Origin of the sequence: Aeromicrobium sp. NPDC092404 (assembly GCF_040684095.1) — a bacterium.
In the GTDB taxonomy this organism is placed as follows: Bacteria; Actinomycetota; Actinomycetes; order Propionibacteriales; family Nocardioidaceae; genus Aeromicrobium.
In genome coordinates this window covers 833,908-890,088 of the sequence record NZ_JBFBFI010000002.1, presented here as the reverse complement: position 1 = coordinate 890,088, position 56,181 = coordinate 833,908, and the positions used below count along the sequence as shown (strand labels likewise).

Below are 56,181 nucleotides of genomic sequence, written 5' to 3'. Positions count from 1 at the left end.
AAGATCGCCTCGGTGGTCAAGGACGGCCCGGACGGCCTGGCCGAACGCCTGCTGCGGACGTTCCTGGGCTCGTGGGACCCGCACCGCGACATCTTCAGCTCGATGGTCCGCACGACGCTGGGGTCGGGCGACTCCCAGGCGCCGATGCTGCAGCTGGCGCGCAACATCCTCATCACCTCGCTCGTCGCTGTCCTCGACGGCGACGACCGCGAGGCTCGCGCGTCACTGATCTCCAGCCAGCTGATCGGCATGGCGCTGATGCGCTACGTCGTCCGGCTGCCCGATCTCGCCGACGCCTCGGTCGACGACATCGTCCGCCTGTACGCCCCCGCGATGCAGCTCGTGGTGACGCCGAGCACCTGATCACGGCTCAGCCGGCCGCGGTCAGGCGATCTCCGGACCGAGGTCGGCGAGTCGCTCGATCAGGCCCATGGCGTCGAACGGGGCCCGGACCTTCATGTCGTTGTCGAAGTAGGCGTACACGTCCTTGCCGCCCTCGGCCCAGCCGCGCATCAGCGACGCCCACTCGTCGAGCGCCCGGTCGGAGTAGCCGCTGGCGTAGAGCTCGGTGTCGCCGTGCAGCCGTACGTACGCGAAGTCGGTCGTCACCTCGCGGATCAGGGGCCACTTGCCGGCGGTGTCGGCGACGACGAGCCCGATCCGGTGCTCGCGAAGGAGGTCGAGGAACGCGGGCGCCAGGAACGTGTCGTGCCGGACCTCGAGGGCGTGACGGATCACCCGCTCGGCCGAGACCTCGAGGTACGACCGACCGGCGACCCGCTCGTCGTGACCGGCACCCAGCGCGGCGGCCGCGGTGGTCGTGCGAGGCAGCCGGTCGAAGAAGTCGGTCAGGCGAGCCGCGTCGAACCCCAGCGTCGGCGGCAGCTGCCAGAGCACGGGGCCGAGCTTGTCGCCCAGCGCGAGCGGACCGGAGGCGAAGAAGTTCGCCAGCGGGGCCTCGACGTCGGCGAGCTTCTTCATGTGCGTGATGAAGCGGCCGCCCTTGACGGCGAACACGAAGCCGGTGGGAGTTCGCTCACGCCACCCGGCGTAGCTCTCGGGGCGCTGCAGCGAGTAGAACGAGCCGTTGATCTCGATGCTGGTCATCCGGCTCGCGGCGTACTCGAGCTCGTCCTTCTGTCGCAGGCCCTCGGGATAGAACACCTTTCGCCACGGCGCGTACGTCCACCCGGAGATGCCGATCCTCACGGTGCCGGACACGAGCGGTCAGAGCGATCCGGCGAGCGTCCCGATGAGCGCGAACAGCGTCACGACGACCGAGACCGGCACCAGCCACAGGGCCGCCACGGTGATCGTCACGGTGGTGCCGATCTTGGGCGGGACGAAGTAACGCGCGCGGGGCAGGTCGCCGATACCGTCGATCCACCGGCCGGTCATCCTCACCCCGCCCCAGGCGCCCTTGAGCCGGTCGAAGAACCGCCAGCCTCCGCCACCGGCGATGCGTTCCAGCGCCCCGCGGGTCTCGTGGACCTTGTCGCTGAGGCTGATCGCGATGCCGAGCTCGGTGGCGAGCTTGTCGGGCTGCTCCACGGCACGCAGGATGTTGCGGCGGCGCGCCCAGAACGCGCCGCTGATCGCGGCCATCGCGAGCCCGGCCAGCAGCACGACCACACGCACGCCGCCGTCGGCGACGAGGCCCAGCACGAGTGTGGCGAGGACGAACGGCAGCGGGACGGCCAGCACGACCGCCGTCGGGAGGCGCAGGACCCGGACGGCCATCGTGATGACCCCGGCGACGCGGTGCGCCGCCTCGCCGGTCCGGTCGTCGACGCGGGACGTGAAGCCGCCGACGGCCGAGTTGGCCTGCGCGCCGAATCCCCGAGCGAACGTCATGCCTCAATCGTACGGAGGTGGGGTGAACCTCGCAGGGGTCGAGATCCGTCCTAGGCTGCGCACGTGGCGATTGCACTCTCCCTCCTGTCCGCGCTGGCGTACGGGGTCTCGGACTTCCTCGGCGGCATCTTCGCCAAGCGTTCGTCGTCGTGGCAGGTCGCGGTGGTCGGGCAGACGTCGTCGGGCGTCATCAGCCTGCTGGCGGCGCTCATCGTCGCGACGACACCGGGCAGCGCCGACCTCATGTACGGCGCCCTGGCCGGACTGGGCGGCGGCTTCGGCGTCGCGTTCCTCTATCGCGGGCTCGCGACGGCGCGGATGAGCGTCGTCGCCCCGATCTCGGCGATCGGCACGGCGCTCATCCCGGTCGTCGTCGGCCTGGTCACCGGGGACCGGCCGTCCTGGGTCGCGATGCTCGGGATCGTCTTCGCCTTTCCCGCCATCGCGCTGATCTCCCGCGTCGTCGATGACAACCCGGCCCATCAGGGCGGGGTGATCGACGGCGTCCTGGCCGGTGTGGGGTTCGGCCTGCTGTTCACGTTCCTCGGCCAGGTCGGCGACGATGCGGGGCTCTACCCGCTGGCCATCTCGCAGGTCACGTCGGTCTTCGGCGTGATCGTCACCGCCACGGTGCTGGGACATGCGTGGGTCCCGCGCGGACGCCGGGTCTGGAGCGCGCTCGTGATGGGCCCGCTCGGCGTGACCGCCCAGGCGGCGTTCCTCTACGCGACCCACCACGGGCTGCTGTCGATCGTCTCGGTCATCTCGTCGCTCTATCCCGCCAGCACGGTGCTGCTCGCGTCGGTGCTGCTGCGGGAGAGGATCCACGGCTGGCAGGGAGTCGGCCTGGTCTTCGCCGCGCTGGCCGTCGCGCTGGTGGCCTGGGGCTGACTTACTTGAGGAACTTGCTCGTCGTGCGGTCCTTGAGCGGCTTGCCGCCCGTCTGGCACGTCGGGCAGTACTGCAGGGCGGACTGCGCGTAGGTCACCTCGAGGACCTTGTCACCGCACACGGGGCAGGCCTCTCCGGTACGTCCGTGGACCCGCATCCGCGTGCGCTTGTCGTCCTTGAGCTCCTCGGCGGGCTTCCCGCGCGCCTCCTCGACGGCCTCGCGCAGGACCTCCTGCACCGCCGTCTCGAGGCGGTCGATCTCGTCGGCCTTGAGGTTCTCGGCGATCGCGAACGGCGACAGCTTGGCCGCGTGCAGGATCTCGTCGCTGTAGGCGTTGCCGACGCCGGCGACGATCTTCTGGTCGCGCAGGAGCCGCTTGACCTGCATGCGGCGGTCGAGCAGCGGGCGGAGCTCGAAGCCCGGCTCCAGCGGGTCGGGACCGAGGGCAGCGATGCCCGGAACCTCCGCGGGGTCGCGCACGACGTACATCGCCAGACCCTTGCGGGTGCCGGCCTCGGTGACGTCGAAGCCCAGGTGCGGGCCGTCGCCGGCGTCGAGGCGCACGCGCGCAGCGATGTTGCTGGCACCCAGCTTGAGCTTGGTGTCGGGCAGCTGGCTCGACCAGCGCAGCCAGCCGGCCTTGGCGAGGTGGACGACGACATGGATCCCGTCGACGTCGATGTCGATGAACTTGCCGTGCCGGCTGACGCCGGTGATCGCGAGGCCGGACAACGCCGAGACTGGCGGGTCGAACGTCTTGAGGACCGCGAAGGACGCCAGCTCGACGCCGACGACAACCGCTCCGGCGGTCTCCTTGTCGAGGAACTCGACGAGCGCGTTGACCTCGGGAAGCTCAGGCATGCGTCCATGATCGGGGTTGACGCCCAACTTCTCCACCGCCATGTTTCGCTCCAGACCGAAACCATGGCGTCGCGACCGCGCTCGCGGCTAGCGTCGGCGGACTGTCCGCGAGAGAGAGTCACGATCCCGATGCGCTGCCGGCCCCCTTCCCTGCTCCTGATCACCGCGCTCCTGATGCTGCCGCTCGCGGGGTGCGGCGGCGACAGCGGCGGCGCCGACGATGCCCGGCCGCGGTCCTCCTCGACGCCGACCGGCAACCCCGCCGGCAAGGCACTGGCCCACCAGGTGCCCGGCATGTCGAAGATCGTCGCGACGACCGAGACCTACGCGAAGCCGGACGGCGCGGCACTGGAGATGGACCTCTACACGCCGTCCGGCGGCGGCCGCGCGCCCGTCGTGCTGCTCCTTCACGGCGTCACCCCCGACGCGTCGCCGAAGGAGTTCGGCGGCTTCGTCGGCTGGGGCCAGGCGCTCGCGTCCTCGGGCGTCGCGGCAGCCGTCGTCAACTATCGCGCGGAGGAGTCGGGCGCGGGGCCGGGTGCCGACGACGTCGAGGCCGCGATCGCCCACCTGCGCGACCACGACCGGATCGACATGTCCCGTTGGGGACTGCTGGCGTTCTCGGCCGGCGGTCCCTACGGCGTTCGCGCGGCGGCGGCAGACCCGGCCGGGCTGGCAGCGGCGGGATTCTTCTACGCGCGCACGGAGCCGTCGAGCGGGGCCGGCACCGACGGCACCAGCCTGTCCACGTTGGTCACGAAGCGCCGCGACCTCCCCGTGTTCGCGGCGTTCGGCGCGAAGGATCCCGTGCCCGGGATCGCGGAGTCGCAGCGCAGGCTCCAGGACGTCGTCGGGCGTGACGGGGACGGCCGCGTCCTGGTGCGGGTGCACCCGACCGCCGGCCACGCGTTCGACATCGACGACGACGAGGACAGCGGGGAGATCGTGCGATCCGGCGTCGCGTTCTTCGTCGAGCACCTCCTGCCCTGAACACCGGATCAGCGCAAAACCGCGACGGACCCCCGTCCGCCGCCCTAGCGTGGCCGCATGCTGTCGATCCGCCTGACGGACGAGGACCTGCGTCGCGTCACGTTCAGCGCCGCCGAGCACGTCGAGACCATCGGCGCGCTCCAGAGCCTGCGCACGCCGGCAGACTCGCGATTCCACCGGGACTGGCAGCGCGAGGTCCGACCCGCCCTGCCGCGCAGCACCGGGCCCGTCCTGCAGCTCGTGCCACCGACCGGCGAGATACCGCAGGCGCTCACGCCCGAGGACCTCTCGCCGCGAGCCACGCCGCACGTCGTCACGGCCATGCGCGACGCGAAGGCGTACGAGCCGATCTGGTCCGAGATCGGCAGCGGCCTCGTGGACTTCCACCGGACGGCGATCGCCCCGGTCCGGCAGGACACCCGCCGGCTCCTGGTCCACGAGCTCGCGCGCTGCGCGTCGACCCTTCAACGCCACGGCCTCGACGCGGCGCTGGCCCGGCTCGGCGACCACATCGCGTGGCGGCCGCCCTTCCTGCACATCGACGGGCTGCGCGACGAGCAGGTCGACAACCGCGGCCGCGGCCTGCGGCTCGTGCCGTCGGTGTTCTGGCGGCGCCCCGGTGTCGTGACGGCAGGCTTCACCGTGCCGACCATCGTCTATCCGATCGCTGCTCGTGACATCGACGGCAGCGGGACCACGCGTCGCGCTGCGCCGGCTGCGCTGCTGGGCGACACTCGCAGCGAGATCCTCCGAGCCCTCGATCGACCGTTGACGACGTCCGAGGTGGCCGATGCCGTGGGGACGAGCCTGGCCAACGCGTCGGCCCACCTCTCGGTCCTGCGGCAGAACGGGCTCATCGCGTCGCGTCGTAACGGCAGGGCGGTCGAGCACCTCGTGCTGCCGCTCGGCCGGCGCCTGCTGCACCCGTACGGCTGACCACGCGTCAGCCGGTCGGCGCAGCGACGAAGATGCAGAACGGGTGTCCCGACGGGTCGACGTAGACGTAGAGCGGCTCGTCAGGGTCGTCGTGACGGTCGAGGACCAGGGTCGCGCCCAGTGACAGCGCCCGCTCGTGGTGCGCGTCGAGGTCCGCGACCGAGTCGACCGTGAGGTCGAGGTGCAGCTGTTGGGGAACGGGCCCCTCGGGCCAGGTGGGCCTGGGCAAGGCCTCGACGAGCTGGAACGCGAGCTGCACGCCGGCGCCACGCAGGACCAGCCAGTCGGTGCCCGGCTCGTCCGGGCCACCCCCGGCCGGCGGCTCGTCGCCCAGCCGGTAGTGGAGGTCCAGCAGCTGGCGATAGAACTCGGCGAGCGAGCGGATGTCGGTCGCGTCGAGCACGACCTGTCGGACGGAGAGAGGACCCGGAGCCATGCCGCCAGCCTCGCACCGGCCACCGACAGCCGCACGCCGGCGGGATCAGCCGGTGAAGGTCAACCAGAGCAGCGACACGTTGAGCGCGATGACGATCGCCGCCACGAGGCACGCCGCCGCTGTGGTGAGCCTCGCGTTGGCGTGCTCACCCATCACGTCGCGGCGTGCGGTGAGCGCGACGAGCGGGATCAGGGCGAACGGGATGCCGATCGAGAGCACGACCTGCGAGATGACCAGCGCCCGGCTCGGCTCGGCACCCAGGGCGAGGACGACCAGTGCAGGAATGAGGGTCACGACGCGGCGGACGAGGACCGGGAGGCGGACGCCGAGGAGACCCTTCATGACCTCGGCCCCTGCGGCGCTGCCGACCGAGGTCGAGGCGAGACCGGACCCGAGCAGCGCGACCGCGAACAGCAGGGCGACGCCGGCGCCGAGCTCGGAGGTCACGACGGCGTGGACACCCTGCAGCGTGTCGGTGCCCGGCAGCCCGTCGAGGCTGGATGCGGCCACGACAAGCAGCGACAGGTTGAGCACCCCGGCCAGGATCAGGGCCAGCACCACGTCGGTGCGCGTGGCCGAGAGCAGCTCGCGCACCGACAGGCCCTCGCCGCGGCGGTCCAGACGGGTGACCGTCAGGCTCGAGTGCAGATAGATGACGTGCGGCATGACCGTCGCGCCGATGATGCCCGAGGCGAGCAGGACGCTCTCGGTGCCGTCGAACGACGGGATCAGGCCACCTGCCAACGGACCGGCGGCCGGAGGGTCGACGAACAGGCCGGCCATGAAGCCGACAGCGATCAGGGCCAGGAACCCGACGATGACGCGCTCCAGCGTGTGCTGGCCGCGCACGTCCCCGATGCGCAGGACGGCCATGGCGACGGCCGCCGTGATGACCGCGCCCAGCATCAGCGGCAGGTCGAACAGCAGGTAGAGGGCGATCGCACCACCGACCACCTCCGCCAGGTCCGTCGCGACCGCGATGGCCTCGGCCTGCAGCCAGTAGACGATGCGCGGCCCTGTGGGCAGCCGTTGCCCCATGTGCCCGGCGAGCGACTGGCCCGTCACCATCCCGAGCTTGGCCGACAGGTACTGCACCAGGACCGCCATGACGTTGGCCATCACGACGACCCACACCAGGGTGTAGCCGAACTCCGAGCCGGCCGTCACGTTGGTGGCGACATTGCCCGGATCGACGTACGCGACGGCAGCGATGAAGGCAGGTCCCAGCAGCCCGATCCGCGGGAGCCTGTTCTTCACCAACATGGTGTCCAGCATTCCCCATCGCGTCGGAGGCTCACACACTGCACGGTGCCGCGGGGTCGCGGCCGTCGGGAGGGGGCGTCAGGGCGTGGTCCCGGTGGCGACGGGCCGGTCGTCGTGGTTGCTCCACTGCGACCAGGACCCGGGGTAGAGCGCGGCCTCGAAGCCGGCGATCGCGAGCGCTGCGACCTCGTGCGCCGCCGTGACGCCCGATCCGCAGTAGGCCGCGACCTCGACCCCGGCACGCACACCCACGGCCTCGAACCGTCTGCTCAGCTCGTCGGCGGGCAGGAACCGACCGCCACGCAGGTTGTCGGTCGTCGGGGCGCTGACCGCGCCCGGGACGTGACCGGCCTTGGGGTCGATGGGCTCGACTTCCCCGGCGTACCTCTCTGCCGCGCGGGCGTCCAGCAGCACTCCCGGGTGAGCAGCGGCGCCGTCGATGTCGATCGTCGGCAGGTGCCCGCCGTCGAGGGTCACGCCTCCCGGCTCCGGCACGACATCGCCGGTCTCGAGCGGCCCACCTGCCTCGACCCAGGCGCCGAGCCCGCCGTCGAGCAGGCGTACGTCGTCGAGCCCGGCCCAGCGCAGCAGCCACCAGGCGCGAGCCGCAGCCAGGCATCCGCTGTCGTCGTAGGCGACGACCGCGTCGCCGTCGCTGATGCCCCACCGCCGCGCGGCGGCCTGCAGGGCTTCGACCGGCGGCAGAGGGTGACGACCGTCCTTCGGCTCACCGTGCGCCGCGAGCTCGGTGTCGAGGCCGACGAACACGGCGCCCGGCAGGTGCCCGGCGAGGTAGTCGTCGCGTCCGGGTGGACCGCCGAGCCGCCAACGCACGTCAAGGAGCACGACGCGACCGGCCGCGGCCATCAGCTCGTCGGGCTGGATCAGGATGCTCACACAGACAGCGTATGCAGGGCTGTCGGCGCCGGGACAAAAGACTGGCGGCGCCACCCCCGGGCGTACCGGGGATGACGCCGCTTCAGTCGTGACGGACGGTCTACGAGGAGGAGTAGACGCGGGTGGACCCGCCGGACCCACCGCCGCTGCGACGGCGTCCGCCGCCACCGCCCCGGTTGCCGCCGGCACCTTGCGGGCGGCCGCCGCCGTTGCCGCGGAACCCGCCCTGGGGGCGACCCCCGCCACGGTTCTGCCCGCCGCCGTTGCCCGAGCTGCGGGCACCCTGGCGTACGGCCGAGGCGTGCGGGGCCTCGGTGCCGGCTCCGGACAGCGCCTCGGCGGTCATCGGCGACGGTGCCGTGCGGGCGTCGTGGTGACGCGCCGTGACACCGGCCTTGTTCTGCAGCTGGATGACGTCGCGCAGCGCCTCGGGCGTCGTCATCGTGACGACGGACCCGGACTCGCCGGCGCGCGCCGTGCGACCCGAGCGGTGCTGGTACGCCTTGTGCTCGGCAGGCGCGTCGTAGTGCACGACGAGGCCGATGCGATCGACGTGTATGCCGCGGGCGGCGACGTCGGTCGCGACGATGACGCTGGCGCGGCCACTGCTGAACGCCTCGAGGTTGCGCTCGCGGTGACGCTGCGACAGGTCACCGTGCATGTCGACGGCCTCGATGCCGTTCTGGGTCAGCTGTCGGGCGAGACGCATGGCGCCGCGGCGCGTACGCGTGAAGACGATGCTGCGCGGGTTGGCGCGGAGCAGGTCGAACGCGGTCTTGGACTTCTCGGTCGCGGCGCTGACGAGCACGTGGTGCTCCATGGTGTCGACCGCGCTCTCGCCGGAGTCGACCTCGTGGAGGACGTGCTGCGGCAGGTGGCGCTTGACCAGCTTGTTGACGTCACCGTCCAGCGTCGCGGACAGCAGCAGACGCTGGCTCGACTGGGGGGTCTTCGTCAGCAGCGCGTCGATCGGCTTGTAGAAGCCGAGGTCGCACAGGTGGTCGGCCTCGTCGAGCACCGTGATCTCGATGTCGTCGAGCGTCATGCAGCGCCGGTCGAGCAGGTCGGTCAGCCGGCCCGGGGTCGCGATGACGATGTCGACACCGTTGCGCAGCGTGCTGATCTGCTTGTTGATCGGGACACCGCCGTAGACCGTGGTCAGGCGGAGGCCCATCTTCTGCGCGAGCGGCTCCATGGCCGTACGCACCTGGGTCGCCAGCTCACGGGTCGGGAGCAGGATGAGGCCACGGGGGGCCTTCGAGCGGCTCGTGCGACCGGCAAGCCGGACGAGGACCGGGAGCCCGAAGGCGAGGGTCTTGCCGGAGCCGGTGCGTGCGCGGCCCAGCACGTGGCGTCCCGCGAGCGCATCGGGGATCACCGCCTGCTGGACGGGACTGGGGTTGACGATGTCCTGGCGTGCCAACGCGGATATCAACGAGGCGGGGAGATCGAGGGTGGAAAAGGTGGGCAGCACAACGCTGCCTTCAGGCTGGTTCAAGGAACTCACAGACGATTCGGGATGAATGCCCGATATCCATTTCACGCGGGAGCCGCGCTACTTCGTCGGGCCGGAACAGCGCCGGACTGGCGCGTTCACGTGTTCACATTCTAGCAGTCGGTTGCCGCACTCAACGAATCCTGGAATGTGCGGGTCGTCACGCCAGCAGGTCCTGGTAGTCCGGGTGGCGTTCGACGAAGCGGGCGACGTACGGGCAGGTCGGGACGATCCGCTTGCCGCGCGCACGGATGTCGTCGAGCGCGCCCGTCACCAGCTCGGACGCGAGGCCTTGGCCCTCGAACTCGTCGAACACCTCGGTGTGCGGGAACGTCACGACGTCGCCGTCCTCGAACGCCTTGGTGAACCCGGCGAGGGTGTCGTCGACGTGGATCTCGTAGCGGTTCTCGTCGGAGTTGTGGGTCACCGTGTGGGTCATGCCTTGGTCAACGCTCAGGACAGCGTGAGGATTCCGAGGACGCCGACCGCGACGGCCAGCGCGAGCGAGACGGCGATGAGGATCGTGTGCACCCGCAGGAACGTCGTGGCGTTGCCGGCCGCGTCGCGCGACCGTTCGTCCTTGCTGACGCGCTTGAGGAACGGCGGCCAGATGACGAAGTTCCAGACGGCGGTGGCGATGAGCACAAGTGACCAGGCGACGGGGAGATCCATGAGGACATCCTCCCAGCCCGGCCGTCCGCGCTGGTCGCACGGTCAGAGGTCAGCCATCAGGTCGTCCAGTGGCTTCGGCACCCGGTCGAGGTCGAGGGCATCGACCAGAGCGCCGGCGTACCTCTCCTTCCGGCCACTCATCGTCCCGAGGAACCGGTGGAGCTGGTGCTCGGGCGTGCGTACGCGTTGGGCGGGCTGGTGCTGGAACGTCCGCAGGGTGGCGAGCTCACCCTGGCCCTCGATCACCCGCTCGACCCCGGCGACGCCGAGGGCGCGGATGAGCTCGTGCTCCAGGTCGGCGTCGCAGACGTGGAATCCCTCCGGGTCGAGCCCGGCTCGGTCGAGCGCACGGCGGAAGAAGCCCTGCTCGCGCGCATCACACAAGCCGACGATCCTGACCCCGAGCCCCCGTGGTCCGAGCAGGTCGAGGAACCGGCCGATGCTCGTCGCACCACCGAGCGGCACGACACACACCCCGTCGGCGTCGAGGTCGCGGCCGGACCGCTCGGCCAGCCGCTCGATCGCCGCCAGGTCGCTGATCCCCTCGACCAGCACGACCGTCCGCAGGCCCACCTCGGGCGCCAGCCGCCGGGCGACCTCTCCGGCGGCAGCGGCGGCCTGACCTCCCGCGGCCCAGGCGACCACGGCGTCGCGAAGCCGGGTCATGTCGTCCACGCGCCCAGTCTGCCCTGCAGGCCCGTCCCACGGGGCCGCAGCACCGCGAGAACGTGACGTCGTGGCTCGGCGAGGCGACCGGCACCGACGTACGAGAGCTGATCGTCAGTCGGCGCCGACGAGCCGCTCGCGGGTCGCCTTCCACGGCTTGTCCCAGCTGACGTCTGCTGCGCGCAGCGGCTCGCCGCACGAGCTGCACACGTCCGGCGAGGTCGTCTCGGCTCCGCACGTCTCGTGGATGACGGCCATGTGCGAGCCGCCCGCGGGCAGCTGCGTGTGCTTCTCGGCCCACATCGACACCGCGTGCATGATCGGCAGGAGATCGGCGCCGGCGTCGGTCGCGACGTACTGGAAGTGCGTGCGCCGGTCCGCCCGGTACTCGACCTTGCGCAGGAGGCCCTCGTCGACGAGAAGCCGCAGCCGCCGGCTCAGCACGGCGTCGGAGATCTCGATGCTGTCGCGGATCTCGTCGAACCGGCACCGACCGTGCAGCACCTCGCGCATGATCAGCATGATCCATGGGTCGCCGAGCACGTCGAGCCCACGTCGCACGGGGCAGAGGTCCTCGGACCAGTCGGATCGCAGTGGCATGGCACACCTCGTCGTCGATTCGTGCTTGCTTCAGGAAAGCCAGTACCAGTATGCTCGCCGAGTCAACTTTCCTCAAGAAAGTCAGAATCGATGACCCGTATGCGCCTCCACCCCGCCTGGCTCGTGGCCGCCACGGCCTTCGTCGCGCTGGTCGGAGCGGCCGGGTTCCGTGCTGCTCCCGGCGCGCTCTTCGTGCCCCTGCACGACGAGTTCGGCTGGTCGACGAGCATCATGTCGCTCGCCGTGAGCATCAACCTGCTGCTGTACGGGCTGACGGCGCCGTTCGCGGCCGCGCTGATGGACACGTTCGGCATCCGCAAGGTCACGACGGTCGCTCTGCTCATGGTGTCGCTCGGCAGCGGGCTCACGGTGTTCATGACCGAGTCGTTCCAGCTGCTCATCACGTGGGGCGTGCTGATCGGGCTGGGCACGGGGTCGATGGCCATGGTCTTCGCCGCGACGATCGCCAATCGATGGTTCATCGAGCGCCGCGGCCTCGTCATGGGCATCCTCACCGCCGGCGGCGCGACGGGGCAGCTCGTGTTCCTGCCGATCGTCGCGGCGCTCGCGGACCACGTCGGCTGGCGCACGGCGTCCTTGACGATCGCGGGGTCGGCACTCCTGGTCGTCCCGCTGGTCATCCGGTTCATCGGCGACTTCCCGGAGGACCGAGGGCTCTCCCCCTACGGCGCCACACCCGACTGGACGGCGCCGACGAGGGAGACCGGTGGCTCGGCGCGGCGAGCCGTCGATGCGCTTCGCTCGGCGTCGCGCGTGCCCGCGTTCTGGGCGCTGGCGGCAGCGTTCGCCATCTGCGGTGCGACGACCAACGGCCTGGTGGGCATCCACTTCATCCCGTCCGCGCACGACCACGGCATGGACCAGACGACGGCCGCGAGCCTGCTGGCGGTCGTCGGCATCTTCGACATCGTCGGCACGGTGGCCTCCGGCTGGTTCACCGACCGGTACGACCCCCGGCTGCTGCTGGTGGGCTACTACGCGTTCCGCGGCGTCGGTCTCGTCCTGCTGCCGACGCTGCTGTCCGCCACGGTCGAGCCCAGCATCGTGGCATTCGTCGTGATCTACGGCCTCGACTGGGTCGCGACCGTGCCGCCGACGGTCGCGCTCTGCCGGGAGATCTTCGGTGACCAGGGCACGATCGTGTTCGGCTGGGTCTTCGCCGCCCACCAGCTCGGGGCTGCCGCGGCCGCCCTCGTCGCGGGCATGATCAGGGACCAGACCGGCAGCTACTCCTTGGCCTGGTTCGGTGGTGCCGGCCTGTGCGCCGTGGCCGCCGTCCTGTCGTGGATCCTGGGCTCGTCCCGCAAGCGCGCCGCCGTGCGCGAGACCCTCACCCCCGTCCCGATGTGAGCCCCCCGCTGGGCGTGACGATCTGCAGGCGACACGCCGGTATCAGCCTGCAGATCGTCACGCCCAGCGCGGGCCGAGGTCAGGCCGAGGTGAGGGTGGCCAGCGCCGAGGTGAACAGCGCCAGACCGTCGGTGCCCGGACCGGTGAGGTCCTCGACCGCGTGCTCCGGGTGCGGCATGAGGCCCACGACGTTGCCGCGAGCGTTGGTGATGCCGGCGATGTCGCGCAGCGAGCCGTTGGGGTTGACGTCGACATAGCGGAACACGACCTGCCCCTCGCCCTCGAGGCGGTCGAGCGTGTCCTCGTCGGCGACGAATCCACCCTCGCCGTTCTTGAGCGGGATCACGATCTCGTCGTCGACCGACAGGCTCGAGGTCCAGGCCGTCGAGGCGTTCTCGACCTTGAGGACCTGGTCGCGGCAGATGAACGTGCGGTGGTCGTTGCGGATCAGGGCGCCCGGCAACAGGTGCGACTCGCACAGGATCTGGAAGCCGTTGCAGATGCCCAGCACCGGCATGCCGCCCTCGGCCGCCGCGATGACCTCGGTCATGACGGGCGCGAAGCGGGCGATGGCACCGGCGCGGAGGTAGTCGCCGTACGAGAACCCGCCCGGCAGGACGACCGCGTCGACACCCTTGAGATCGTGGTCGCCGTGCCACAGGGCGACCGGCTCACCGCCGGCGATGCGGACGGCGCGCTGTGCGTCGACGTCGTCGAGCGAGCCGGGGAAGGTGACGACGCCAACCTTCATGAGTCGACCCGTACGGCGTAGTCCTCGATCACCGGGTTGGACAGCAGGGTGCCGGCCAGGGCGTGCACCTCGGCGAGCGTCGCCTCGTCAGCCACCTCGACCTCGAGCTCGAACCGCTTGCCCTGCCGTACGTCGGTCACGGCGTTGAAGCCGAGCCGCGGCAGCGCGCCGTGGACGGCCTTGCCCTGCGGGTCGAGGATCTCGGGTTTGGGCATGACATCGACGATGACGCGGGCCACGGACGCTCCTTGAGTGGTCGGTGGTCTCAGTCTATCGGTGTCGCACGGCCTCCAAGAACCGCGTTCAGGACAGCTCGCGCTTGAGGATCTTGCCCGTGCTGGTCATCGGCAGCTCGTCGCGGAACTCGACCACGCGGGGGTACTTGTAGGACGCGAACTGTTCCTTGCCCCACGCGACCAGGTCGGCCTCCGTGACGTCGTCGTGGTCCTTGTTCTTGACCACCACGGCCTTGATCTCCTCGCCGTGCGACTCGTGCGGCACACCGATGACCGCGACGAGCGACACCGCCGGGTGCTCCATCAGGACCTCCTCGATCTCCCGCGGGTAGACGTTGAAGCCACCACGGATGATCATGTCCTTCGAGCGGTCGACGATGTAGTAGAAGCCGTCCTCGTCCTTCTTGGCCAGGTCGCCGGACCGGAACCAGCCGTCCCGGATCGCCTCCGCCGTGGCCTCGGGCCGGTTGTAGTAGCCCTTCATGATGTTGTGGCCCTTGATCGCGATCTCGCCCACGGCCTCCGGGTCGTCCGGGACGTCGCTCCAGTCGTCGTTGATGAGCTTCATCTCGACGCCCGGGATCGGCACGCCGATCGAGCCGACCCGCGGCTCCTCGCCGAACACCGAGAACGACGCGACCGGCGACGTCTCCGAGAGGCCGTAGCCCTCGAGGATCGTCACCCCGAACCGCTCCTTGAACTGCCGGTGGATGTCGACCGGCAGCGCCGAGCCGCCGGCCGCCGCGACCCGCAGGTTCGCCGCCAGGGCCTCGACGTCGACCGATTCGTCCAAGGCGCCGAGCAGGCCCCAGTACATCGTCGGCACGCCGGCGAAGAACGTCACCTGGTTGGCCGCCATCAGCTTGAGGGCCGACTGGGCCTCGAACCGGGGCAGCATCACGACCGTGCCACCGAACGCGAACCCACCGTTCTGGATCACGGTCTGGCCGAACGAGTGGAACAGCGGCAGGACGCAGAGGTAGGTATCGGGCCGCTCCGCGTCAGCACCGAACAGGTCGGTTCCGGCCAGCGCGTTGTCCCGCATGTTGCGGTGCCGCAGCTCCGCACCCTTGGGCTGCCCCGTCGTGCCGGAGGTGTAGAGGATCACCGCCGTGTCGTCGTCGTCGCGCTCGACCGTCTCGAACGTGGGCGGCTGCTGCGCGACCAACGGTCCGTAGAACTCCGGCGGCTCCATCGGCTCGGGCTGCTGGGAGTCCAGCTTGATCAAGAAGAACTCGGTGCACGACTGGGTGGCCTGGAATCCCTCCCAGGCCGCCTCGCCGATCGGCAGGTCGGGCGTGCCCTCGAACGCGAAGTACGCCTTGGCGTCCGAGTCGGCCAGGTGATAGGCAACCTCGCGGCCCTTGAGCAGGACGTTCAGGGGGACGACGGTCGCGCCCGCCTTGAGGATCCCGAAGTAGATGATCGAGAAGTAGGGCAGGTTGGGGCACGAGAGCGCGACCTTGTCGCCCGGCTCGATCCCACGCGCCACCAGCAGGTTGGCCACCTGGTTCGCCGCGCCGTTGACCTGTGCGTACGACAACCGGGTGTCACCGAACACGATCGCCGTGCGGTCGGCGTACTTCTCGGTCGACTGCTCCAACAAGGCGGCGAGATTGGCCACGAGATCTCCTCCAGGGATGTGACGGGCCTCTCACCATACCCGGAGTATCTGACGAGCGCTTCAGCCCTCCGCGCCGCCGCTGAGGATCAGAACGTCTCGCCGGTCAGCTGCTCGTACGCCTGGACGTAGCGCTCCCGGGTCTTCTCGACGATCTCTGCCGGAAGCGCGGGCGGCTGCCGGTTGCTCGCCCGGTCCCAGCCGCTCTCGGGCGAGGTCATCCAGTCGCGCACGAACTGCTTGTCGTACGACGGCTGGGGGCGACCGGGCTGCCAGGAGTCGGCCGGCCAGAAGCGCGACGAGTCCGGCGTCAGCACCTCGTCGGCGAGCACGATCGTGCCGTCGGCCCGGGCGCCGAACTCGAGCTTGGTGTCGGCCAGGATGATGCCGCGCTCGCGGGCGATCGCCTCGGCCCGCGCGTAGACCTGCAGCGTCAGGTCGCGCAGGGCATCGGCGCTCTCGGCGCCAATCGTCTCGGTGACCTGCTCGAACGACACGTTCTCGTCGTGCTCGCCGATGTCGGCCTTCGTCGCCGGCGTGAAGATCGGCTCCGGCAGCCGGGAGCCGTCGACCAGCCCGGATGGCAGGGGCACGCCGCACACCTCACCCGTGGCGGCGTAGTCGGACAGCCCGGAGCCGGTGAGGTAGCCACGGGCGACGCACTCGACCGGGAACATCTGCAGCTTCTCGACGATCAGGGCGCGGCCACGGACGCGCTCGGGCACCGACGTCGAGACGACGTGGTTGGGCACCAGGTCGCTGAGCTGGTCGAACCACCACAGGGACATCCGGGTCAGGATCTCGCCCTTGTCGGGGATGCCCGGCGTCAGCAGGAAGTCGTACGCCGAGATGCGGTCGGAGGCGACCATGAGCAGGTGGCCGGACTCGACCTCGTAGAGGTCACGAACCTTGCCCGAGTGCAGGTGGCGGGCTCCGGGGATCTCGAGTGGCACAGGGTCAGACTAGTGGCGCGTCATCCCAGGCCCGACGTGGGAGCCGCGCTCGAGCCGGGGCCCCACCCCGGGTCGTCGCGGAAGACCCGCTGCTGCACCACCGTCCACACCTTCGACGTGGCCCAGAAGACCAGGACGCCGACAGGCAGCACCAGGCTGAACGCGGCCATCGCGATGAGCAGCGCAGGGAGCATCAACGACTGGCGCTGCTCGATCGGGCCCGACACCACCTGGGGCCCCGCGAGCTGCGTCGCCTCCTGCCGCTGCGCCACGACGTGCATCGCGCAGATGACGGCGACCAGCACACCGGCCACCACCTGCGTCTCCGACGTGCTGTCGAGGAACGTGTCCGCGATCCGCGCTCCCAGCACCTCCGCCTGGCCCAGCGACCGCGCCTCGGTGTCGCTGACCAGGCCTCGCTGGAAGCTCCCGTCCCCCGGCCCGTGCTTCGCCGCCGCGTCGATGATCCGGTAGAGCGCCAGGAGCAGGAGGCCGAGCAGGACCAGGGGAAGGCAGGACAGGAACGGGTTGACCCCGGCGGCCTTCAAGATCCGCATCTGCTCCTGCGCGAGCCGCTCAGGATCGTCCTTGTACGTGTGCTTCAAGGCCCTCGTCTCGGGCTCCAGCCTCTTGATGTCGCGCCGGGCCCGCACCTGGCGCAGGTGAATCGGCAGCATCAGCAGACGGATCGTCGCAGCCGTGCCGACGATCGCCAGCGTCCAGACCCACCCCTCGTCGTCCCTGACCAGCTCGAGGATCTCGTGCCAGGCCAGCAGGAAGGCCGAGACGGCGTAGTCGAACGGGGTCATGAGGAAGGACGCGACATCTCCCAGGAGCTCGAGCACGGCGGCCTTCCTTGTGGGTGAGAGCTACAGGATCGAACCCGGAGAGTATGCCGCGGCGACCGGGTTCGCGGCCACCAGCTCCTCGACCCGGCCGACGACAGCCCGCACCTGGCTGACGGCCGCACCGGTGAACTCGATCGGCGAGGCGACCAGCGTCGCGAGGTCGGCCTCGGACAGGCCGAGACGCTCGTCGGCAGCGAGCCGGGCGAACAGGTCGTTCTCGGCAGCTCCCTTCTCGCGCATCTCGAGCGCGACGGCGACGGCGTTCTGCTTGACGGCGTCGTAGGCCGTCTCGCGGCCGCGGCCGTTGCGCACCGATGCCATCAGCACCTTCGTGGTCGCGAGGAACGGCAGGTAGCGGTCGAGCTCGCGCTGGATGACCGCCGGGAAGACGCCGAACTCGTCGAGCACCGTCAGGAACGTCTCGAACAGCCCGTCGGCGGCGTAGAACGCGTCCGGGAGCGCGACGCGGCGGACGACCGAGCACGACACGTCGCCCTCGTTCCACTGGTCACCGGCGAGCTCGCCGACCATCGAGGCGTACCCGCGCAGGACGACCGCGAGGCCGTTGACCCGCTCGCAGGACCGGGTGTTCATCTTGTGCGGCATGGCACTGGAGCCGACCTGTCCGGGGCGGAAACCCTCGGTGACGGTCTCGTTGCCGGCCATCAGGCGGATCGTGGTGGCCAGGTTGGACGGCGCGGCCACGAGCTGGACCAGCGCCGTGACGACGTCGTAGTCGAGCGACCGCGGATAGACCTGGCCGACACTCGTCAGGACCTTGTCGAAGCCGAGGTGACGGGCGACCCGCTGCTCGAGCTCGGCAAGCCGGTCCTCGTCGCCGCCGAGCAGGTCGAGCTGGTCCTGGCTGGTGCCGACCGGCCCCTTGATGCCGCGCAGCGGATAGCGGGCGATCAGGTCGTCGAGCCGCTCGACTGCGACCATGAGCTCGTCGGCGACCGTGGCGAACCGTTTGCCGAGCGTCGTGGCCTGCGCGGCGACGTTGTGGCTGCGCCCGGCCATGACCAGCTCGGCGTGCTCCGTGGCCAGCCGGCCGAGGCGGGCGAGGGTGGCGATCGTGCGGTCACGCATGAGCTCGAGCGACGCCTTGATCTGCAGCTGCTCGACGTTCTCGGTGAGGTCGCGCGAGGTCATACCCTTGTGGATGTGCTCCGTGCCCGCGAGCGCGGCGAACTCCTCGATGCGCGCCTTCACGTCGTGGCGGGTGACCTTCTCGCGCTCGGCGATCGAGCGCAGATCCACCTGGTCGATGACCGACTCGTACGCCTCGATGACGCCGTCGGGCGTCTCCACGCCGAGATCCTTCTGGGCCTTGAGCACGGCGATCCAGAGCCGACGCTCCAGCACGATCTTGTGCTCCGGCGACCAGATGCGGGCCACCTCCGGCGAGGCGTAGCGGCTGGCCAGGACGTTGGGTGTGGTCACAGCTCTATTGTCCCCTGCTCCGCCGCGCGGGCGATGTCGGTGCGGTGGTGGGCGCCGCGGATGCGGATGCGGTCGACGCCCTCGTACGCCTTGCGGCGGGCCTCGGCCAGATCTGCGCCGACGGCGGTCACCGACAGCACCCGGCCTCCGGCGGTGACGACCGCACCGTCCCGGAGCGCCGTGCCCGCGTGGATCACGTCGACGCCGTCGAGCTCGGCGACGCTGTCGAGGCCCTCGATCGGGTCGCCCGTGGTGGGGCCCTCGGGATAGCCCTCGGAGGCCACGACGACCGTCACCGACGAATCGCTCGACCACTGCGGGAGGCCGACCTCGGCGAGGCTGCCGGTTGCCGCTCCGCGCAGCAGCGCCGAGAGGGGTGTGCGCAGGAGGGCCAGGATCGACTGCGTCTCGGGGTCGCCGAAGCGGGCGTTGAACTCGATGACGCGCACGCCGCGGCTGGTCAGGGCCAGGCCCGCATAGAGCAGGCCCTGGAACGGTGCGCCGCGCCGGGCCATCTCCTGCACCGTGGGCACCAGGACCCGGCGGCACACCTCGGCGACGAGGTCGTCCGGTGCCCACGGCAGCGGCGTGTAGGCGCCCATGCCTCCGGTGTTGGGTCCTTCGTCCCCGTCGAGCGCGCGCTTGAAGTCCTGGGCCGGCTGCAGCGGGAGGACGGTCTCGCCGTCGGTGATCGCGAACAGCGAGACCTCGGGGCCGTCGAGGAACTCCTCGATGACGACCCGGTCGCACGCCGCCGCGTGGTCGATCGCGGCCTGCCGGTCGGTCGTCACGACGACGCCCTTGCCGGCGGCCAGCGCATCGTCCTTGACGACGTACGGAGGGCCGAACGAGTCGAGCGCGGCCTCGACCTGCTCGGCGGTCTCGCACACGTGAGCCAGCGCGGTCGGCACCTCGGCGCCGGCCATGACCTGCTTGGCGAACGCCTTGGAGCCCTCGAGCTGGGCGGCGGCCTTGGACGGTCCGAAGCACGCGATGCCGGCATCGCGTACGGCGTCGGCCACCCCCGCGACGAGCGGCGCTTCCGGACCGATCACGACGAGGTCGGCACCGATCTCGGTGGCCAGGGCGGCGACGGCCGCGCCGTTCATCGGGTCGACGGCGTGCAGGGTGGCGACCGCCGCGATGCCGGGATTGCCCGGTGCCGCGTGGACCTCGGTGACCTGGGGGTCTCGGGACAGGGCGAGGGCGAGCGCGTGCTCACGACCACCGGTGCCGATGACGAGCGTCTTCACGGAGGTCGAGCCTATCGGCACGCAAGAGGGGCCCCGCCGTCGGCGGAGCCCCTCTCAGGTCGCGCGGGTGCTGCTACCTGGTGATCGTCACCTTCATGCCCTTGAACGAGGGCAGGGTGTAGGAGGTGCCGCGGTAGTAGACGCTGACGCTGTGCGTGCCCTTCGTCAGCTTCTTCTTCAGGCTCAGCAGCGCCTTGCCCGTCGAGTACGTCGTGCCGGAGTTGACGAGCTTCTGGTCGACGTAGACGTCGACCTTCCCGCCCTTCATGTAGCCGGTCGAGGTGACCGTGATGTCGACCGCGGGCGTCGTGGCCGACGTCGGTGCGGACGGCTTCAACGTGAACGTGGTCGCCGACGAGGCCTTGCCGATGTTGATCTTGACCTGACCCGTGGCCGTCCCACCGTGACCGTCCGAGACCTCGTAGGTCAGGGTCGTGACGCCGTGGAAGTTGTTGGCCGCCGTGAACGTCAGGTCGTCGCCGTCCACGGTCGCCGTCCCGGCGCCGTCGTCGGTGATCGAATAGGTCAGGTCGTCCTCGTTGCGATCGGCGCCCTGCAGCGTCAGCGTGACCGTCTTGCCGGCCTGGACGCTGCCGGTGACGGTCTCCGCCGTCGGGTCGACGTTCTGGCCGGTGAAGGTGTACTTCGTCAGCCCGACCGTGATCGCGTCGACGATGTAGTCACCCTCGACGCCAGATCCGAGCGACCAACCGGCCTGCACGATCTGGGCCTCCGGGAACTCCTGCAGCCAGCCGGACAGCGTGCCGTGGCGGTCCGAGCCCGAGCCGCCCTCCTGTGACGGGGCGTTGTCGTACATCACGCCGCTGGTCTCGTTGAGCCACCAGTCGTTGCCGTAGTAGCTCGCCTCGCTGATCAGCGTGCCGTCGACGTCGCCGTCGTCGTCCGCGTCGATCGTGAGCCACAGGCCCGGCGGGATGGTGCCAGAATTGGTGCGGTAGTCGATCGTGGGCTCGCCTGCCTGGTCCAACGGCAGGTCGACGTCGAACAGACCGGCGGCCTTGGCTTCCGACGAGTCGTTGTCGGTCCACGTGCGGACGCCGCCGGTCGGCCTGAAGGTGTTGTGACCGGCCGACCTGGTGGACGTGGTGTCCACGTCAGCGGCGTACAGCACGTTGGTGGTCAGCCCGTTGCTGAAGTAGTACGTGTCGCCGCCGAGCGTCATCGACTCGATCACGCCATCACCGTGCACGCCGGAACCGAGTGACCAGCCGAGCTCGATGACCTCGGCAGAGGCCGCGGCCGCGCCGGCCCACTGCTCGAGCGTGCCGTGCCACTCCGAGCCCGAGCCCCCGCCGACCACGGGCGCGACTGCCTTGGCCTCGGCGCTGCCCTCGCTGAGCCACCAGTCGTCGCCGTACACCGGCTCGCCGACCAGGATGCCGTCGCGATCGCCGTCGCCATCGATGTCAACGACCAGCTGGGTGCCGGGCCGCGCCGTGGGCGTGGCGGCGGTGTTGCGCCAGCTCATGGCGGCGTCGGTGGCATCGTTCAGATCCACCTCGACGTCGAAGTAGCCGGCAGCCTTGTCGGTGTTCCAGTTGCCTGCTCCCCCATCCGTACGCGGGCCCGTGTTGCTGTTGCCCTCGGTCCAGACATGGACGCCGTCTTCAAGGAAGTCGTTGTGCCCCGTCGCCCGGGTGTTGCCCTGGTCGACGAGGTTGGGCGTGATGACCTTGTCGGCCGCTTGGGCCGGAGAGGTGAGCAGCAGGCTCGAGGCGACGAGGGCCCCGATGGCGGTACCTGCGCCGAGTCGGCGCAGGGGTGACTGACTGGAATTCATGAGGAGTCTTCCGGGAGACGGCTCCCGGACTTTCCCCCGAGAGTGTCACGATGTGACTCCTCCTTGTTACAGGAACAATCTGTCGAAAACAGGGCCAATGGTCCCGCCCGAGCACCTCGGACACCGAAATGACTCTCTTGAGCCCCCTCGACTAGTCAGTTGTGATCCGCATCACACGTCGCTCAAAGCAGGTCGTGACGGACGATCGTCTGCTCGCGATCCGGACCGACGCCGATCGTCGAGATGCGTGCGCCCGAGATCTTCTCAAGCTCGAGCACGTACGTCTGGGCGGCCTGCGGGAGGTCCTCGAACGTACGGGCGGCGGAGATGTCCTCGTGCCAGCCCTCGAAGTACTCGTAGACGGGCGTGGCGTGGTGGAAGCCCGTCTGCGTCATCGGCATCTCGTCGACGCGCTCGCCGTCGACGTCGTACGCGACGCAGACCGGGATACGGTCCCAGCCGGTCAGGACGTCGAGCTTGGTCAGGACGAAGTCGGTGACCCCGTTGATCCGGGCCGCGTAGCGGGCGATCGGGGCGTCGTACCAGCCGCACCGGCGGGGACGCCCGGTCGTGGTGCCGAACTCGGCACCGTTCTTGCGCAGCCGCTCGCCGTCGTCGTCGAACAGCTCGGTGGGGAAGGGCCCCTCACCGACACGGGTCGCGTACGCCTTGACGATGCCGATCACGCGGGTGATCTCGGTCGGCGCGATGCCCGAGCCGGTGCACGCGCCGCCGGTCGTGGCCGAGGACGAGGTCACGAACGGATAGGTGCCGTGGTCGACGTCGAGCAGCGTGGCCTGGCCGGCCTCGAGCAGGACGGTCTTGTCGGCTGCGAGTGCCTCGTGCAGCAGCAGCGGCGTGTCGGCGACCATCGGGCGGAGCCGGTCGACGTACGACAGGAGCTCCTGGACGATCTCGTCGACCTCGACCGCGCGGCGGTTGTAGATCTTGGTGAGGATCTGGTTCTTGAGGTCGAGCGCGCCCTCGACCTTCTGGCGCAGGATCTTCTCGTCGAACAGGTCCTGCACGCGGATGCCGAGCCGGTTCATCTTGTCGGCGTACGTCGGGCCGATCCCGCGGCCGGTGGTGCCGATCTTGCGGCTGCCGAGGAATCGCTCCGCAACCTTGTCCATCGTGCGGTTGTAGTCCGCGATGACGTGCGCGTTGGCGCTGACGACGAGCTTGGACGTGTCGATGCCGCGCTCGTTGAGCCCCTCGATCTCCTCGAACAGGACCTTGAGGTCGACCACGACACCGTTGCCGATGACCGGCACGCAGCCCGGGCTCAGGATGCCGCTGGGCAGGAGGTGGAGGGCGTACTTCTGGTCGCCGATGACGACCGTGTGGCCGGCGTTGTTGCCGCCGTTGAACTTCACGACGTAGTCGACCCGGCTGCCCAGGATGTCCGTGGCCTTGCCTTTGCCTTCATCGCCCCACTGGGCTCCGACGATCACGACTGCGGGCATGGGAATGCACCCCTCACACATGCGACAAGCCCCGGTCTCGCGGGGCTCTTACCGCGACAGTCTAGGGCACTTGCCCGTGTGACGGGCGGGTCAGTTCGCCTGGCGGGCCCGGTACGCCGCGACGGCGGCGCGGTTGCCGCACGTCGTGCTGCAGAACCGCCGCGACCGGTTGCGGGACAGGTCGAGCACCAGCGCCTCGCAGTCGCCGTCGGCACAGATGTCCAGACGCGACAGCTCGTCGGCGCGGACCACGTCGATCATCGCCATGGCGGTCTCGACCAGGATGCGCTCGTGCAGCGGCCGGTCGTCCCGCGTCGCATGGAGGTGCCAGTCGGTGTCGCCGTGCCGCACGAGCTGCGGGAGCGCCCTGGCCTCGTCGAGGATCTCGTTGATCTGGACCACGGCGTCGTCGCGGGAGCTCGTGAGCAGCGTGCGGAGCCGCGGCAGGATGCGGTGGACGGCGTCGAGCTCGGACTGGTCACCCTCGAGCCGGCCGGTGTAGGCGTGGCGCCTGAAGAAGGCCGCCAGCTCGTCCGGCGCGGTCATCGTCACCGGCGGCTCGGCTGAGTTGACCAGCTCGACCGCAGCCACCAGCGCGCCCTCGGTGTCATGAGCAAAGACCATGTTGACACCTTACATGCCGCATCGTAGTGTCATGTGTCATGGCGACTTTGACTCATGACACGGCGAAGGTCCTGACCTCCCGGCGTACGTCGGGGGTGGCCCTCGCGCTGCTCGCGGCGGCGTCGTTCGCCCTGTCCGGTCCCATCGCGAAGGGCATGATCGACTCGGGCTGGACCGCCGGTGCCGCCGTGACGGCCCGCATCCTCATCGCCGGCGCCGTGCTGGTGGTCCCGGCGCTCGTCGTCCTGCGCGGCCGATGGTCGCTCCTGCGTCGCAACGCCGGCCTGGTCGTGGCGTACTCACTGATCGCCATCGCCGGGTGCCAGCTGGCGTACTTCAACGCCGTCGACCACATGGACGTCGGCGTCGCCATCCTGATCGAGTTCGCCTGCCCCGTCCTGGTGATCGGGTGGATGTGGCTCCGGCACGGCCAGCGGCCCAGCCGCCTCACGGTGATCGGCGCTGCTCTGGCGATCGCCGGCCTGATGCTCGTGCTCGACCTCGTCTCGGGCGCCGACCTCGACCCGATCGGCGTCCTCTGGGCGCTCGGTGCGATGGCCAGTGCCGCGGTCTACTGGATCATCTCCGCCGACGAGGACAACGGCCTGCCGGGCATCGTCCTCGCGGCCGGTGGGCTCCTGCTCGGTGGCGTGGTGCTGCTGCTCGCGGGACTGATCGGCATCGTTCCCCTCGAGACCTCGCGGGCCGACGTGGTGCTGGCCGGGTCGGACGTGCCGTGGTGGCTCCCCGTCATCACCCTCGGAGTCGTGACGGCTGGGCTGGCGTACGTGCTCGGGATCGCGGCGAGTCGGCGCCTGGGCTCGCGGCTCGGCTCCTTCGTCGGCCTGAGCGAGGCCGTCGCCAGCGTGCTGTTCGCCTGGTTGCTGCTCGACCAGGCTCCGGCCGCGGTGCAGTTCGCCGGCGGAGCCCTGATCCTGGTCGGCGTCATCGCCGTACGACTGGGCGAACCGGCGACCGAGCATGCTGCGGAGGCCCCTGCCCCCTAGGCTTGCGGTCTGATGACCTCTCTCCTCGCGATCGCCAACGCAGATGCCGGCACGGCTGACGAGCAGGCGATCGAGGACGTCATCGAGGCGCTGCACGGCCATGAGGTGGACGTCGTCCAGACGGCCTCGCCCGAGGAGCTGGCCAGCGCCCTCAGCAGTCATCCGGACGTCGACGGTGTCGTCGTGCTCGGCGGCGACGGCAGCCTGCACGCGGTCGTCGACGCGCTCCGGTCGGCCGGCCGGATCGACACCGTGGTCATCGGGCTCGTCCCCCTCGGCACCGGCAACGACTTCGCCGCGACGCTGGGCCTGCCCGACGACCCGGTCGAGGCAGCCAAGGTCGTGGCCGCCGGGCGTACGCGTCCCGTCGACCTGATCGTCGACGGCCGCGACGAGGTCGTCGTCAACGCGGCGCACATCGGCATCGGCGCCGAGGCGGCCAAGGCGGCCCGGCCGTGGAAGAAGGCTCTCGGCCCGATCGGCTACGTCATCGGCGCGGTGCTGACCGGCCTGCGCGGACTCACGACCCCCGGCGCCCGCCTGGAGATCACGGTCGACGGCAAGACGCTGCCGCGCAAGGAGCCGGTCATCCAGGTCGCGGTCGGCAACGGGACCTTCGTCGGCGGCGGCACACCGCTCCTCCCGCAAGCCGACCCGTCCGACGGGCAGCTCGACGTCGCGGTGTCCTACACCAGGTCTCCGCGGCGCCGCATCGCGTACGCCTGGCATGTCCGTCGCGGTGATCACCACCGGCGAGACGACGTCGTCTACCTGCGGGGCACCGAGGTGACGGTGCGCGGTGACCGGCTGGCCTGCACGAGCGACGGCGAGCTCACCGCGCCGTCCCGCGAGCACTCCTGGCGGCTGGAGCCGGGCGCGCTGACGATCTACGCGCCCTAGCTCACCTGCTCAGCCCTTGGGGGCGACGAGCTCCGCATACGCCTCGGGGCTCGACTCATGCAGGAACTCGCGGCAGCGGTGCGCCTCCCCGGCGTCGCCGAAGCGCTCCGACGCGTCGGCGAGCGCGACGAGCGAACGCAGGAACGGCCGGTTGGGCTCGTGGTTCCACGGCAGCGGGCCGTGGCCCTTCCAGCCGTTGCGGCGGAGCAGGTCGAGCGAGCGGTGGTAGCCGGTGCGCGCGAACGCGTACGCCTCGAGGTCGAGGCCGTCGGCGAGCGCGAGCTCAGCGAGCGTGACCCAGGCGAGAGCCGAGTCAGGGTGGCTGGCCGCGACGTTCTTGGGGTCGTCGCCCTCGGCCAGGGACGCGGCTCCGGGATCCTCGGGCAGCAGCGTGGCGGGCGGTTCACCGAACAGGTTGGTCATGTCGCCATCCTCGCACCCCGCCGGTGAGGCCATCCCGTCGCGTGCGACGTCTGCGGGCCACGGACCGCGCAGACGTCGCACCCGGGGTTCTAGCGTGGGCTGCGGCGGAGGCCGACCACCGCGAGGGTGCTGAGCAGGCCGACGACGGTGAGTCCGACGACGACCTGGATCGCGGTCGTCATGCCCGGCAGCAGGGTGTCGGGCTGGGCAACCCCGTCACCCGCTCCGATCACGGCCGAGATCACCGCGAGCATCACCGCGCCGCCGATCTGGAGGCTGGTGTTGACCAGCCCGGAGGCCAGCCCCTGCTCGTGATCGGCAACCCCCGACGTGGCCTGTGCGTTGATCGACGGGAAGCAGAGGGCGAAGCCCAGGCCCAGCAGCAACATCGTCGGCAGCAGGAAGCTCACGTACGACATGCCCGGCGTGACCCGGAGGAACAGCGCATAGCCGAGGGCGAACGAGGCGAGGCCGGCGGCGATCACGAGCCGGGTGTCGAAGCGCTCGAGCACCGAGCCCATCTTGACGACGCTCGCGACGACCAGGATGCCGGCCGGCAGGAACCCGAGCGCCATCTCCAGTGGCGACCAGCCGAGAGCGTTCTGGAGGTAGAGCGTCACGACGAACTGGAACGCCACGTAGCCGCCGAACATCACAGCGCCGGCGAGGTTGGCGTGCACCACGCGAGCCGACCGCAGGATCCCCAGGCGTACGAGCGGGTGGTCGTGCCGCTGCTCCACGGCAACGAACGCCGCGGCGAGCAGCGCGCTGATGACCAGCAGGCCGACCGTGGCCGGGCTCGTCCAGCCGCGGGCGGGCGCCTCGACGACGGCGTAGACCAGAATCAGCAGGGACGCGGTGCTGGTGAATGCCCCGAGCAGGTCGAAGTGCTTGAGCGACGACGTCTGGCGCTCGGCGCGCGGGACGACCTTGAGGCCGGCGAACAGGAGCAGCAGCGCCGCCGGGCCGGGGAGCAGGAAGGTCATGCGCCAGCCGAGCTCGGTCAGCAGCCCGCCGAAGACCAGGCCCATCGAGAAACCGCTGGCCCCGCAGACGGTGTAGATGCTGAGCGCCCGGTTGCGGGCGGGGCCCTCGGCGAACGTCGTCGTGATGATCGACAGGCCGGCCGGCACCGTGAAGGCCGCGGCGACGCCCTTGACGAATCGCAGGGCGATCAGCGCGAGGTCGTTGCTGAGGAATGCGCTGACGACCGAGGCGACGCCGAATGCGCCGACGGCGAACAGGAACACCGACCGGCGCCCCAGCAGGTCGGCCGACCGGCCGCCGAGCAGGAGCAGCCCGCCGTAGCCGAGGACGTACCCGGAGACGATCCATTGCAGGGACGACGGCGACATGCCGAGGTCCTCCCCGATCGAGGGCAGGGCGACACCCACCATCGAGATGTCGAGGCCGTCGAGGAAGAGGGCGCCGGCGAGGACGACGAGCAGCAGCCAAGTGCGGCTGGCCCACCCGGAGCCCTCGGTGACGTGCAGGTGTGTGGAGTCAGGTGGAGTGCCTGTGAGGACTGAGGTCATGTCGCCAGTCTTATGCACTTGCATTTAATGCGCAAGCAACTAATGCACGAACATCTTATGCACGCGCGGTGATATGCTTCACACGTGTCGAAGGTTTCTGACGAGAAGCTCGCAGCGTCGTGGCACGAGCTCATGGGTCGCTACAACCAGCTGACCTGCCGCCTCGACCGCGAGCTCGGCGCGCAGCACGACCTCACCTCGAGCGAGTTCGAGGTGCTGCAGCTGCTGCACGGCGCCAAGCCCGACGGCAAGGTACGCATGGCCGTCCTGGCCGAGCATGCCCACCTCAGCCAGAGCGCGCTGTCACGCCTGGTGAGCCGTCTCGAGAAGGACGGCCTGGTCTGTCGCAACACCTGCGCCGACGACCGCCGGGCGCAGTGGACCGAGATCACCGCCGAGGGCCGGACCCGCTACGAGGCGGCCCGTCCGACGCACCGCAAGATCCTGCGCGAGGAGGCCGGCGACTGCGCCCAGCTCGCGGCCGGCGTGCTGCTGCCCGCCGACCGCTGACCCGGACTCAGAGCTTGGTGCCGGCGCTGCGCAGGTTGGCGCAGGCCTCCGCGACGCGGGCTGCCATGCCGGCCTCGGCGGCCTTGCCCCAGGCACGCGGGTCGTACGCCTTCTTGTTGCCGACCTCGCCGTCGACCTTGAGGACACCGTCGTAGTTGCCGAACATGTGACTGACGACGGGCCGCGTGAAGGCGTACTGGGTGTCGGTGTCGACGTTCATCTTGACGACGCCGTAGTCGACCGCCGCCGAGATCTCCTCGGGCAGCGAGCCGGAGCCACCGTGGAAGACGAGGTCGAACGGGTGGTCCTTGCCGTACTTCTCGCCGACGACCTGCTGGGCCTTCTCCAGCACCTCGGGCCGCAGCTTGACGCCGCCGGGCTTGTAGACGCCGTGCACGTTGCCGAACGTCAGGGCGGTGAGGTAGCGACCGTTCTCACCGAGACCGAGGGCCTCGGCCGTGGCGAGCGCGTCCTCGGGGGTCGAGTAGAGCTTGTCGTCGATGGCACCGACGACGCCATCCTCCTCGCCGCCCACGACGCCGATCTCGACCTCGAGGATGATGCCGGCGGCGTGGCAGCGTGCCAACAGCTCCTTGGCGATCTCCAGGTTCTCGTCCAGCGGCACGGCCGAGCCGTCCCACATGTGCGACTGGAAGTAGGGCAGCCCACCGGACTTGACCCGCTCCTCGGAGGCGGCGACCAAGGGCCGGACGAAGCCGTCGAGCTTGTCCTTGGGGCAGTGGTCGGTGTGCAGCGCGACGTTGACGGGGTAGGCCTTGGCGACCTCCTCGGCGAACGCCGCGAACGCCAGCGAGCCGGTGACCATGTTCTTGACGGTCGGGCCGGAGAAGTACTCCGCACCGCCGGTGGAGACCTGGATGATGCCGTCGCTCTCGGCCTCGGCGAAACCGGCGAGCGCCGCGTTGAGCGTCTGCGACGAGGAGACGTTGATGGCCGGGTAGGCGAACGACTCGCGCTTGGCCTTGTCGAGCATCTCGGCGTAGACCTCGGGTGTGGCGACGGGCATGCGGCTCTCCTGAAATGGCTGGTGGGATGGCGAAGGCCAGTATTCCAGTCCCCTTGGTTACGGGCGAGTCACCCCGGGGCTCGGCCGATGGCCTTGACCGCGGCACGGGCGGCGACCTGGACCGGGCTCCACACCGACGAGAACGGCGGAGCGTACGCCAGGTCGAGCATCACGACGTCGTCCACCGTCAGCCCCGCGGCCACGGCCGTCGCGGCGACGTCGATCCGCAGCGCGGCGTCCTCGGCGCCCACGATCTGCGCTCCCAGCACTCGGCGGGTCGACCGGTCGGCGATCATCACGACGGTCATGGTCTTGGCATCGGGCATGTAGCCGGCGACGTTGGTCGTCTCGATGCTGACCGCCACGGGGTCGAAACCCGCTTCGCGAGCCTGCTCGAGCCCCAGGCCCGTGCGGGAGACCTCGAGGGCGCAGAACTTCGTGATCGCCGTCCCCACGACGCCCGGGAAGCTGATCCTCGGCGTCCCGCCGGACAGGTCGGCGATGATGCTGTCGGCGGCGACCATCCCCTGCTTGTTGGCGTGGGTGCCGAGGGGCACGTGCACCAGGTCGCCGGTCACGCGGTCCTTGGTCACGACGCAGTCGCCGGCGGCCCAGATGTCGTCGAAGCCGACCACGCGCTGGTGCTCGTCGACGACGATGCCGCCCTTGGCCCCCAGCGGCAGTCCGGCCTCGGCGGCGAGGCCCGACCGGGCGGTGACCCCGAGGCCCAGCACGACCAGCTCGGCGGCGATCGACTCGTCCTCGGTCGTCACGGCACTGACCCGGCCCGCATCGTCGAGGGTGAACCCGGTGACGGTGGCGCCGGCCAGCAACCTGATGCCGTGCTGGCGCATCGCGGCTGCGACCTGCTCGCCCAAGGCCGGCTCGATGATCGACAGCGGCGTGGCCGAGCGCTCGATGACGGTGGTGTCGAACCCGCGAGCGATGCACGCCTCGGCGATCTCGAGGCCGACGTAGCCCGACCCGACCACCACGACGCGTCGCGGCTGCTCGGCCAGCCCATCGATGAGCGCCTGGCCGTCGTCGAGGGTCTGCACCCCGTAGATCCCGGTGCCGTCGATCCCGGGCAGGTCGGGGCGGACCGGCTCGGCACCGGTCGCGAGGACCAGACGGTCGTACGACACCTCGTCCCCGTCCCGCAGTGACACCGTGCGTGCCTCGGGGTCGAGCGCGATCGCCTCGACACCCATGCGCACGTCGATCCCGTTGGCGCGGTGCTGCTCGACCCCGCGCGCGACCAGCTCCTCCGGCGCCCCGACCTCGCCGGAGATCCAGTAGGGGATGCCGCAGGCCGAGTACGACGTCCAGCTGCCGCGCTCCAGGACGACGACCTCGTCGTCCTCAGGCAGAGCGCGGCGCACCGCGGACGCCACCGTCATACCGGCGGCGTCGCCACCGATCACCACCACGCGTGAGCCCATGTCCTAGAGACTAGAGCGACTTCTCGAACCAGTGGTCGGGGTAGGGGTTGTCGTTGTAGCGCGGGATCTCGACGTAGCCCGCGGCACGGTACATCGCGAGTGCGGCGGCCAGCGAGCTGTTGGTGTCGAGCCGCACGACCCGATGCCCCAGGGCCCGGGACTCGTCCTCGAGCCGGCGGAGCAGCCGGCCGGCGAGCCCTGAGCCGCGCCAGTCCCGGTGCACCCACATCCGCTTGATCTCGCCGATGTCGTCGGACAGGGACTGCAGGCCCCCGCACCCGACGACGGCGCCGCCACTCACGGCGACCACGAAGCGCCCGGTCGCACCTGCCAGTGCGTGCTCGTCGTCGGCACCGGCAGCCGCGTCGAAACCACCGTCGAAGGTCTCGTCCAGCTCGCGGAAGTACGCAGCGACGGCGGTGCGGGCATGCTCGGAACCGGGGTGGACGAGGTCGAGCGACACCGTGGCGGCGCGGACGAGGCGCTCGGCCTGGTCGAGGCACTCCGCGAGGCGTGCGCGCTGCCGCTCGGAGAGGACGTCGACGAGCTGGTGCGCGAGGACGTCGGACCGGTCGTCGAGATCCTGCTGCTCGGCCCGGCCGCGCTCGGTCAGCGCCGCGATCCGCCGCCGGCCGTCCGTCGGGTCCGGGGTCACCGTGATGAGTCCGTCGGCCTCCAGCTGTCGCAGCAGCCGGCTGAGGTAGCCCGAGTCGAGGTCCAGGCGCTCCCGCAGCTCGCGCACGCTGGTGTCCTGGCCCCGCAGCTCGAACAACAGTCGCACCGGCCCGAGCGAGCGGCCCGAGCCGAGAAAGGACTCGTCGAGCACGCCGACGCGTTGGGACCACGAGCGGTTGAAGCGGCGGAGCGTCGCCACGGCATCGTCGACCATTCTCTGACCTTAGTCAGACAATGGCGAGTGGGTCAACCGTCTAGCTCGGCGTGCTGGCGGATCCAGGTGTGCATCGCGATGGCGGCCGCAGCGCCGGCGTTGATCGAGCGCGTCGACCCGAACTGGGCGATCGAGAGCGTACGCTCGCAGGCTGCGCGCGCCTCGTCCGAGAGGCCGGGGCCTTCCTGCCCGAACACCAGGACGCAGTTTCGCGGCAGCTCGGCGGTCTCGATGGGCACGGAGTCGTGCACGTTGTCGATGCCGACGAGGGTCAGGCCCGCCCCCGCCGCCCACACGGAGAGCTCGGCCACGGAGCCGTGGTGGCGTACGTGCTGGTAGCGGTCCGTCACCATCGCCCCGCGGCGGTTCCACCTCCGCTTGCCGACGATGTGGACCTCGGCGACGGCGAAGGCGTTCGCCGTGCGGACGATCGAACCGATGTTGAAGTCGTGCTGCCAGTTCTCGATCGCGACGTGCAGCGGGTGCCGCCGCGTGTCGAGATCGGCCACGATCGCGTCGAGCGTCCAGTAGCGGTAGCGGTCGACGACGTTGCGCCGGTCGCCCTCTCGCAGGAGCTGCTCGTCGTAGTGGTCGGCGTCGGGCCACTCCCCCTCCCAGGGGCCGACCCCGACGGCCGGCTCGAGCTCGGGCTCCGGATCGGTCATGACGCCCGCGCGGTCCCGAACTCGTCGCGATAGGCGCGGATCGCCGCGAGGTGCTCGACGTGGCTGCCGGACTCCTCGACGTACTCCACGATCTGGCCGAAGTCGATGATCGAGACGACCGGGACACCGAAGTCCCGCTCGACCTCCTGGATCGCCGACAGGTCGCCGCTGCCGCGCTCCTGCCGGTCGACCGCGACCATGACCGCCGCGACCTCGGCCCCGGTCCCGGCGACGATGTCCATGACCTCGCGGATCGCGGTGCCGGCCGTGATGACGTCGTCGATCACGAGCACTCGGCCCTCGAGCGGCGAGCCGACGATGAGCCCGCCCTCGCCGTGGTCCTTCGGCTCCTTGCGGTTGAAGCACCACGGAACGTCTCGGCCGAGCTGCTCGGAGAGCTGCACCGCGGTCGCCGAGGCGATCGGGATGCCCTTGTAGGCGGGGCCGAGCAGGACGTCGAACTCGATGCCGGTCCGGTCGATCGCCGCGGCGTAGAACCCGCCCAGCGCAGCGAGCCGGGCGCCGGTGTTGAACAGGCCGGCGTTGAAGAAGTAGGGCGACGTACGGCCGGACTTCAGCGTGAACTCGCCGAACCGGAGCACCTCGTGCTCGAGGGAGAACTCGATGAACTCGCGCTGGTAGTCATGCATGCCAGCAGCCTAGGGTGCGCACGGACGGCCGCGATCAGCCGTTGGTGGTGGTCGTGGCTTCCTTCTTGTCGTACGTCTTGACCAGCTCGCCGATGACGACGCTGCGGTTCTCCGTGTGGAACAGCTCCGAGCACGTGAGCAGCGTGATGAGGCGCTCGGTGGGGGTGTCGTTGCGCGCGTCGGGATGCGGCACCCGCCAGAGTGGCCACGGCGTCGTGAACGGCACCGTGATCGACGTGCCGGAGTTGCGCAGACGGTAGGTGAAGATGTCCCGCCTCGTCTCGATGACGACGAGGTCGCCCTTCTTGAGCTTGGGGAACTTGCTGAACGGCTCGCCGTGCGTGACGCGGTGGCCGGCGATCGCGAAGTTGCCGACCTGGCCGGGCTTCTCGCTCTTGGGGTCCCAGCCGACGCCACGCGCCAGCGCGCCGTCGTCGAAGCCCTTGACGATCGGGACCTCGTAGTCCGAGCCGAACCGCTTGACCCGCAGCATCGCGATGGCGTCGCCGTCGACACCCTTCTCCCACTGGATCTTGGTCTGCTTCTTGATCTCGGACTGCTTGTGCTTGGCGACGAGGTTGGTGCCGATGTACTGCCACGCGAAGTAACCGATGACGGAGAGGCCGCCGAGCAGCAGGATGACGCCGATCGCCGTCACGACACGACGCCGAGGCCTGCTCGGCGGGTGCGGGGCGATCGTTGCAGTCATGAGGCGATTGTGTCATCCCGCTGGTACGCCGAAGCACGAAATCTCAGGGAACCGTCAGCGATCTGCGGCCGGTTCGGCAAAGAAATGTCGATTGTTCGACGAAAACCTCTCCACAGTTGTCCCGCTGGCGTAGCATTATGACTGCAGGGTCAATACGCGTTCAGCTGTTGGCGCCTGTTGTCGCCCCACCGTTTCACCCCCCGAGAACGGTGGGGCGACTTATGTCTCCAGCCGGTCGCGTCCCGGAGACCTCACACGGCATCCAGCCTCGCTGCGTCCGCTGTCCGGAACGACCGCCCGAGTACCAGCACCAGCGGGATCAGCGCCAGCGGGATGACGAAGGCCCAGCGCAGGTGATCGGCCGAGGCGGCGGCCCCGATCAGTCCGCCGCCGAGGATCGCACCCACGTAGTTCGCGATGTTCATCCGGGCGATCGCGACGTCGAGCGAGGCCGCCGGCACGGCCCCGGCCAGCGCAGCGAACGACAACGGAGCCAGGATCGCCAGGCCGAGGCCCGTGACGAAGAACCCGCCGATCGCCATGGCCGGCGAGACCGCCGTGACCACTACGGCGAGGCCGACCACGCCCACGACGGTGCCCATCACCACGACCTTGCGAGCCCCGATGCTCCGGACCACGAAGTCACCGCCGAACCGCGAGAGCAGCGCGCCAGCCTGGTAGGCGCCGTAGGCCAGCGGCGCGACGCTCGTGCCGGCGTCGAGGGCGTCCTCGAGGTAGACGCTGCTCCAGGTCAGGATCCCGGTGTCGGCGGCGTAGAACAGCAGGACGACCAGGCCGAAGACCAGGACGGGCCGCCAGGGCAGGTCGAGGCCGGCTGCCGACAGCCCGGGGTCGTGCTCCTTGACCCGAATGAAGTGCGGCGACGCGACGACGACCGTCGCCCACGTGATCGCGGCGATGACGGCCAGGGACAGGCCCAGCGGCAGCTCGATCTCGGCGACCCCGGCGGCGAACAGCGCCCCGGCGATCCCCGCGATCGACCACATTCCGTGGAAGCTCGCCATGATGCTTCGGCCGTACGCCTGCTGCACGCGGACGCCCTGCATGTTCATCCCGGCGTCGACCGCGCCGACGCCCAGCCCATAGACGACGAACGCGGCCACGACCAACGGAAGGGTTGGCGCGACTCCGACGAGCAGGGCACCGAGACCGATCGTGACAAGGGCCAACCGGAACGCCGCGGCGCTGGTGCGGCGCTCGGCGACGAGGCCGGCGAGGACGCTGCCGACGCCAGAGACCACGGCGACCAGCACGAGGATCCCGGTGAGGCCGCCGTCGCCGATGTCGAACTTGTCCTTGATGCGCGGGGCCTGCGTGACGATCGCGGCGAACACCAGCCCCTGCAGGGCGAACCCTGCGGCCACGGAGGCACGCGTTCGCCGGAGGCTCGTCACGCGGTCATCGTAGGGCGCAGCAGGGTCGGGCTCAGCGCATGAATCCCAACGGTGCGTACGAGATGCCCGGGAACACCTTGGAGGTGTCGAGGGCGGGGAACCTCGCACGCAGGATCTCGGTCAGGACGCTGCGGTAGTCCGTCGTCACGGCGAGGTCACCGTCGACCTGTCTGCCGGACGACAGCCCCGGCCAACGGGAGTAGAAGCCACCCTTGACGCCGGCGCCCAGCGCGAAGACCGCGTTGCCGTAGCCGTGGTCGACACCCTGCGACCCGTTCTCCTTGAGTCGCCGGCCGAACTCGCTCAGCGTGACCACCGTGACGCGGCCGGCGTCCAGGCCGAGGTCGAGGAAGAACGCCGCGAGGCAACGCGCCAGGTCCTTGACCGTGTCGTTGACGCGGTAGCCGAGGTCGACGTGGTGGTCCCAGCCGCCGGCATCCACGGCAACGGCCTTGACCCCGACGTTGGCGCGGATGAGCCCGGCCGTCGACTTCAGCGCCGCGCCGAGCTCGGAGTGCCGCGGATAGACGACACCGGCGAGCGGTCCGTCGTTGATCGATCCGGAGATCGCCGCGGCGCGACCCGCCAGAGCGATGGCGTTGAGGCCGGCCGCCCCGATCAGCCCACCCGCGGCGGCGTACTGGGCGTGGAGGCTGTCGCCCACACGCTTTGCCAGGACGGGGTCCTTCGAGAAGGGCATCGCGAGGTCGGAGAATGCCAGCGTCGCGATCGTCGGCGCCGGTCCGGCGAGCGACGTGGGCGTGATGGTGTCACCGATCTGCATCGCGTCGAACACGTCCGGCGACTCCGCGAGACCCGACACCATGCGATTGATCCAGCCGACCCGCGCCGAGCTGCCGGGGTCGGCGTCCTCCAGCGTCTCCATGGCCTCGAAGTGGCTGCGGTTGGGCGCCGGGAGCCCGACGGCGTGGATGCCGGCCACCTGGCCCAGCAGCCACATCGGGCCCAACGCCGTGAACGACGGGTGCAGGCCGAACGTCGAGTCGGCGTACAGCAGTTTGTTCTTGGCGATCGCGGTCGTGGGACGCGAGGCGTAATACGCGTCCTCCGCGTGGGGGACCATCATCGACAGGCCGTCGGCACCTCCGCGCAGCGACAGCACGACCAGCACGTTGGCGTTCGACGAGCCGTAGACCGTCGAGGTCAGCACGTCGCCGAACATCGACGTCGCGACACCGGCCATCGAGGCGAGGCCCGCGGCCTTGAGCAGCGATCGGCGGCTGACCTCGTAGCCGCCGCAGCTGCACTCGTCGATGGGGCTCATCGGAGCATTCCTTCCGGCGTGTTGAGGACCGCGCCGCGGATGACGACCCAACCCCAGTCGGTGACCTTGGCGGCCGACGTCACGACGTGCGTCTCGGGCAGGTTGAGCGCGGCTGCGACGGCGGCGCGCAGCGGAAGCGAGGCCGTGCGACCGACGAGCATCCGCGACTGGTGGTCGACCAGCTGCCCCAAGGTGCACGGCCACATCGTCGGCAGCTGGTCCTCCTTGGCCGGCAGCGTGACCTCCTTGGACCCCCACCAGTTGCCGGCGAGGTTGTAGTGCATGTCCCACGAGCGGAGGACCCGCGCCGGCGAGGTCCACGTCGACGACGTCTCGGGGAAGCCGTCCGGGCGCGGCCAGGTGTACGGGTTCTGCCCCATGTTGTTGCACATCCAGATGACCTTCTCGGCGAACGACTCTTCGTTGGACGACCCGGTCGGCCCCATGCCCAGCACGCGCGCGGAGTTGACGACGTCCTCGACGGGCGTCCGCACCTTCTTGCGCTGTGCCGCGATGAACTCCGGGTGCCGTGCGATCGTCCAGAGGGTCGCGCGGATGTCGGTGTCGGACTTCAGGTACGTCTTGGCGACGGCACTGACGAGGCTGCTCGAGGGGGTGTCGGACACGAACCGCACGCACAGGCGCCGGGCGATCCTCCGGGCGGTCGACGGGTGCCGGGCCAGGTAGTCGAGGTACGCGTTGACCGCCGCGCGCCCGTCCGAGGACGAGTTGGCGTGCGTGAAGCCGAGGATCCTGACCCGACCGCGATAGTGGTCCTTGGTCGAGTACGACGCCGCGAAGTCCTCGAACACGCGGACCGAGAACCCCGTCAGCAGCCGCGCCGAGTTCTTGACGTCGTCCTCGTCGTAGCCCGACGGCCGGCCGACCGTGTAGAGCTCCAGCAGTTCCCGCCCGAGGTTCTCGTTGATGCCGGACTTGGTGTTGGAGCTGTTGTTGAGCCAGCCCGACATCGCGGGGTGGACGATCGTCCCGCGGAGCAGGCTGCGGTACGAGCTGAGGGCTCGCAGGCGGATCATCGCGTCGTACGAGTAGCGCCAGGGGAACGACCGGTCCTCCCCCATCGGGATGTAGAGCAGGTTGGACCAGAAGTCGACCATGACCTCGTGGACCTGCCGCCGGCCCAGGATCTTGCGGGCCATCGAGTAGCAGGCGAAGTCGAAGCCGTAGTCCCAGGCCGACCGCTCCTGGGACTTGACCCGTGACCACGCCGCCGACGGCGAGTCCTTGAGCCGCGGGTACCAGGCGATCACGCCCTGCGCCCGGGTGTCGGACACCTTCGTCCAGTTGAACTGCCACTTGAGCCAGTTGTCGCCGGACCCCTTCGCTCGGACGTCCGCGGCCAGCGACTCGCTGACCCCGTAGCTGAACCGGTTGGCGGTGTGCTGCCACTTCGACGGCAGGACGACAGGCTTCACGGCTGCGGACATGCGCGTGCTCACGGTGCTCCCTCCGTGTGGCCACTCCCTGGCCGATGGCAACCACGCTCCCGGCGGGACTCCCAACCCACCGGTCGTGCCCACGGTTCTCCCCAACCGCAGGCGGGTCGCCAGGACCTGACCTGCACCAAGACTAGGCCCAGATCGCGCTGGTGTTCGGGGACTCGGAAAATTGCCGATCCGGCACCGACTAGCATCTGCGCATGAGTCCGACGTCACACGACGGCCCACGAGTCCCTCGTATGTCGGACGTGGCAGATCGAGCAGGCGTCTCGCACCAGACCGTCTCGCGCGTCATCAACGGCATGGCCGGCGTACGCCCGGAGACCCGCGACCGCGTGCTCAAGGCCGTCGAGGACCTCGGCTACCGGCGCAACCTCGCGGCCCGACTGCTGGCCTCGCGCCGCTCGAGGATGGTCGGCGTCGTGACGTGGGGCACCGAGCAGTTCGGACCGGCGAACGTCCTGCTGGCACTCGAGGCGGCGGCGCGTGAGTCGGAGTACCGCCTGGCGACCGTCAACGTCGAGTCGATGTCGCGAGAGGCCTTCCGCGCAGCGGTGATGGACCTGCAGGAGCGCGTCGTCGAGGCGATGGTCATCATCGTCCCGCACGAGACGATCCTGCGAGAGGCGCACTCCTTGGCCCTCGACATCCCGACCGTGGTGGTCGAGGGCGACATGTCGCGCACCCCGCTCACCGCCGGCTTCGACAACTTCGAGGGCGGCCGGCTGGCGACCCGGCACCTGCTCTCGCTCGGGCACGAGACCGTGATTCACCTCTCCGGACCGAATGGCTGGGCCGAGGCGCACGCCCGCCGCGACGGCTGGAGGGCCGAGCTGGAGAGCCAGGGCCGGCGGGTTCCACCCCTGCGCTGGGGCGGCGACTGGAGCGCAGCGAGCGGCTACCGCACCGGCCAGTCCCTCGCCCGTGAGCGGGACGTCACCGCCGTGTTCGCCGGCAACGACCAGATGGCCTTGGGTCTGCTGCGTGCCCTGCGCGAGGCGGGTCGACAGGTGCCCGGCGACGTGAGCGTCATCGGGTTCGACGACCTGCCCGAGGCCGGCTACTTCCTTCCGCCGTTGACCACGATGCGTCAGGACTTCGCCACGCTCGGGCAGCGCGTGATGGAGATCTTGGCCCGGGTGCTCGAGGGCGAGAGCGAGGCGACGGTCGACCTCGTGCCGACCACCCTCGTCGTGCGCGAGTCGACCGCCCCGCCCTCCGCCTGACCGTCCGCCGGCACCGGGTGCCCTGGTCGAGGCGCAGGAAGCCCCGGCCGCTCAGGGGTTGACGTGACCTGTGATCCGCACCACACTACCCTGATGTGAGCGGTCACATGAGCGCTCACATCAGCCCGGAGGAGGGCCCCCGCTTGAACCAGCACGCGCCCGTTCCCGGCAGTCCACCGTCACCTGTGGTGGTCGGCGTCGACTTTGGGACCCAGTCAGGGCGCGCCCTGGTCGTCCGCGTCTCCGACGGCGAGGAGCTCGGGTCAGCGGTGCACCGGTACGCCCACGGTGTCCTCGACCGCGCGTTGCCCGACGGCACTCCGCTGGGACCCGACTGGGCGCTCCAGGTCGCTGCGGACTACCTCGAGGTCCTGCAGCTCGCCATCCCCCGCGCCCTCGCCGAGGCCGGGGTCGACGCCTCCGCCGTGATCGGCGTCGCCACCGACTTCACCGCCTGCACGATGATCCCGACCACCGAGGACGGCACCCCGCTGTCCGACGTGCCGGGCCTCGCCGGAGAGCCTCACGCGTACGTCAAGCTGTGGCGCCACCATGCCGCGCAGGGGCAGGCCGACCGGCTCAACGAGCTGGCCCGCAAGCGGTCCGAGGTGTGGCTCCCCCGCTACGGCGGCCTGATCTCGTCGGAGTGGGAGTTCGCCAAGGGGCTGCAGCTGCTCGAGGAGGCCCCGGAGGTCTACGCCCGCACGGCGCACTTCGTCGAGGCGGCGGACTGGATCGTCTGGCAGCTCTGCGGCGTGCTGACCCGCAACGCCTGCAGCGCGGGCTACAAGGGCATCCTGCAGGACGGCACCTACCCGAGCCGCGACTTCCTCGCCGAGCTCCAGCCGGACTTCGCGGACTTCGTCACCGACAAGATCGACCGGCCCCTCGTGGCCCTCGGTGATCGCGTCGGCTCGCTGACCGAGGCGGCGGCCGCCCTCACCGGGCTCCCCACCGGCATCGCGGTCGCGGCCGGCAACGTCGACGCCCACGTGACGGCACCGGCCGCACAGGCGACCGGCCCCGGGCAGATGGTCCTCATCATGGGCACGTCGACGTGCCACGTCATGAACAGCGACGTGCTGCGAGAGGTCCCCGGCATGTGCGGGGTCGTCGAGGGCGGCGTCACGCCGGGCATGTGGGGCTACGAGGCCGGGCAGAGCGGTGTCGGCGACATCTTCGAGTGGTTCACGACGCAGCAGGTCCCCGCAGCGACCCGGCAGGCCGCCGAGGAGGCCGGCCTCACGGTGCACGAGCACCTCAGCAGGCTCGCGGCACAGCAGGCGGTCGGCGAGCACGGCCTCCTGGCCCTCGACTGGCACAGCGGCAACCGTTCGGTGCTGGTCGACCACGACCTGACCGGGCTGGTGATCGGGCTGACCCTGGCCACCCGTCCCGGGGACGTCTACCGCGCCCTCCTCGAGGCGACGGCCTTCGGGACGCGGCTCATCATCGAGACGTTCGACGAGGCCGGCGTCCCGGTCGAGGAGATCGTGGTCGCGGGCGGGCTGCAGAAGAACCCGCTGCTGATGCAGATCTACGCCGACGTCATCAACCTGCCGCTGTCGACGATCGGGTCCGACCAGGGCCCGGCCCTCGGCTCGGCCATCCATGCCGCGGTCGCCGCGGGGGCCTACCCCGACATCCACGCGGCCTCCGCCGCGATGGGGCGCATCGACCGCGACAGCTACGTCCCGGACCCGGCTCGCGCCCAGGCGTACGACGAGATCTACGCCGACTACCGCCGCCTGCACGACCACTTCGGTCGGGGCGGCGACGACGTCATGCACCGTCTGAAGGCGCGGCGGCGTGAGGTCCACCGATGAACACCCACCGACTCGCGCAGGGGCTTCGACGTCTGCGCAAGGAGAAAGAGAACAACGGACAGGGACAGCCCCTGCAGTCCGAGCAACGATGAGGAGAAGACCAGTGCGCAAGATTCTCGCAACAGTGGCGGGCGCCGCGATGGCGCTGAGCCTGACAGCATGCGGCTCCGGTGACGGCGGAGGCGGCGGCGACAAGGGCACGATCGGCGTGGCGATGCCGACCAAGTCGTCGGAGCGTTGGATCGCGGACGGCAACAACATCAAGAAGCAGCTCGAGGCGGCCGGCTACAAGGTCGACCTGCAGTACGCCGAGGACGACATCCCCACCCAGGTGTCGCAGGTCGAGAACATGGTGACCAAGGGCGAGAAGATGCTCGTGATCGCCGCGATCGACGGCACCGCGCTCGGCGACGTGCTGCAGAAGGCCGAGGACAGCGACATCCCGATCATCGCGTACGACCGCCTGATCCGTGAGTCCGACGCCGTCGACTACTACACGACGTTCGACAACGAGAAGGTCGGCGAGCTCCAGGCACAGTCGCTGGTCGACGGCCTGAAGGCCAAGGGCGAGGGTCCCTACAACGTCGAGCTGTTCGCCGGCTCGCCGGACGACAACAACGCGACGTTCTTCTGGAACGGGGCGATGAAGGTCCTGGACCCCATGATCAAGTCCGGCGACATGAAGGTCGTGTCGGGCCAGACCGGCTTCAAGCAGGCCGCGATCCTGCGGTGGGACCCGGCCACGGCGCAGAAGCGCATGGAGGACATCCTGACCAAGAGCTACACCAGCGAGACGGTCGACGGCGTCCTCTCGCCGTACGACGGACTGTCGCTCGGCATCATCGCGGCGCTCAAGGCCAACGGCTACAGCGGCGGCGGCAAGGAGCTGCCCGTCGTGACCGGCCAGGACGCCGAGGTGCAGTCGGTCAAGTCGATCCTGCAGGGTGAGCAGTACTCGACGATCTTCAAGGACACGCGCGAGCTGGCCAAGGTCACGGTCGCGATGATCAAGGCGATCGGCGCCGACAAGAAGCCCAAGGTCAACGACACCGACACGTACGACAACGGCAAGAAGGTCGTCCCGTCGTTCCTGCTCGACCCGGTCCCGGTGACCAAGGACTCGGTCCAGAAGGTCCTCGTCGACTCCGACTACTACACGGACGCCGACCTCAAGTGATCCGCGTGGGGCGCCCCTTCTGCGTAGGGGCGCCCCACCTCGCACCCCCCACCGGACCGACAGGAAACCCAGCACCATGAAGCCCATCCTGGAGATGCGTTCCATCACCAAGGCGTTCCCCGGCGTCATCGCTCTCGACGACGTCAACCTCACCGTCAAGACCGGCGACATCCACGCCATCTGCGGCGAGAACGGCGCCGGCAAGTCGACCTTGATGAAGGTCCTCAGCGGGGTCTACCCGCACGGCTCGTACGACGGTGACATCGTCTTCGAGGGCGAGGTCGTGGCGTTCAAGGACATCCGTCAGAGCGAGTCGGCCGGCATCGTGATCATCCACCAGGAGCTCGCGCTGATCCCCGAGCTGTCGATCGCCGAGAACATCTTCCTCGGCAACGAGAACGCCTCGGGCGGCGTCATCAGCTGGGACCGCACCAACCGTCAGGCGATCGAGCTGCTGGCTCGGGTCGGCCTGGCCGAGAACCCCCTGACCCCGGTCATGCACCTCGGCGTCGGCAAGCAACAGCTGGTCGAGATCGCCAAGGCGCTGTCCAAGGAGGTCAAGCTGCTGATCCTCGACGAGCCGACGGCAGCCCTCAACGACGACGACTCCCAGCACCTGCTCGGCCTGCTCAAGGGCCTGCAGGCCAAGGGCATCACCTCGATCATGATCTCCCACAAGCTCAACGAGATCGAGCAGATCGCCGACGCGATCACGATCCTGCGCGACGGCCGCACGATCGAGACCCTCGCGGTCGCCGAGGACAAGGTCGACGAGGACCGCATCATTCGCGGCATGGTCGGCCGCGACCTCGAGCACCGGTTCCCCGAGCACGAGCCCGAGATCGGCGGGGTGCTGCTGGAGGTCCGCGACTGGTCGGTCATGCATCCGATCGACGGCTCCCGGGCCGTCATCAAGGACGTCGACCTCACGGTCAACCGCGGAGAGATCGTGGGCATCGCCGGGTTGATGGGCGCCGGCCGCACGGAGCTCGCACGCAGCATCTTCGGCCGCTCGTACGGCAGCCACATCGAGGGACAGCTGATCCTCGACGGCAAGGAGCTCCACCTCAAGTCGGTGCACGCCGCGATCGAGGCGGGCATCGCCTACCTCACCGAGGACCGCAAGGCGTTGGGTCTCAACCTGCTCGACGACATCAAGCGCAGCGTGACCGCGGCCGGGATCGAGCGGCTGCGCAAGGGCCTGACGGTCGACCAGCGCGAGGAGGTCGTCGTCGCCGAGCGCTACCGCAGCAGCATGAACATCAAGACGCCGACGGTCAACGAGGGCGTCGCGAAGCTGTCGGGCGGCAACCAGCAGAAGGTCGTGCTGAGCAAATGGATGTACACCGATCCCCAGGTGCTCATCCTCGACGAGCCGACCCGAGGCATCGACGTCGGCGCCAAGTACGAGATCTACGGCGTCATCCAACGGCTGGCCAAGCAGGGCCGCGGCATCATCGTCATCTCCTCGGAGCTGCCGGAGCTGCTGGGGCTGTGCGACCGCATCTACACCCTCGCCGAGGGCCGCATCACCGGCGAGCTCGATCGAGGCGAGGCCGACCAGGAGACCCTGATGCGCTACATGACCACTTCGACACACGGACAAGAGGTAGGACGATGAGCACCGCGAGCAACATGAAGAGCCTGTTGCGAGGCAACGTCAGGCAGTACGGCATGGTCATCGCCCTGGTGACGATCATCGTGTTCTTCCAGATCCAGACCGACGGAGTGCTGCTCCGGCCGCTCAACGTCACGAACCTGCTGACCCAGAACGCGGCGATCCTGATCCTCGCGATCGGCATGGTCATGGTGATCATCGCCCGGCACATCGACCTGTCGGTCGGCTCGGTCGCGGCGTTCGTCGGCGCGGTCGCCGCGATCATGATGACCAAGTGGGACATGCCCTGGCCCATCGCCGTCATCCTCTGCCTCGCGCTCGGGGCGGCGATCGGGGCGTGGCACGGGTTCTGGGTGGCGTACGTCGGGATCCCCGCGTTCATCGTGACCCTGGCCAGCATGCTGCTGTTCCGCGGCCTGACGCTCGTCGTGCTCGACGGCGCCACGGTCGGCGACCTGCCGGGGGGCTTCGAGGCGATGGGCAACGGCTTCCTGCCGGAGGTGGGGCCCGACACGGACCTGGCCAACCTGACCCTCGTGATCGCAGCCTTGCTTGCGGCGTTCCTGGTGTTCCTGGAGTTCCGCAAGCGGGCTTCGGCGATCCGCTACAACTTCGAGGTCCTGCCGCTGCCGTTGTTCTATGCCAAGCTCGCGGCGATCGTCGCGGCGCTGTTCTGGTTCTCGTACATCCTCGCCCAGTACCGCGGCCTGCCCATCGTCGGACTGATCCTCTTCGTCCTCATCGGCATCTACAGCTTCGTCATGGAACGCACCGTCGTCGGCCGTCACATCTACGCGATCGGTGGCAACGTCGACGCCGCGACGATGTCGGGCGTACGCACCCGGCGCATCGACTTCCTCGTCATGACCAACATGGGACTGCTGTCGGCGCTGGCCGGCATGGTCACAGCGGCCCGACTCACGGCGGCCAACCCCAAGGCCGGCACCAACTTCGAGCTCGACGCCATCGCGGCGGCGTTCATCGGGGGCGCCGCCGTCACGGGCGGTGTCGGCACGGTCGTCGGCGCCATCATCGGCGGCTTCGTGATGGGCGTCCTCAACAACGGCATGTCGCTGATGGGCACCTCGATCGACTGGCAGCAGGCCGTCAAGGGCCTCGTGCTGCTGGCCGCGGTCGCGTTCGACGTCTGGAACAAGAAGCGCACGTCGGTCGGTGGCGGTGCCGGGTCGGAGGACACCACCACGACGGCGCCTCCACCGAACGACCTCGTGGACGAGATCGAGCAGGCATCGCTCCCGGGCACGGAGCAGGTCGCCAAGACCTAGCCGCCTAGGATCGAGCGCATGAAGACCTCCAGCGCCCGGCTGTCAGGTCTCGGCACCACGATCTTCGCCGAGATGAGTGCTCGCGCGCTGCGGACCGGCGCGATCAACCTCGGTCAGGGCTTTCCCGACACGGACGGCCCGGCCGAGGTCGTCGAGGTCGCGGTCGACGCGCTGCGCAGCGGACGCAACCAGTACGCGCCGGGCACGGGCGTGCCGCAGCTGCGGCACGCCGTCGCTGCGCACCAGAAGCGGTTCTACGGGCTCGACCTCGACCCGGACTCCGAGGTCGCCGTCACCACGGGTGCCACCGAGGCGATCGCTGCGGCCCTGCTCGGGCTGGTCGACCCGGGCGACGAGGTCATCGTGCTCGAGCCCTACTACGACTCCTACGTCGCGGTGATCCAGATGGCCGGTGGCGTGCGCCGGCCGGTGACGCTCCGCGCGCCGGACTTCCGGCTCCCGCTGGACGAGCTGCGTGCCGCGGTGTCGCCACGGACGACCACGATCCTGCTCAACTCGCCGCACAACCCGACCGGCACCGTGCTGCGACGCGACGAGCTCGACGCGATCGCGGCCGTCGCGATCGAGCACGACCTCGTCGTGATCAGCGACGAGGTCTACGAGCACCTCACGTTCGACGGCATCCCGCACCTGCCCATCGCGACGCTGCCCGGGATGGCCGGGCGCACGCTGACGATCTCGAGCGGCGGCAAGAGCTTCTCGTTCACGGGCTGGAAGATCGGGTGGGCCACCGGCCCGGCAGCCCTCGTGCAGGCGATGCTCGGCGCGAAGCAGTTCATGACCTACACCTCCGGGTCCCCGTTGCAGCCGGCGATCGCACACGCGCTCGGTGCCGACGACGCCTACTTCGACGACTTCCGGGCTCGGCTGCAAGCCCAGCGGGATCTGCTGTGCGCCGGGCTGGCCGACCTGGGCTTCGGCGTGCACGTCCCCGAGGGCACCTACTTCGCCACGACCGACATCACCCCGCTGGGCTTCGACGACGGTGTCGAGTTCTGCCGGGCGCTGCCCGAGCGTGCTGGGGTGGTCGCGATCCCGCACCAGGTGTTCTACGACGACGTCGCCGCGGGCCGTCCGCTCGTCCGGTGGGCGTTCTGCAAGCAGCCGAGCGTCATCGAGGAGGCGCTGGACCGGCTGAAGGCCCTCCACCCCTGACTATGCCCCGAGATTTGGACGCTGGTGCACCAGCCACGCGGTCGCGGTGGTGCACGAGGATCCAAATCTCGGCGCGTCGGTTAGCGATAGGCGGGGGCTCTCGTCGTGCTGCCCTCGGCACCCTTTCTCAGCATCGGCAGGACCCTCGGGCGTACGAGCTCCGAGAGCACGATCGTGCTCGTCGACCGCACGACGGAGCCGGACCGACTGATGTGCAGCAGCGTGGCCTGGAGGTCCTCGTGCGACATGGCGGCGATCTTGCAGACGACGTCGGCCAAGCCGCTCGTGACGTACGCCTCCAGGACGTTGGGCAGCGAGTCGAGCTCGTCGGTCACGGCGTCGAGCGCCCCTTGGGCGATCTCGAGGGTCACGAACGCCAGCACGGGGTGACCGGCGGCGACCAGATCGATGTCGGGGCCGTAGCCGGTGATGACGCCCGCGCGTTCGAGCTTGGCCAGTCGTGACTGCACGGTGGCCCGCGCCACCTGCGTGATCCGGGACAGCTCCAGGTCGCCGACACGGGGGTGCTCGCGCATCGCCTCGACGAGCGCGACATCGAGCTGGTCCATACGTCCTCCACCTGTGCAGACTGACTAGTTCGAGACCAGACTAGCGGGCTGATGTGGCACATGTGTGCACTCTGAAGCGCGCCGCTTGCCCATCACACGGCAATGCGTTGATGTTGGCCCATGACCCTCGACCTGACTGACTCCGAGCGCCTTGCCCACCTCGACCTCGACCAGCTCAAGCAGCTCGTCGGACTCGTTGAGTACGACACCACGACCGACCCGTTCCCGGTGACCGGCTGGGACGCCGTGGTGTGGGCCGTCGGCAACGCGACGCAGTCCGCGCACTTCTACCAGTCCGCGTTCGGCATGGAGCTCGTCGCCTACTCAGGGCCCGAGACCGGCAACCGCGACCATCATGCGTACGTCCTGGAGAGCGGTGCCGTCCGGTTCGTGCTCAAGGGCGGCGTGGACCCCGAGAGCATGATCCTCGACCACCACCGGGCTCACGGCGACGGCGTCATCGACATCGCGCTCGAGGTGCCCGACGTCGACGCCTGCATCGACCACGCTCGTGCCCAGGGCGCCACGATCCTCGACGAGCCGCACGACGTCACCGACGAGCACGGCACCGTGCGCCTGGCAGCCATCGCGGCCTACGGCGAGACGCGGCACACGCTTGTCGACCGCAGCGCGTACACCGGCCCCTACCTCCCCGGCTACGTCGAGCGCCGCTCGACGCTGGTCAAGCCCGAGGGCGCTCCCAAGCGGATCTTCCAGGCACTGGACCACGTCGTCGGCAACGTCGAGCTGGGCCACATGGACGAGTGGGTCGACTTCTACAACCGGATCATGGGCTTCACCAACATGGCGGAGTTCGTCGGCGACGACATCGCCACCGAGTACAGCGCGCTGATGAGCAAGGTCGTGGCCAGCGGCAACCACCGGGTCAAGTTCCCGCTCAACGAGCCAGCGGTCGGCAAGCGCAAGTCCCAGATCGACGAGTACCTCGAGTTCTACCGCGGTCCCGGCGCGCAGCACCTCGCCCTCGCCACGAACGACATCCTCGAGACCGTCGACCGGCTGCGGGCCGCCGGCATCGAGTTCCTCGACACCCCCGAGTCGTACTACACCGATCCCGAGCTGCGCGCCCGGATCGGCAACGTCCGGGTGCCCATCGAGGAGCTGCAGAAGCGCGGAATCCTGGTGGACCGGGACGAGGACGGCTACCTGCTGCAGATCTTCACCAAGCCGATCGGCGACCGGCCCACGGTGTTCTTCGAGATGATCGAGCGGCACGGCTCGCTCGGCTTCGGCAAGGGCAACTTCCAGGCGCTGTTCGAGGCCATCGAGCGCGAGCAGGCCAAGCGCGGCAACTTCTGACCGTACACAGGAAGGCGGCCAGCTGTTTTTTCAACCGACCGCCCCGGCGCCGAGCGCCTCGTCGAGCGGTCTGGTGCACCAGTCCGTTCAACTCGAGCGAGGTACCCGCGCGCCCGGATGCGAACCGCCTTGCTTCGGGGGCGTTTCGCGCCTGAGGCGCCAAGGCTGAGGACTGAGGCCGGAATGCAGCCCCGGACGGGGCGTAGTGTGGGAGATCCGCCAGGCACGATTCCCTAGGCACGTCCGGGAGCGCCATGCCCCACCACGCACCAGCACGTGCTTCAGACCTCGGTCCCGCCCTGGAGTTCGAGGGACTCCTTGCCCAGCTGGTCGAACGGGCCGATCAGATGATGCGATCGCAGTCCAGGCTGCGGGATCTCATTCGGGTCAACAACGACCTCACGAGCAATCTCGATCTCGAGACGGTGCTGCGGAAGATCGTCGAGATCGGCACCGAGCTCATCCACGCCGAGTTCGGGGCCATGGGGGTCATCGCCGAGGACCAGTCGATGGAGCAGTTCATCACGGTGGGGATGAACGCCGAGACGATCGAGCGAATCGGCGCGATGCCCGAAGGCAAGGGACTCTTGGGCGCGCTGATTGCAGACCCCAGCCCGGTCCGCCTCGCCGAGATCGCCGACGATGCCCGGTCGAGCGGTTTTCCCGCCCACCACCCGCTGATGAAGAGCTTCCTCGGCGTACCCATCCGGGTCCGGGACTCGGTCTACGGCAATCTCTACCTGACCGACAGCAAGAACGGGCAGTTCTCCGCCGACGACGAGGAGCTTGCTGAAGCGCTTGCAGCCACGGCGGGTATCGCCATCGCCAATGCCCGGCTCTTCGAGGAGGCGCTCTACCGCGAGAAGTGGGCGTCCGCCCTCGCCGAGACCGCGCGGCGCCTGATCGAGGACGAGGACGACCAGCACCTCGGATTCCTCGTCGACCGGGTGAAGGAGCTGGCCGACGCCGACATGGTCAGCATCGGCCTCGTCACCTCCGCAAGGACCGACCTGGTCATCGATCGGGTCGTCGGCTCCGGCGCCGACGACCTGATGGGCACGTCCTTCTCGCTCGGGGAGACCGTCGCCGGCGAGGCCATCCGGTCCGGTGAGCCCGTCCTCGTCCCTGACGCCGGCCTGCTGGACGATCACCACTTCACGACGCCGACCCGCCTCGGGGACGCGATGGTCATCCCGTTCACCATCGGTGCAGGCGGCGCCGGCGTGCTGAGCCTCGCCAGGCTCAAGGGGCGAGCCGACTTCGGCGCCAGGGACCTCGACATGGGGATGTCGTTCGCGAGCCACATCAGCGTGTCGATCGATCGAGCCGAGGCTCGGACGACCAAGCGGAGGGTCGCGCTCCTCGAGGACCGGAGCCGTATCGCTCGCGACCTCCACGACCACGTCATCCAACGACTCTTCGCGACCGGCCTGAGTCTTCAGGCGGTCGCAGCCGAGCTCGCACCGGCGGACGCCCACACCGTCACCGAGCAGGTCAAGGAGATCGACGCCTCCATTGCCCAGATCCGGCAGAGCATCTTCGCGCTGCATCGCGACCCGGAGGTGACGTCGGTGAGCCTGCGGGCCAGAGTGCTGGAGATCGTCGACAGGGTGGAGTCGCAGGACTCGAGCAGCCCGCGCCCCCAGGTGACGTTCCTCGGTCCGGTCGACCTGATGGCCGACGCCCCGCTGACGGACGACGTGGCTGCAGTCGTGACCGAAGCGCTGGCCAACGTGGTCCGGCACGGACAGGCCACCAACGTCGAGGTCGTCATCTCCGCCGCAGCGGGTCGGGTGACCGTCGAGGTGACCGACGACGGCATCGGCCCGGGCACCAGCCCACGACTCAGCGGCCTGGCCAACCTGCGATCTCGAGCAGACTCGTACGACGGCTCGTTCGAGCTCGAACCCGGCCCGGAGGGTGGCACCCAGCTCGTGTGGTCAGTGCCGGTCTGAGCTCGTGGAGCAGGCTGCGACGAAGCTGGGACGTACGCCGAGCGGGCGTGGGTGGCACACCCCGCAGCACGGCACACGCCCCACCTGCTCGGCGAGGCGCTCAGCTGGCACCAGCGCTACCGGAACACGGGCCGGATGGGACAAGGCGATCGGGACCGGCCGCCCCGTGGGGCTTCCGGTCCCGATGTAGGCCTGCGGGTCAGCGCAGGACCGGGTTGCTCTGCACGACGGGGAGCTTCTCCCACATCGCTCCGAGGCCCAGCGTGCGACCGGAATTGCCCAGCGCGAGCACGGCGAGCACCAGCGCGTAGATCAGGTGGTCGTCGAGGAACGGGTTGTTCTCCGGGGGCAGGACGGCTGTCCACATGAGGACCATCAGCAAGGCGCCGGCCGCGGCCGCGGCGCGCATCGCCACCCCGAGGATCAGCGCGGACCCGATGCCCAGCAGGCCGAGCATGAAGAGCCAGTCGGCCCACGCGTGACCGGCGAAGCTCTCGTACATGCCCGAGAACGGTCCTGACGTCGCGTTGCCGAGGAATCCGGCCGTGGGGCTGCCGCCGTTGATCCAGGCATCCGCGGACGCCGTCTCGTGGCCGAGGCCGAACGCCTTGTCGAGGAAGGGCCAGAGGAAGACCCAGCCCATCGCGAGTCGCGTCACGCCGAGGACCAACGACAACGGTGTCGTCCGCTCTGCGGTGACTGGTGCGGCGTGCGTGCGGCTGGCTGCGAGGGTCGTGCTCATGGTGACTCCTTGATTGATGTTCGTTGCCTCGAGCATCGCGGCTGTCCCTCGGCCGGGTCAGGGCACAGAGTCCGCATTCCGAGGGTCCCTTGGCGCCCCAGATGGACCAAGGTCCCTTGGCTCGGTGCTCAAGGCCCATGGGGTCGACGGGCGGACCGCGTCAGGCTGGACCTGCAGGCCCCGCCGCGAAAGGAATCCCCGTGACCATCCCCGTACGCTTGTCGCCCTCCCCCACCTTGACGGCCCTCGACGACCAAGAGTGCCAAGCCCTCCTCGGCACCACGACGGTCGGTCACCTGGCATTCGTCGACGCCGAGGGGCAGCAGCTGATTCCGCTCAACTTCGCCTTCATCGACGGCTTCGTCTACGCCCGGACCAGCCACGAGAGCATCCTGGCCGGCCTGGCGCGCGGCCACGAGGACGTCGCATTCGGCATCGAGCACCAAGACGTGTTCCGGTCCGGGTGGAATGTCACGGTCCGTGGCTCGGTCGACGAGGTGGAGGACCGCGCGACGATCAACGTCGTGCTGAGCCACCACAGGCTCGACCCGTGGGCCGGTGGCGTGCGCCCGCTCGTCCTGCGGATCACGCCGCGATCCTTCGCGGGTCGACGGGTGCATGGCGGCGCCTCTCACTGACCGAACAGCCTCGGTCACGACACCGCTGCACCGTCTCGCGGGGTCACCTCGTTGCGGGATCAGGGACGGCCGCCAGCTGATCCCTGATGTGGAGCGCCCACGCGTCGACCTGGTCCCAGTCGCGGTGGTCACCCGGCAGGGCGTGGGCGACTCTCACGGCCATGCGCTCGACCCAGCTCAGGTGGGTCGTGTCGAGCCGGCCCCCGAAGACCCGGTGCTCGACGGCCTGTCCCGACGCCACCATCGCGTCCGCCGAGAGCACCTGGGCATCCTCGCTCTCGACGTCGGAGATCGGACCGGTGCTGAAAAGCCAAAGGTCGAGGAGCGGAGCATCCTTCACGTGCTGCAAGGCCCGTCCCGCCGAGTGCATCCAGTGACTGAAGTAGATCGCGCTGCCGAGCACGACGGCATCCACGTCGTCGAGGTCCCTGAGGTCGCTCAGGTCCGTACGGATCACGTTCCAGCCTGCCGGTAGACCACGGGACAAGGTGTCGGCGAGGCGATCGGCGATCTCACAGGTCCCGCCGTGGCGACTCGCTGCCCCCACGACGACCGTACGTTGCAGCCGCATCTCAGATTCCTCGGTAGCTGGCGGCAACGATCGCCACAGGGCAGGCGGCCTGCTTGAGAACCTGGACTGACAGGGGGCGGGCGAGGGCGAAGGGCACGGCGCGGCTGCGAGGCCGGCCGATCACGACGAGCTCGGCGTGCGTGGTCGCCGCGACAATCGCGTCCCCGGCCCCGTCGAAGACGAAGGCAGGCAGCACTCGGACGTGCGGGAAGGCCTCGGACCAGCCGGCGAGGACCTCGCTGACGTTGGCCCTGATGGCGTCGACGTCGCGGGGCAGGGTGGCCGGCGGGGTCGCGTGCAGGACGTGGAGCTCATGCCCATGAGCGTCCGCCTGCTCGAATGCGTAGCGCAGGGGCCCGGCGGCCGAGGTGTCACCGTCGAGTGTCACGACGACACCGCCGCGCGGGGCCCTGGGATAGGCGATCTCCGGCACCACGACGACAGGGCAGGCAGCGTGCTTCACCAGGTGCCGGACCACGCCGCCCCCCAGCATCCGGTCGTACCACGGCAGGTCGTCGGCGCCGACGACCATGAGCTCGGCCCCGGCGGAGACCCGCTCGAGGGTCTCGACCGCAGGCGCCGTCGACAGCACGTAGTCCGCGACGGGTGCGGCCACCTCCTGCTCGATGAAGCTCTTGGCATCGTCCAGGACCTGATGACCCGCCGCGCGGACGTCAGCGAAGACGTCGACGCCGAGGTACAGCTCGGGTCCCTGCGCAGGCAGGGACGCCGAGTGGACGACCTCCAAGCGAGCTCCGAGGCGGGTCGCCTCTCGCATGGCGAAGCGCAGCGCCGTGGGCTGCTTGTCGATGACGCCGACGACGACGGTTCTGCTCGAGCTAGTCATGAGATCTCCCGTGCTGGTTGGTGACCTCAGCATCGCCGCGTACGGATCGAGGCGGTACGGGCCATCGACCACGGATCGTGGGACCTAGGTCGCCAACCGACCTCCCGAGCCGAGGTCCTTCGACCCTGCTCCAAACCTCCGAGCGGGCGCACACTCGGGGCATGATCACCCTCGAGGATGCCCCCGCCCTGCTCGCAGATGGTCGGCCGGCGACGCTCCGTCCGATGATCCCGACCGACTGGACCGCTGTGGAAGCCCTGTTCGGCGCCACCAGCGAGGCCAATCTGTACACGCGGTTCTTCACGACCGGCCGAGGTGCTGTCGAGAGCCATCTGCGCCACCTGTTCGACTCTGTCGACGGCCCCAGCGTGCTGCTGCTCGAGTCGGACGGGCGGTTGATGGGCATCGCCGACGTCGAACGGATCGACTCCGTCACCTCGGAGGTGGCCTTCCTCGTCGCTGACGACGCTCACGGCTTGGGCGTGGCGACGTTGCTGCTCGAGCAGGTGGCGGAGGACGCGAGGCACACCGGGGTCGAATGGCTCGTCGCCGACGTGCTCGCCGTCAACCACCCGATGCTGACGGTCTTCGCGGACGCCGGGTTCACGATCGCGGTGGAGACCGACCGGGGTGAGGCCGTCGTCCGGCTCAGCACGGTCCGCACGGCGGAGGTCGAGGCCGCCTCGCACGCACGGCACGTTCGTGCCGAGCAGGCGCGGCAGCTCAACGCAGTCGTGGCAGCCGGTTGAGCGAGCCCCGATTCAGGAGCTGAGCAGGCGGGTCGCGAACACCGCGGCCTGGGTGCGGCTGGCCAGCCCGAGCTTGGACAGGACGTTGGACATGTAGTTCTTGACCGTCTTCTCGGCGAGGAAGAGCCGCTCCCCGATCTGCCTGTTCGTCAGTCCCTCGGCCACGAGCTCGAGGATCCGGCGTTCCTGTGCAGTGAGGTCCTTGAGCTCGTCGGGCTGTCCCGGCGCCCCTTCGCGAAGCCTTTCCATCACCTTTGCGGTGACGCTGGGGTCGAGCAGGGATCCACCGCTCGCCACGTGGCGAACCCCGCTGAGCAGGTCCTGGCTCTTCACCTGCTTGAGGATGTAGCCGGAGGCGCCGGCCATGATCGCGGCGAACAGCGCCTCGTCGTCGTCGTACGACGTCAGGATGATGGCCTGCACCGATGGCGCCGAAGAACGGATCTGCCGGCACGCCTCGATACCGCTGCCGTCGGGCAGCCTGGCGTCGAGGATCGCGACGTCGGGCTTCAGCGCAGGAACCCGAGCGATGGCTGCCGCTGCGGTGCCGGCCTCTCCGACCACTTCGATGTCGCCGCCGCTCTCGAGCAGCTTGCGCAGGCCCATGCGGACCATCTCGTGGTCGTCGAGCAGAAACACGCGGATGGTCACCAGCACTCCTCGCCGGCACCTCATGCCAACACTCCAGTATGCGCTCTCACGTCTCGGAGAGGAGGGCACAAGGTCCCGCGACCGCCAGCCTCGTCTCGAACAGTGGGGTCCGGCACTTTCCGGTGACGTCGGATCCCGCCCACGGCGTGTCGTACAGGGGACGCCTCGAACGACCACTTCGAGGGAGGGCGGGGCCGGTCAAGAACCACGGAGGAGCATGGATCTTCGTGGAGCCGCTTGTCAGAATCGAACTGACGACCTTTTCATTACGAGTGAAACGCTCTACCGACTGAGCTAAAGCGGCCGAGGCTCGCCGGGGATCGCCCGCCGAACCGATCACTGAGTCTACAAGGTGATCGCCTGGACCTCACATCGGCCTCTCCGCCGTAGGATCGTACTCGTGACCGACACGACGAGGGCCGAGCTCGAGGAGATCCGGGCGAGCATCGACAACATCGATGCCGCGTTGATCCACGTGCTGGCGGAGCGCTTCAAGTACACCAAGCGTGTCGGCCGGCTCAAGGCCGAGCACGACCTCCCGCCCGCCGACCCCGAGCGTGAGGCGCAGCAGATCACCCGGCTGCGCGCGCTGGCCGTCGAGGCGGACCTGGACCCGGCGTTCGCCGAGAAGTTCCTCAACTTCATCATCGATGAAGTGATCCACCACCACGAGGCCGTACGCCAGTAGGTCCGTGCCGAGGACTACTCGTCCTCGCAGGTGAGGCCCTTCTCGGGCACCGTGCCCTTGGTGAAGAACGCGTCGACCGCCTCGGTGATGCACTGGTTGCCCGAGGTGTAGGCGGTGTGGCCGTCGCCTTCCCGGGTGACCAGCACACCCGACTCCAGCTGTGACGCCAGCGCCTGGGCCGACTCGTAAGGTGTCGCCGGGTCGCGCGTCGTGCCGAGGACGACGATCGGCGGCGCACCCTTGGCCTCGATCTTGGGCAAGGGATTGGTGACCTCGACCGGCCAGTCGGCGCAGCCCAGAGCGCCCCACCCGAGGGCCCGGCCGAACACCGGCGAGACCTTCTGGAATCGCGGGAGGATCGCCTCGGTCTCCTCGAGCGTCAACCGGTCAGGGGCGTCGAGGCAGTTGACCGCGTAGATGACCTGCCCGGTGTTGCCGCCGTAGGACCCGTCCTGCTTTCGGTCGAAGTAGGCGTCCGACAGCCGCAGCAGGACGCTGCCGTCGCCCTGGAACGCAGCGTTCAGCCCCTGTGTGAGGGCGGGCCACGTTGACTTGTCGTAGAGCGTCACGGCGACGCCGTAGAACGCCTGTCCCTCGGTCAAGGGCCGCCCCGCCTGCGCCCGCATCGGCTCGGCATCGAGCCGGTCCATCAGGTCGGCGATCTTGGCAAGGCCGGCCTCGGCGTCGTTGCCCAGGGGGCACCGGGACTGGTTGACGCAGTCCTTGGCGTACGCCTCGAGGGCACGCTGGAAGCCTGTGGTCTGGGCGAGGCTCGAGCCGACCGCGTCGAGCGAGGGATCGACGGCGCCGTCGAGCACCATGCGACCGACCTTCTCGGGGAACAGCTCGGCGTAGACGGCCCCGAGCTGTGTCCCGTAGGAGGCGCCGAACCAGTCCATCTTGGAGCGACCGAGGAGCGCACGCACGACGTCCATGTCCTTGGCCGCCTCGACCGTGGAGACGTGGGCGGCCAGCTCGCCGGAGTTCTGCTCGCACGCCTCGCCGAGATCGGTGACGCTCTGGCGCAGCGCCGTGATCTCCGAGGGCTCGTCGGGGTCAGGGTCGGTCGCGGTGAACGCGTCGAACTTCTTGTCGGAGAGGCACGTCAACGGCGTGCTCTCGGCAACGCCCCGCGGGTCGACGCCGACGATGTCGTACATCTCGCGGACGTCATCGCCGAACTCATCGGCGATGAAGCTGGCGAAGTCGACAGCGGAGCCCCCGGGGCCGCCGGGGTTGACGAAGATGCTGCGCTTGGCCTTGCCGCCCTCGGCCGGGTGCACGACGGCGCGCAGC

The 56,181-nt window shown here is 69.6% G+C and carries 57 protein-coding genes and 1 tRNA gene (2 of these 58 cut by a window edge); 19 read left to right on the top strand and 39 right to left on the bottom strand.

Features of this window, described 5'->3' with window-relative positions; all coding sequences use genetic code 11:
* Positions 1–363: the 3' portion of a TetR family transcriptional regulator gene (locus AB0N22_RS14940; protein ID WP_364641761.1), read on the top strand. Its footprint begins 231 nt before the window's first position; 363 of the gene's 594 nt are visible here — the last part of the coding sequence; its start codon lies off the left edge, out of view; the stop codon is at positions 361–363.
* Between the two features lie 21 nt (positions 364–384).
* On the opposite strand, the gene AB0N22_RS14935 is transcribed toward AB0N22_RS14940, so the two are convergent.
* Both AB0N22_RS14935 and AB0N22_RS14930 read right to left on the bottom strand, forming a co-directional pair.
* Positions 385–1,209, bottom strand: coding sequence for a DUF72 domain-containing protein (locus AB0N22_RS14935; protein WP_364641758.1), 825 nt, complete (start codon positions 1,207–1,209; stop codon positions 385–387).
* Positions 1,210–1,227: 18 nt separating this feature from the next.
* Positions 1,228–1,854 carry a hypothetical protein gene (locus AB0N22_RS14930; RefSeq protein ID WP_364641755.1) on the bottom strand — a complete coding sequence of 209 codons (627 nt, stop codon included), beginning with the start codon at positions 1,852–1,854 and terminating at the stop codon, positions 1,228–1,230.
* A gap of 63 nt (positions 1,855–1,917) precedes the next feature.
* On the opposite strand from AB0N22_RS14930, the gene AB0N22_RS14925 reads away from it, so the two are divergent.
* The gene (locus tag AB0N22_RS14925; RefSeq protein WP_364641752.1) at positions 1,918–2,745 is read left to right on the top strand and encodes a DMT family transporter; all 828 of its coding nucleotides are present in this window, start codon (positions 1,918–1,920) and stop codon (positions 2,743–2,745) included.
* 1 nt (position 2,746) lies between these two features.
* Here the strand turns inward: AB0N22_RS14925 and AB0N22_RS14920 are convergent, their stop codons facing one another.
* Entirely contained in the window at positions 2,747–3,607 is an 861-nt protein-coding gene (locus tag AB0N22_RS14920; RefSeq protein ID WP_364641749.1) for a DNA-formamidopyrimidine glycosylase family protein, read from the bottom strand.
* 129 nt (positions 3,608–3,736) lie between these two features.
* On the opposite strand from AB0N22_RS14920, the gene AB0N22_RS14915 reads away from it, so the two are divergent.
* Positions 3,737–4,597, top strand: coding sequence for a dienelactone hydrolase family protein (locus AB0N22_RS14915; protein ID WP_364641747.1), 861 nt, complete (start codon positions 3,737–3,739; stop codon positions 4,595–4,597).
* Between the two features lie 57 nt (positions 4,598–4,654).
* Positions 4,655–5,533, top strand: a complete 879-nt coding sequence (locus AB0N22_RS14910) for a winged helix-turn-helix domain-containing protein (RefSeq protein WP_364641744.1) — start codon at positions 4,655–4,657, stop codon at positions 5,531–5,533.
* Positions 5,534–5,540: 7 nt separating this feature from the next.
* Here the strand turns inward: AB0N22_RS14910 and AB0N22_RS14905 are convergent, their stop codons facing one another.
* The 8 genes from AB0N22_RS14905 to AB0N22_RS14870 form a co-directional block, all read right to left on the bottom strand.
* Entirely contained in the window at positions 5,541–5,969 is a 429-nt protein-coding gene (locus AB0N22_RS14905) for a VOC family protein (RefSeq protein WP_364641741.1), read from the bottom strand.
* A gap of 45 nt (positions 5,970–6,014) precedes the next feature.
* Positions 6,015–7,196 carry an Nramp family divalent metal transporter gene (locus tag AB0N22_RS14900; RefSeq protein ID WP_364642771.1) on the bottom strand — a complete coding sequence of 394 codons (1,182 nt, stop codon included), beginning with the start codon at positions 7,194–7,196 and terminating at the stop codon, positions 6,015–6,017.
* Positions 7,197–7,310: 114 nt separating this feature from the next.
* The gene (locus tag AB0N22_RS14895) at positions 7,311–8,129 is read right to left on the bottom strand and encodes a sulfurtransferase (RefSeq protein WP_364641738.1); all 819 of its coding nucleotides are present in this window, start codon (positions 8,127–8,129) and stop codon (positions 7,311–7,313) included.
* A gap of 100 nt (positions 8,130–8,229) precedes the next feature.
* The gene (locus AB0N22_RS14890) at positions 8,230–9,552 is read right to left on the bottom strand and encodes a DEAD/DEAH box helicase (protein WP_364641735.1); all 1,323 of its coding nucleotides are present in this window, start codon (positions 9,550–9,552) and stop codon (positions 8,230–8,232) included.
* Between the two features lie 232 nt (positions 9,553–9,784).
* Positions 9,785–10,063, bottom strand: coding sequence for a GNAT family N-acetyltransferase (locus AB0N22_RS14885; protein WP_364641732.1), 279 nt, complete (start codon positions 10,061–10,063; stop codon positions 9,785–9,787).
* A gap of 14 nt (positions 10,064–10,077) precedes the next feature.
* Complete coding sequence (locus AB0N22_RS14880) at positions 10,078–10,296, bottom strand: hypothetical protein (RefSeq protein ID WP_364641730.1); 219 nt, start codon at positions 10,294–10,296, stop codon at positions 10,078–10,080.
* 42 nt (positions 10,297–10,338) lie between these two features.
* Positions 10,339–10,962, bottom strand: a complete 624-nt coding sequence (locus AB0N22_RS14875; RefSeq protein ID WP_364642768.1) for an ATP-dependent endonuclease — start codon at positions 10,960–10,962, stop codon at positions 10,339–10,341.
* A gap of 114 nt (positions 10,963–11,076) precedes the next feature.
* On the bottom strand, positions 11,077–11,562 hold the full coding sequence (locus AB0N22_RS14870; protein ID WP_364641728.1) for a helix-turn-helix domain-containing protein: 486 nt from the start codon (positions 11,560–11,562) through the stop codon (positions 11,077–11,079).
* Between the two features lie 90 nt (positions 11,563–11,652).
* Between AB0N22_RS14870 and AB0N22_RS14865 the strand changes: the two genes are divergently transcribed.
* Positions 11,653–12,933 (top strand): MFS transporter, encoded by a 1,281-nt coding sequence (locus AB0N22_RS14865; protein ID WP_364641725.1) that lies wholly within the window; start codon positions 11,653–11,655, stop codon positions 12,931–12,933.
* 79 nt (positions 12,934–13,012) lie between these two features.
* On the opposite strand, the gene purQ is transcribed toward AB0N22_RS14865, so the two are convergent.
* From purQ to AB0N22_RS14815, 10 genes are all read right to left on the bottom strand, one after another.
* Positions 13,013–13,684, bottom strand: a complete 672-nt coding sequence (purQ, locus tag AB0N22_RS14860) for a phosphoribosylformylglycinamidine synthase subunit PurQ (RefSeq protein WP_364641722.1) — start codon at positions 13,682–13,684, stop codon at positions 13,013–13,015.
* Positions 13,681–13,923: a phosphoribosylformylglycinamidine synthase subunit PurS gene (purS, locus tag AB0N22_RS14855; protein WP_364641719.1), complete on the bottom strand. Its 243-nt coding sequence runs from the start codon at positions 13,921–13,923 to the stop codon at positions 13,681–13,683. Before purS ends, purQ begins: the two co-directional genes overlap by 4 nt.
* A gap of 64 nt (positions 13,924–13,987) precedes the next feature.
* On the bottom strand, positions 13,988–15,544 hold the full coding sequence (locus AB0N22_RS14850; RefSeq protein WP_364641716.1) for a long-chain fatty acid--CoA ligase: 1,557 nt from the start codon (positions 15,542–15,544) through the stop codon (positions 13,988–13,990).
* Positions 15,545–15,630: 86 nt separating this feature from the next.
* Positions 15,631–16,494: a phosphoribosylaminoimidazolesuccinocarboxamide synthase gene (locus tag AB0N22_RS14845; RefSeq protein WP_364641713.1), complete on the bottom strand. Its 864-nt coding sequence runs from the start codon at positions 16,492–16,494 to the stop codon at positions 15,631–15,633.
* A gap of 20 nt (positions 16,495–16,514) precedes the next feature.
* On the bottom strand, positions 16,515–17,339 hold the full coding sequence (gene yidC / locus AB0N22_RS14840) for a membrane protein insertase YidC (protein ID WP_364641710.1): 825 nt from the start codon (positions 17,337–17,339) through the stop codon (positions 16,515–16,517).
* A gap of 24 nt (positions 17,340–17,363) precedes the next feature.
* A complete protein-coding gene (purB, locus tag AB0N22_RS14835; protein WP_364641707.1) occupies positions 17,364–18,785 on the bottom strand; it encodes an adenylosuccinate lyase in 1,422 nt (473 codons plus the stop codon).
* The gene (purD, locus tag AB0N22_RS14830; protein WP_364641705.1) at positions 18,782–20,038 is read right to left on the bottom strand and encodes a phosphoribosylamine--glycine ligase; all 1,257 of its coding nucleotides are present in this window, start codon (positions 20,036–20,038) and stop codon (positions 18,782–18,784) included. Before purD ends, purB begins: the two co-directional genes overlap by 4 nt.
* 73 nt (positions 20,039–20,111) lie before the next feature.
* The gene (locus AB0N22_RS14825) at positions 20,112–21,839 is read right to left on the bottom strand and encodes an Ig-like domain-containing protein (RefSeq protein ID WP_364641702.1); all 1,728 of its coding nucleotides are present in this window, start codon (positions 21,837–21,839) and stop codon (positions 20,112–20,114) included.
* 182 nt (positions 21,840–22,021) lie between these two features.
* On the bottom strand, positions 22,022–23,305 hold the full coding sequence (locus AB0N22_RS14820; protein ID WP_364641699.1) for an adenylosuccinate synthase: 1,284 nt from the start codon (positions 23,303–23,305) through the stop codon (positions 22,022–22,024).
* Between the two features lie 90 nt (positions 23,306–23,395).
* Positions 23,396–23,929, bottom strand: a complete 534-nt coding sequence (locus AB0N22_RS14815) for a CGNR zinc finger domain-containing protein (RefSeq protein WP_364641697.1) — start codon at positions 23,927–23,929, stop codon at positions 23,396–23,398.
* Between the two features lie 38 nt (positions 23,930–23,967).
* Between AB0N22_RS14815 and AB0N22_RS14810 the strand changes: the two genes are divergently transcribed.
* Positions 23,968–24,936, top strand: coding sequence for a DMT family transporter (locus tag AB0N22_RS14810; protein WP_364641694.1), 969 nt, complete (start codon positions 23,968–23,970; stop codon positions 24,934–24,936).
* Positions 24,937–24,948: 12 nt separating this feature from the next.
* Positions 24,949–25,836: a YegS/Rv2252/BmrU family lipid kinase gene (locus AB0N22_RS14805; protein WP_364641691.1), complete on the top strand. Its 888-nt coding sequence runs from the start codon at positions 24,949–24,951 to the stop codon at positions 25,834–25,836.
* Between the two features lie 9 nt (positions 25,837–25,845).
* Here AB0N22_RS14805 and AB0N22_RS14800 read toward each other — a convergent pair whose 3' ends face one another.
* Both AB0N22_RS14800 and AB0N22_RS14795 read right to left on the bottom strand, forming a co-directional pair.
* Complete coding sequence (locus tag AB0N22_RS14800) at positions 25,846–26,259, bottom strand: DUF3151 domain-containing protein (protein WP_364641688.1); 414 nt, start codon at positions 26,257–26,259, stop codon at positions 25,846–25,848.
* 89 nt (positions 26,260–26,348) lie between these two features.
* Positions 26,349–27,794, bottom strand: coding sequence for an MFS transporter (locus AB0N22_RS14795; RefSeq protein ID WP_364641685.1), 1,446 nt, complete (start codon positions 27,792–27,794; stop codon positions 26,349–26,351).
* 84 nt (positions 27,795–27,878) lie between these two features.
* Between AB0N22_RS14795 and AB0N22_RS14790 the strand changes: the two genes are divergently transcribed.
* On the top strand, positions 27,879–28,304 hold the full coding sequence (locus AB0N22_RS14790; RefSeq protein WP_364641682.1) for a MarR family transcriptional regulator: 426 nt from the start codon (positions 27,879–27,881) through the stop codon (positions 28,302–28,304).
* Between the two features lie 7 nt (positions 28,305–28,311).
* Here AB0N22_RS14790 and fbaA read toward each other — a convergent pair whose 3' ends face one another.
* From fbaA to AB0N22_RS14745, 9 genes are all read right to left on the bottom strand, one after another.
* On the bottom strand, positions 28,312–29,379 hold the full coding sequence (gene fbaA / locus AB0N22_RS14785; protein ID WP_364642765.1) for a class II fructose-bisphosphate aldolase: 1,068 nt from the start codon (positions 29,377–29,379) through the stop codon (positions 28,312–28,314).
* Positions 29,380–29,399: 20 nt separating this feature from the next.
* Positions 29,400–30,773, bottom strand: coding sequence for an FAD-dependent oxidoreductase (locus AB0N22_RS14780; protein ID WP_364641679.1), 1,374 nt, complete (start codon positions 30,771–30,773; stop codon positions 29,400–29,402).
* A 10-nt stretch (positions 30,774–30,783) separates the two neighbouring features.
* The gene (locus AB0N22_RS14775; RefSeq protein WP_364641676.1) at positions 30,784–31,662 is read right to left on the bottom strand and encodes a GNAT family N-acetyltransferase; all 879 of its coding nucleotides are present in this window, start codon (positions 31,660–31,662) and stop codon (positions 30,784–30,786) included.
* Between the two features lie 32 nt (positions 31,663–31,694).
* On the bottom strand, positions 31,695–32,327 hold the full coding sequence (locus AB0N22_RS14770; protein ID WP_364641673.1) for an RNA methyltransferase: 633 nt from the start codon (positions 32,325–32,327) through the stop codon (positions 31,695–31,697).
* Positions 32,324–32,977, bottom strand: coding sequence for an orotate phosphoribosyltransferase (pyrE, locus tag AB0N22_RS14765; RefSeq protein WP_364641670.1), 654 nt, complete (start codon positions 32,975–32,977; stop codon positions 32,324–32,326). The genes AB0N22_RS14770 and pyrE overlap by 4 nt, the downstream gene beginning before the upstream one ends.
* Before the next feature lie 34 nt (positions 32,978–33,011).
* Complete coding sequence (locus AB0N22_RS14760) at positions 33,012–33,686, bottom strand: sortase (protein WP_364641667.1); 675 nt, start codon at positions 33,684–33,686, stop codon at positions 33,012–33,014.
* Between the two features lie 251 nt (positions 33,687–33,937).
* On the bottom strand, positions 33,938–35,101 hold the full coding sequence (locus AB0N22_RS14755) for an MFS transporter (RefSeq protein WP_364641664.1): 1,164 nt from the start codon (positions 35,099–35,101) through the stop codon (positions 33,938–33,940).
* A gap of 31 nt (positions 35,102–35,132) precedes the next feature.
* Positions 35,133–36,386, bottom strand: a complete 1,254-nt coding sequence (locus AB0N22_RS14750; protein ID WP_364641661.1) for a DUF1501 domain-containing protein — start codon at positions 36,384–36,386, stop codon at positions 35,133–35,135.
* Entirely contained in the window at positions 36,383–37,846 is a 1,464-nt protein-coding gene (locus AB0N22_RS14745; RefSeq protein ID WP_364641658.1) for a DUF1800 domain-containing protein, read from the bottom strand. Before AB0N22_RS14745 ends, AB0N22_RS14750 begins: the two co-directional genes overlap by 4 nt.
* 248 nt (positions 37,847–38,094) lie before the next feature.
* Here AB0N22_RS14745 and AB0N22_RS14740 point away from each other — a divergent pair, with 248 nt between their 5' ends.
* The 6 genes from AB0N22_RS14740 to AB0N22_RS14715 all read left to right on the top strand — a co-directional run bounded on the left by AB0N22_RS14740 (position 38,095) and on the right by AB0N22_RS14715 (position 46,155).
* Positions 38,095–39,072 carry a LacI family DNA-binding transcriptional regulator gene (locus tag AB0N22_RS14740; protein WP_364641655.1) on the top strand — a complete coding sequence of 326 codons (978 nt, stop codon included), beginning with the start codon at positions 38,095–38,097 and terminating at the stop codon, positions 39,070–39,072.
* A gap of 107 nt (positions 39,073–39,179) precedes the next feature.
* Complete coding sequence (gene araB / locus AB0N22_RS14735; RefSeq protein WP_364641652.1) at positions 39,180–40,898, top strand: ribulokinase; 1,719 nt, start codon at positions 39,180–39,182, stop codon at positions 40,896–40,898.
* 103 nt (positions 40,899–41,001) lie between these two features.
* Complete coding sequence (gene chvE, locus AB0N22_RS14730; protein WP_364641649.1) at positions 41,002–42,075, top strand: multiple monosaccharide ABC transporter substrate-binding protein; 1,074 nt, start codon at positions 41,002–41,004, stop codon at positions 42,073–42,075.
* Positions 42,076–42,151: 76 nt separating this feature from the next.
* On the top strand, positions 42,152–43,696 hold the full coding sequence (mmsA, locus tag AB0N22_RS14725) for a multiple monosaccharide ABC transporter ATP-binding protein (protein ID WP_364641646.1): 1,545 nt from the start codon (positions 42,152–42,154) through the stop codon (positions 43,694–43,696).
* The gene (mmsB, locus tag AB0N22_RS14720; protein ID WP_364641643.1) at positions 43,693–44,979 is read left to right on the top strand and encodes a multiple monosaccharide ABC transporter permease; all 1,287 of its coding nucleotides are present in this window, start codon (positions 43,693–43,695) and stop codon (positions 44,977–44,979) included. Before mmsA ends, mmsB begins: the two co-directional genes overlap by 4 nt.
* Before the next feature lie 18 nt (positions 44,980–44,997).
* Complete coding sequence (locus AB0N22_RS14715; RefSeq protein ID WP_364641640.1) at positions 44,998–46,155, top strand: pyridoxal phosphate-dependent aminotransferase; 1,158 nt, start codon at positions 44,998–45,000, stop codon at positions 46,153–46,155.
* Positions 46,156–46,235: 80 nt separating this feature from the next.
* Here AB0N22_RS14715 and AB0N22_RS14710 read toward each other — a convergent pair whose 3' ends face one another.
* Positions 46,236–46,724 carry an Lrp/AsnC family transcriptional regulator gene (locus AB0N22_RS14710; RefSeq protein WP_364641637.1) on the bottom strand — a complete coding sequence of 163 codons (489 nt, stop codon included), beginning with the start codon at positions 46,722–46,724 and terminating at the stop codon, positions 46,236–46,238.
* A gap of 120 nt (positions 46,725–46,844) precedes the next feature.
* On the opposite strand from AB0N22_RS14710, the gene hppD reads away from it, so the two are divergent.
* Both hppD and AB0N22_RS14700 read left to right on the top strand, forming a co-directional pair.
* Positions 46,845–48,044 (top strand): 4-hydroxyphenylpyruvate dioxygenase, encoded by a 1,200-nt coding sequence (hppD, locus tag AB0N22_RS14705; RefSeq protein ID WP_364641634.1) that lies wholly within the window; start codon positions 46,845–46,847, stop codon positions 48,042–48,044.
* Positions 48,045–48,298: 254 nt separating this feature from the next.
* A complete protein-coding gene (locus AB0N22_RS14700; protein WP_364641631.1) occupies positions 48,299–49,999 on the top strand; it encodes a GAF domain-containing protein in 1,701 nt (566 codons plus the stop codon).
* 199 nt (positions 50,000–50,198) lie between these two features.
* Here AB0N22_RS14700 and AB0N22_RS14695 read toward each other — a convergent pair whose 3' ends face one another.
* Positions 50,199–50,741 carry a hypothetical protein gene (locus AB0N22_RS14695; RefSeq protein WP_364641628.1) on the bottom strand — a complete coding sequence of 181 codons (543 nt, stop codon included), beginning with the start codon at positions 50,739–50,741 and terminating at the stop codon, positions 50,199–50,201.
* 200 nt (positions 50,742–50,941) lie between these two features.
* On the opposite strand from AB0N22_RS14695, the gene AB0N22_RS14690 reads away from it, so the two are divergent.
* Positions 50,942–51,379, top strand: coding sequence for a pyridoxamine 5'-phosphate oxidase family protein (locus tag AB0N22_RS14690; RefSeq protein ID WP_364641625.1), 438 nt, complete (start codon positions 50,942–50,944; stop codon positions 51,377–51,379).
* Between the two features lie 43 nt (positions 51,380–51,422).
* On the opposite strand, the gene AB0N22_RS14685 is transcribed toward AB0N22_RS14690, so the two are convergent.
* Together AB0N22_RS14685 and AB0N22_RS14680 are read right to left on the bottom strand one after the other, a co-directional pair.
* Complete coding sequence (locus AB0N22_RS14685; protein WP_364641623.1) at positions 51,423–51,950, bottom strand: flavodoxin domain-containing protein; 528 nt, start codon at positions 51,948–51,950, stop codon at positions 51,423–51,425.
* Between the two features lies 1 nt (position 51,951).
* Positions 51,952–52,797: a universal stress protein gene (locus AB0N22_RS14680; RefSeq protein ID WP_364641621.1), complete on the bottom strand. Its 846-nt coding sequence runs from the start codon at positions 52,795–52,797 to the stop codon at positions 51,952–51,954.
* 161 nt (positions 52,798–52,958) lie between these two features.
* On the opposite strand from AB0N22_RS14680, the gene AB0N22_RS14675 reads away from it, so the two are divergent.
* Positions 52,959–53,546, top strand: a complete 588-nt coding sequence (locus AB0N22_RS14675) for a GNAT family N-acetyltransferase (RefSeq protein WP_364641618.1) — start codon at positions 52,959–52,961, stop codon at positions 53,544–53,546.
* Positions 53,547–53,558: 12 nt separating this feature from the next.
* Here the strand turns inward: AB0N22_RS14675 and AB0N22_RS14670 are convergent, their stop codons facing one another.
* Both AB0N22_RS14670 and AB0N22_RS14665 read right to left on the bottom strand, forming a co-directional pair.
* A complete protein-coding gene (locus AB0N22_RS14670; RefSeq protein ID WP_364641615.1) occupies positions 53,559–54,197 on the bottom strand; it encodes a response regulator transcription factor in 639 nt (212 codons plus the stop codon).
* Positions 54,198–54,425: 228 nt separating this feature from the next.
* Positions 54,426–54,501, bottom strand: a tRNA-Thr gene (locus AB0N22_RS14665).
* A 96-nt stretch (positions 54,502–54,597) separates the two neighbouring features.
* Here AB0N22_RS14665 and AB0N22_RS14660 point away from each other — a divergent pair.
* Positions 54,598–54,885: a chorismate mutase gene (locus AB0N22_RS14660; protein ID WP_364641612.1), complete on the top strand. Its 288-nt coding sequence runs from the start codon at positions 54,598–54,600 to the stop codon at positions 54,883–54,885.
* 14 nt (positions 54,886–54,899) lie between these two features.
* Here the strand turns inward: AB0N22_RS14660 and AB0N22_RS14655 are convergent, their stop codons facing one another.
* A protein-coding gene (locus AB0N22_RS14655) for an alpha/beta hydrolase (protein ID WP_364641609.1) crosses the window boundary here: on the bottom strand, positions 54,900–56,181 show its 3' portion. It continues 242 nt past the right edge of the window; 1,282 of the gene's 1,524 nt are visible here — the last part of the coding sequence; its start codon lies off the right edge, out of view; its stop codon occupies positions 54,900–54,902.

What these genes read in the sequence shown, in the direction of transcription:
- AB0N22_RS14930 (WP_364641755.1), bottom strand. Translation starts at nt 1,854, where the DNA reads ATGACGTTCGCTCGGGGATTCGGCGCGCAGGCCAACTCGGCCGTCGGC.
- AB0N22_RS14920 (WP_364641749.1), bottom strand. Translation starts at nt 3,607, where the DNA reads ATGCCTGAGCTTCCCGAGGTCAACGCGCTCGTCGAGTTCCTCGACAAG.
- AB0N22_RS14915 (WP_364641747.1), top strand. Translation starts at nt 3,737, where the DNA reads ATGCGCTGCCGGCCCCCTTCCCTGCTCCTGATCACCGCGCTCCTGATG.
- AB0N22_RS14910 (WP_364641744.1), top strand. Translation starts at nt 4,655, where the DNA reads ATGCTGTCGATCCGCCTGACGGACGAGGACCTGCGTCGCGTCACGTTC.
- AB0N22_RS14905 (WP_364641741.1), bottom strand. Translation starts at nt 5,969, where the DNA reads ATGGCTCCGGGTCCTCTCTCCGTCCGACAGGTCGTGCTCGACGCGACC.
- AB0N22_RS14885 (WP_364641732.1), bottom strand. Translation starts at nt 10,063, where the DNA reads ATGACCCACACGGTGACCCACAACTCCGACGAGAACCGCTACGAGATC.
- AB0N22_RS14880 (WP_364641730.1), bottom strand. Translation starts at nt 10,296, where the DNA reads ATGGATCTCCCCGTCGCCTGGTCACTTGTGCTCATCGCCACCGCCGTC.
- AB0N22_RS14875 (WP_364642768.1), bottom strand. Translation starts at nt 10,962, where the DNA reads ATGACCCGGCTTCGCGACGCCGTGGTCGCCTGGGCCGCGGGAGGTCAG.
- AB0N22_RS14870 (WP_364641728.1), bottom strand. Translation starts at nt 11,562, where the DNA reads ATGCCACTGCGATCCGACTGGTCCGAGGACCTCTGCCCCGTGCGACGT.
- AB0N22_RS14865 (WP_364641725.1), top strand. Translation starts at nt 11,653, where the DNA reads ATGACCCGTATGCGCCTCCACCCCGCCTGGCTCGTGGCCGCCACGGCC.
- purQ (WP_364641722.1), bottom strand. Translation starts at nt 13,684, where the DNA reads ATGAAGGTTGGCGTCGTCACCTTCCCCGGCTCGCTCGACGACGTCGAC.
- AB0N22_RS14825 (WP_364641702.1), bottom strand. Translation starts at nt 21,839, where the DNA reads ATGAATTCCAGTCAGTCACCCCTGCGCCGACTCGGCGCAGGTACCGCC.
- AB0N22_RS14820 (WP_364641699.1), bottom strand. Translation starts at nt 23,305, where the DNA reads ATGCCCGCAGTCGTGATCGTCGGAGCCCAGTGGGGCGATGAAGGCAAA.
- AB0N22_RS14815 (WP_364641697.1), bottom strand. Translation starts at nt 23,929, where the DNA reads ATGGTCTTTGCTCATGACACCGAGGGCGCGCTGGTGGCTGCGGTCGAG.
- AB0N22_RS14810 (WP_364641694.1), top strand. Translation starts at nt 23,968, where the DNA reads ATGGCGACTTTGACTCATGACACGGCGAAGGTCCTGACCTCCCGGCGT.
- AB0N22_RS14805 (WP_364641691.1), top strand. Translation starts at nt 24,949, where the DNA reads ATGACCTCTCTCCTCGCGATCGCCAACGCAGATGCCGGCACGGCTGAC.
- AB0N22_RS14800 (WP_364641688.1), bottom strand. Translation starts at nt 26,259, where the DNA reads ATGACCAACCTGTTCGGTGAACCGCCCGCCACGCTGCTGCCCGAGGAT.
- AB0N22_RS14795 (WP_364641685.1), bottom strand. Translation starts at nt 27,794, where the DNA reads ATGACCTCAGTCCTCACAGGCACTCCACCTGACTCCACACACCTGCAC.
- AB0N22_RS14780 (WP_364641679.1), bottom strand. Translation starts at nt 30,773, where the DNA reads ATGGGCTCACGCGTGGTGGTGATCGGTGGCGACGCCGCCGGTATGACG.
- AB0N22_RS14775 (WP_364641676.1), bottom strand. Translation starts at nt 31,662, where the DNA reads ATGGTCGACGATGCCGTGGCGACGCTCCGCCGCTTCAACCGCTCGTGG.
- AB0N22_RS14770 (WP_364641673.1), bottom strand. Translation starts at nt 32,327, where the DNA reads ATGACCGATCCGGAGCCCGAGCTCGAGCCGGCCGTCGGGGTCGGCCCC.
- pyrE (WP_364641670.1), bottom strand. Translation starts at nt 32,977, where the DNA reads ATGCATGACTACCAGCGCGAGTTCATCGAGTTCTCCCTCGAGCACGAG.
- AB0N22_RS14760 (WP_364641667.1), bottom strand. Translation starts at nt 33,686, where the DNA reads ATGACTGCAACGATCGCCCCGCACCCGCCGAGCAGGCCTCGGCGTCGT.
- AB0N22_RS14750 (WP_364641661.1), bottom strand. Translation starts at nt 36,386, where the DNA reads ATGAGCCCCATCGACGAGTGCAGCTGCGGCGGCTACGAGGTCAGCCGC.
- araB (WP_364641652.1), top strand. Translation starts at nt 39,180, where the DNA reads ATGAGCGCTCACATCAGCCCGGAGGAGGGCCCCCGCTTGAACCAGCAC.
- mmsA (WP_364641646.1), top strand. Translation starts at nt 42,152, where the DNA reads ATGAAGCCCATCCTGGAGATGCGTTCCATCACCAAGGCGTTCCCCGGC.
- mmsB (WP_364641643.1), top strand. Translation starts at nt 43,693, where the DNA reads ATGAGCACCGCGAGCAACATGAAGAGCCTGTTGCGAGGCAACGTCAGG.
- AB0N22_RS14715 (WP_364641640.1), top strand. Translation starts at nt 44,998, where the DNA reads ATGAAGACCTCCAGCGCCCGGCTGTCAGGTCTCGGCACCACGATCTTC.
- AB0N22_RS14710 (WP_364641637.1), bottom strand. Translation starts at nt 46,724, where the DNA reads ATGGACCAGCTCGATGTCGCGCTCGTCGAGGCGATGCGCGAGCACCCC.
- hppD (WP_364641634.1), top strand. Translation starts at nt 46,845, where the DNA reads ATGACCCTCGACCTGACTGACTCCGAGCGCCTTGCCCACCTCGACCTC.
- AB0N22_RS14700 (WP_364641631.1), top strand. Translation starts at nt 48,299, where the DNA reads ATGCCCCACCACGCACCAGCACGTGCTTCAGACCTCGGTCCCGCCCTG.
- AB0N22_RS14695 (WP_364641628.1), bottom strand. Translation starts at nt 50,741, where the DNA reads ATGAGCACGACCCTCGCAGCCAGCCGCACGCACGCCGCACCAGTCACC.
- AB0N22_RS14685 (WP_364641623.1), bottom strand. Translation starts at nt 51,950, where the DNA reads ATGCGGCTGCAACGTACGGTCGTCGTGGGGGCAGCGAGTCGCCACGGC.
- AB0N22_RS14680 (WP_364641621.1), bottom strand. Translation starts at nt 52,797, where the DNA reads ATGACTAGCTCGAGCAGAACCGTCGTCGTCGGCGTCATCGACAAGCAG.
- AB0N22_RS14675 (WP_364641618.1), top strand. Translation starts at nt 52,959, where the DNA reads ATGATCACCCTCGAGGATGCCCCCGCCCTGCTCGCAGATGGTCGGCCG.